Origin of the sequence: Shewanella indica (genome assembly GCF_002836975.1) — a bacterium.
In the GTDB taxonomy this organism is placed as follows: domain Bacteria; phylum Pseudomonadota; class Gammaproteobacteria; order Enterobacterales; family Shewanellaceae; genus Shewanella; species Shewanella indica.
The window spans coordinates 1-57,671 of the sequence record NZ_NIJK01000044.1 but is presented as its reverse complement, the minus strand read 5'-3'; the positions used below and the strand labels follow the sequence as shown (position 1 = coordinate 57,671).

Below are 57,671 nucleotides of genomic sequence, written 5' to 3'. Positions count from 1 at the left end.
CAAACTGGATCCCCAGTTGTTGCTCCATCTTGGTCATATCAAGCTCAAAGTGACAGATAAGCTGCTTGATCACTGCGCGACGGATTTCGTCATCACGATTGAGTTTACAGCCTTTCCATAGAGCGTGGCCCTGCTCATCTATGGCTTCATAGTAAGGGCGAATATCTTTTTGGTTTTGCGCATAACAGTCACCAATCTGACTGATGGATGACACCCCAAGTCCGAGGAGATCGCACTCTTCCTGGGTGGTATAACCCTGGAAGTTACGGTGCAATCGGCCTTCTCTTTGCAGTTTGGCCAGCTCATCATCAGGCTTGGCGAAGTGATCCATGCCTATGTATTGGTAGCCGGCGCCGGTCAGGGTCTCAATCGTCTGATGCAGCATGTCCAGCTTCTGTTGTGGGCTGGGCAGGTGCTCATCTTTGATTTTCCGCTGCGCCGCGAAGCGGGCCGGCAGGTGAGCATAGTTGAATACAGAAAGACGGTCTGGCGACAGATCCAGAATGCGCTGAATGGTTTCGGCAAAGGTTTCCGGTGTTTGATGAGGCAAGCCGTAAATCAAATCGACGTTGGTAGAGACAAAGCCCATCTCTTTGGCCTTTTTGATCAGCGCAAAAATGAAGTCTTCATCCTGTTCACGGTTAACTGCTGCCTGAACCTCTTTATTGAAGTCCTGCACCCCAATGGAGATACGGTTGAACCCAGCCTCTTTCAGGGCATCCAGCATAGAGAGTTCGATTTCTCTAGGGTCGACTTCGATAGAGTATTCACCCTGTTCGGCAAAGTTGAAGTGACTCTTCAACAGTGACGATAACTTAATGATTTGCTCTGGGTTTAGGAATGTCGGTGTGCCACCGCCCCAGTGCATTTGGGTCACAGTATAGTGTTTGAACAGAGGCGCCCGCTTGACGATCTCGGCTGCCAGGTACTCTATGTACTGATCGGCTTTGTGCTGATGCCGGGTGATAACCTTGTTACAGCCGCAGTAATAGCAAAGTTTGGCGCAGAAGGGGATATGAATGTACAGAGACAGTTTGTCACTTTTGCTGTTGGCTATGGCCGACAATAGATCGCCTTCTGTGAATGAGTCGTCAAACTCCAGCGCCGTTGGGTAGGAAGTATAACGGGGACCGCTGTAGTTATATTTCTCGATCATTGATTGATCCCAGCTGATATGAGTGGGCTGCTTCAAGGCGTGTCCTCCGACAGTAAATTAGCAATGAGCGAAGTATGCAGGGTTATAGCTCAAATAACCTTGATCCAGGTTGTAAAAATTATATGTACACAAGCAAACGTTAAGAAATATCCCTGAAAATGCTTTCAATGTCTGTTGTCTTATTGAGGTTTTGTGCACCGACTCACGCCAGAGAAAAGATTCAGCAGGCTTGATTGTTGTTTGGCTGAGACGACAAGACAAGGCTACGAACTCAGGCGTAACCAAAACACAAGCTTCCGATGTTTGGGGCTGTCTTTCTGGGGCGAAGATTTCGGGGACGGTGAATAAAGCGCTGCCGACTGCTGAGAGCAAGCCGGCAGTTGCTGCATTAGTGAGTTGGTTTGAGTTGAAACTCGGAGAGTTTTTTGGCGTCGGCCAATATGCCTTGCTCCAGCTCGGCTTCAGACTTCATTCTGGCCAGGTCGAGCCGCATCCGCTCTTGTTTGGGTAACTGAGCCCTGGCCTCCAGAATGGGATGATCCTTGATACGCTCAAAATGCATAAACACATCCGGGTAGTCACCACTGACTCTCTCTGTCAGCGATAGCAGATCGAACAGTTTGACGATTCTAACTACTCCTTCGGACAACTCACAACGCTCTTCTGTCATTGCGGCGGCAATATAGCGGATATCGGCAAGCAGGGATGCCTGTTTAGCTTCCATAACCGCCTTTTGTTCAGCCATCGCCTGCTCTCTGGCCTGGGTTTGTCTTCTCAGACGCAAAAGCAACACTGTGGCATAGGCACTCAGTCCTATGATGATCAACATGGCTAAGGTGATAAGGATAAACTGCATCCCGGCCTCCGTTAGTTGTCCTGGTATTGTTTCAGAAGCTCAGCACCGGATTCGAATTTCTCCAGCAATTCGTCATCGCTATGACTCTTGCTTGGGGCTTCATCGGCCTGATCCAAATCGGTAATGCCAAGTTTTTCCATCAGCTTCTCTATCTTGGCCAATTGCCGCTCCAGCCATTGCTGGTCATCGGCGGCCAGTTCCCGACCTTCTTCCAGCTGATCCAGCAGCTTATTCAGGCGCGGATCTTCCTCCAGTTGCAGCAGCAACTGTTCATCGGTCAGTTTAGGTTGTTTTGGCTGTGCAACCTTTTCTTTGACTATATCCAGAGCGACAGGCCTTTTGCTGCCAAGGCGGATATCTTGTTTGTCAGAGCCTGCCCGCTTTTGCCCCTTTGGAGCAGCAGGGTTCTGGCGGCTACCCGCCTTATTACCTGAATCCTGCTTCTTACGGGCTGGAGCGCGCTCAGATTTCTTGCTTCTGGGGGCCAGTTTGGGGTTGTTCTCGCCGACTTTACGGGTCTTTTTACTACGGGACATAATTCTCTCGATAAAAAGTAGTTGGTTGCGTCCGAACCGTGCCGGGTTCAGTCTACAAGCGGCGGTTCTGCATCAAGGTCGCGTGTTATAGCAGATCCTGATGTTTTTTGCATCAAGATGAAGTCCTGCGCTGCAAATATTAGCCTAAATTTGCCCTGAGATGCCAAGTAAGCAAACGTCTGTTGCTGATAAAAGCTGACATGGGTTGGATTGTTTTTGTAATGCCATTTGGGGAACGCGGCCAAAGAGGTCAGTAATGGGGTGGATATGGCCAGCCAACCACCTGGTTTCAAGAGGGTTTCTATTAAGCTCCACTCTTTGGCCGGGGCCCTGAAGTGCTCGAACACCCGAAAACAACAGATAAAGTCATATTGGTGATGTAGTAACTGGTGATCTGCTGCAAAAAAGGGATCGAACTGTTGTAAATGGTGTCCGGCGTCGCGGATCTGTTTCAGGCCATCCTCGCTTAGCACTCGGCCAAAGTTGAGGCCAAATAAAGGCGTTGGCTGCAAAGATTGCAGCTGTTCCAACAAGGGGTGGATAAAGCGTGCCAACTGCTTTTGCTTTCCAGCTTGGCGGGCTCGTCCATAACGCTGCTTTTCGGCATCTGGTAACAGGTAACTGTTGGAGTCTGCAAACAACAGCCGACATTCAGGGCAGAGATAAAAACCTCGTTTCTTATCCTGAAAGCTGAGTTCAGCCTGATCGTTATGACACAAGGGACAGCGACGCATGGACTAATTCAGTTCTGCTCAATGGGGGTTAACAAATTATGCCATAAAAAAAGGCGGCAGTATGGCTGCCGCCTTATGATGGTGCTAACTAACACCCTATTCTGATTTCAAGTTTCCTTACTTGCTATGCGACTTTCCCGGTCGATATCCTTCTTTTTTTGACAGCTTTCCCTGCAGCTTTTCTCGTTATCGGTCTTCCAGACACTTTCTTGGGTTTCCTGCAAATAGCGATGGCCAAATTGGCTCATCATTATCCAGTCGTCTTCTGTGACGCCTAACAGACCATCCTTGTCTACTAAGTACCTTCCAGTGATAACAAGCTTCCAGCCAGTGCATCCAAAGCGCGTTGCTTCCTGTGCCAATGTTTGAGTCCTGCAAACATCTTCCTGTTGGAGCAAGTTCCCCTGTTAATTCGTAAGGACAATGCTAAAAAGCGGTTTGGCAAAATCGCCGGTTCCTTACTTTTATTGACCTGGATTTCAAACTGAAATCTCGACTCGTTATTATTATTTGCGAGTGGTCTTAGTAGTCTTATTGTTATTGGATTGCTTTATTCTTATATCTTGAATGTAAATTATACCGAAACCTGAATGTTGTTGGTAAAGTTTTTATACAAACAGATGGGTTTATCTCGGTACGGGCACATTAAACCTAAATCTGTGATCTGTGTCAAGCATTAATATTTTCAGTTTACGTAAACGTAAACTTTATGGCTTAAGAAAAGGGTGAAACGTCACCCCTTTCCAAGCTACAGCAAAAATTACTTCAGGCTGGAGATGTACTTGGCCAGCGCTTCAATGTCTGCATCATTCAGCTTTTTAGCTGTGTCCTGCATCATTCCGTTTAAGTCGTTATGACGGCTCTGATCACGGAACTTATTCAGCTGGATCTTGATGTAGTTGGCGTGCTGCCCAGCAACTGCCGGGAAACCGGCCAGTTCGCTGCCTTTGCCTTCAGGACCGTGACAAGCGGAACAAGCGGCTATGCCACGAGACATATCACCACCCTTGAACAGCTTCTCGCCGGCATCAGGAACATCCTTAACTTCAGCAACCTGCAATGTTTGGCTGGCAAAATAAGCTGCAACATCGGCAATATCCTGATCGCTCAAGGCTACCGCCATGCCGCCCATGATAGGATCCATACGGCCATCTTTGCCACCGGTTTGGGCTGCACTACGAAACTCCCGCAGCTGTTTTTGCAGATAGGTTGTGTGCTGACCAGCCAACTTGGGATACATGTCGATCATGCTGTTGCCATCAAGGCCATGGCAGGCAGAGCAGACAATGGCTTTGGTTTTTCCCGCTTCAGCATTACCTTCAGCAATCGCAGGTGAAGATATGGCGGCGACTACAGACAGCGCAAGGGCTAACTTTTTCATGGCGTTCCAACTTCTTTCGTTAAATTATTGTCCTGAGCTTACTAGGGTGACCCGCAAGCGTGGTAAAATACAAATAATGTGATCGGGCTAATATTTTACACGAAAACGTGGAAAAGTAAGCAAGTCTTCAATATTTATGCTATCACCCAGCAAAATTCCGGAGTCAGAAGTGACAGCAACTCGTATCGATTTTCGCAAGACAAAATTCCTTATCAGTGCGCCTGATATTGCCCATTTGGACAAGCACTTACCGGGCGACACCGGCGTGGAAATCGCCTTTGCCGGTCGCTCAAATGCCGGTAAATCAAGCGCTTTGAATGCTTTGACCGAGCAGAAAAACCTTGCAAGAACCAGTAAAACCCCAGGTCGTACTCAACTGATCAACGTGTTTGAGCTCGATGAGCAGCGCCGTTTGGTGGATTTACCCGGCTATGGTTTTGCTCAGGTACCACTGGCCATGAAGCTCAAATGGCAAGAGTCGCTGGGTGAGTATTTACAAAAGCGTGCCTGCCTGAGTGGTGTGGTGGTGCTGATGGATATTCGCCATCCGTTGAAAGACTTGGACTTGCAGATGATTGAATGGGCTGTTGCCAGTGAGATCCCTGTGCTGGCACTGCTGACCAAGGCTGATAAGCTGCCACAGAGTGCCAAGATGAAGACGGTCAATGAGGTACGTAAAGCGCTGGCTGACTTTGGTGATTGGGTCAGAGTCGAGCCTTTTTCTTCATTGAAGGGCACCGGGAAACCTAAGGTTCTGGCGATTCTGGATGAGTGGTGCCATCCAGCTTGGTTGGAGCAAGAAGAGAACGAACAAGAGTGATGGACTCAAACTATGCAAACGGCAGCCATATAGGCTGCCGTTTTTGTATCTGCTGTGTGTGCCGGGAGAATTCAGGACAAAAAAAACCGGCGACTCAGTCACCGGTTAAATTAGCTCTTTTGGGGAGAAGCTAAAATTTCAACAAGACTCAAGTACCATCAAACTTGGACTTCGATGGCTCTCAATGGCGGTAGCATAACGCGAACTGAATCAGTTTTAAAGTAATTACTCTAAAAAATATTGCAGACGAAAAAAAGCCCCAGCAAATGATTGCTGGGGCGCCAGAATTTGGCTGATCACTAAAAGTGAAATAAAGGTCTGAAAGATAGAACATCTTAACCTCTGTACCCTACGCCGAGAATAATACTGTATTTATCTCTCATGGGAAAACTGTTTTTTCAAAAATACGACAATAATGTGCAGTCGATCACAATAATAGTTGGCTAGAAAAGCGCCTTTTGATCTTTAAATTACAAAAATGAGCTTAAAATGCAGGCTTTTAGCGTTGTTTTGTCGATTTTTTGCCAAAAATTGTTGTTTTTAGTTCAGGTAGGGTAGCTAATGACGGGAGCAGATGCGGATAATCATAGCCTTGTGTTCAAAACACAAAAAAGCCATCCCGAAGGATGGCTCTTGATGGAATAGATAGATTATCAGTGAGCCTGATCCCAGCTGTCACCCAAGCCGGCTTCGGCCAGCAAAGGTACATCCAGGGTAGCGGCTTCAGCCATGAGTTTGCAGATCTGGTGTTGTAGCTCTTCGGCTTTCGCTTCATTGACTTCAAACACCAATTCATCGTGAACCTGCATGATCATGGTGATTTCCCCCTTGGTATCAGAGGCTATCCAGTCGGCAACTTTGATCATCGCCTTCTTGATGATGTCGGCTGCTGTTCCCTGCATAGGAGCGTTGATTGCAGCCCGTTCTGCGGCTTGACGCCGCATGGCATTGCGATCACGGATTTCCGGCAGATACAGGCGCCGACCAAAGAGTGTGGAGACATAACCTTGCTCGGCAGCGAGTGCCCTGGTCTCTTCCATATACTTGAGCACGCCGGGATAACGCTTGAAGTAGGTATCCATATAGCTTTGTGCTTCAGTGCGGGGAATATCCAGTTGGCGTGCCAAGCCAAAGGCGGACATGCCATAGATAAGACCGAAGTTAACCGCCTTGGCCCGTCGGCGCTGCTCTGGAGTGACAGTTTCAAAAGCCACATCAAAGACTTCAGCCGCCGTTGCTCTGTGAATATCTTTACCCTCGGCGAATGCCGCCAGCAGGCCGGCATCCTGGGACAGGTGAGCCATGATCCTGAGTTCAATCTGTGAGTAGTCGGCGGCCAGAATCTTGCGCCCTGAAGGTGCGATAAAGGCCTGACGAATTCTGCGCCCCTCTTCGGTGCGGATAGGAATATTCTGCAGGTTAGGGTCGCTGGACGACAAGCGGCCGGTGGCAGCGTTGGCTTGATGATAGCTGGTATGCACCCGGCCGGTTTTGCCATTGATCATCAGCGGTAACTTATCTGTATAAGTGCTCTTGAGCTTGGTCAGGCTGCGATGCTCGAGAATGATCTTTGGCAATGGATAATCCAGCGCCAACTCTATCAATACCTCCTCGGCGGTGGATGGCGCGCCTTTCGGAGTTTTCTTGATCACCGGATAACCCAGCTTTTCGAAGAACAGTGCCTGCAGCTGTTTGGGAGAACCCAGATTGAACTTCTCTCCGGCTATCTCATAGGCTTTTTGCTCCAGCGCATCTATCTTTTGTGCCAGCTCATCACTCTGCTGCGACAGTTGCATACTGTCGATCAACACTCCGTCGCGTTCCATCTGTGAGAGCACCTGAATAAGTGGCAACTCAAGTTCGGTGAAAACGTTGGCTAACTCTTGCTCCCGCTCAAGCCTTGGCCACAGGTGTTGATGTAGCCTGAGTGTGATATCGGCATCTTCGGCGGCGTAAGGCGCCGCTGTTTCCAAAGGGATCTGGTTGAATGTCTGCTGCTTGGCGCCTTTACCGGCAATATCTTCGAAGCTGACACATTTGTGCCCCAGATACTTGAGCGCCAGGCCATCCATGTCGTGTCTGGATGCTACAGAATTGAATACATAGGATTCGAGCATGGTATCGAAGGCGACACCGGCCAGTTTGATACCGGCATTGGCCAGAATACTGATGTCATATTTCAGATTTTGACCGACTTTCTTTATCTCTGGATCTTCGAGAATAGGCTTGAGTTTTGCCAATACCCCTTCTCTAGGCAGTTGCTCGGGGGCATCCAAGTAATCGTGTCCCAGTGGCAGATAGGCGGCTTCTCCAGCCTTGACGGCAAAGGACAAACCCACCAGTTTGGCGTCCATATAGTTGAGGCTGGTGGTTTCAGTATCTACCGCCATCAGTTCGGCATCGGCCAGCTTTTTCAGCCATTTTTCCAGTGCGGCTTCTGTCAGTATGGTTTCGTATTTTGTCTCTATGGTGACTTGAGATGGGGTTTCTTCCTGAGTCTCTGGCGCTGTTGTGTTGGCCGCCTTGGGGTGCGGCATCTTGTTGTCCAGAACTTCTGCCAACCAACGCTTGAACTCCATCTCGCCGTAAAGCTGTGTCAGTTGGTCTTTATTGGGCTCGGTAATATTGAGTTGATGCCAATCCAGATCCAGCTCGCAATCTGTTTTGATAGTTGCCAGATCGTAGGATAGTTGCAGCATCTCGGCATTGTCGGTGATTTTCTTGGCCATGGTCTTGGCACCACGGAAGCCAAGTTCCGTGACACAATCCGGTTGCTGCAGTAGCTTGGCGACACCACCAGCCCCTGTCAGCATGGCCAACGCGGTTTTCTCACCCACACCAGGCAGTCCCGGGATGTTATCGGCCTTGTCGCCCATCAGGGCCAACAGGTCGATGATAAGCTCGGGGCCGACACCAAATTTACTGGTGACCTCTTCCGGTCCCATTATGGTGTCTGTCATTGTGTTGATCAGGGTGACATTGTCATCCACCAGTTGCGCCATATCCTTATCGCCTGTGCTGATCAGAATGGCACGGCCTTCCTTACTGGCCCTGGAGGCCAGAGTGCCTATCACGTCATCGGCTTCAACCCCGGGAATACAAAGGAGTGGCAGGCCAAGAGCCTCGATGATGGCATGCAGGGGGGCTATCTGACTTCGCAGATCATCAGGCATTGGTGGCCTGTGGGCCTTATACTCGGCGTACATCTCGTTACGAAACGTGGGACCCTTGGCATCAAAAACAACCGCCATCTGTTGTGGCTTGTATTTGCCCAGCAAGCTGCGCAACATATTGACTACGCCATAAACAGCCCCGGTAGCTTCACCCTTGGAATTGGTCAGGTGAGGTGGTGCATAGTAGGCCCGATAGAGGTAGGAAGAACCATCCACAAGGACGAGGGGGTTTTCTGCTATTGTTGGCATAGTTTTGTTTCAATCGAAGCTGTCTTAAGTGCTGCTAAGCATGCCATATCAAGGCATTTTCGGCCATGACAAAATCACCCACAGCCTGTGGATAAGTCTGTGAGTGAAAAAATCAACATAGAGAAAGGCGGTAGAGAACAACATAAAGTTGTTTTTATAACTTGTTGATATTTATTTGCTATTTGTTTTTTTGTGAGTCAGGTAAAAGTTTTACTAAATCTTATCGGTTGTGGATTTTTTAAATTCCTTTTCCAGATTCGCACCTTGGTAGCGGTAAAAATTGCCTCTTAGCAGAGACGATGAATTAAGTTAGCATGATTTTTAATCAGATCAACCAGTTTGTAACTGGTTTGTTAAACCTAGATGACATAAGAGGGAATTTTTAATGAAAAAAATCGCAGTTCTTCTCAGTGGTTGCGGTGTCTTCGACGGCAGTGAAATTCACGAGGCAGTGTTGACCCTGCTGTCCCTGTCTCGCTCTGGCGCAGCGTACCAATGTTTTGCCCCCGATATTCCTCAAATGCATGTGGTCAATCACCTCAAGGGTGAAGTCGTGGAGACTGAGCAGCGTAACGTGCTGGAAGAAGCAGCTCGAATTGCCCGTGGTGATATCAAGGCGACGTCCGAGTTGAATCTGGCTGACTTCGACGGCCTGATCATTCCCGGAGGCTTCGGGGCCGCTAAAAACCTCTGTAACTTTGCCGTAAACGGCAGCAATAGTGAGATTGCCGCTCCGGTACGTGAATTTATCAGCCGTTTTATCAGTGCAGACAAGGTGGTGGGTTTTATCTGTATCGCGCCTGTGATGATCCCGAGCCTCTATGGTGAAGGGGCCAGAGGCACCATAGGGACGGACGCCGAAACCGCAGCGGCCTTTGTAGCTATGGGCGGTGAACATCAAAATGCCAAGGTAGATGAAATTGTGGTCGACAGTGAGCGCAAGATAGTCAGCACCCCAGCTTACATGCTGGCAGGTTCCATTGCCGAGGCCAATAGTGGCATTGAAAAGCTGGTGGCCAAGGTGTTGGAGCTGGCCTAAGCCTTGTCCAAGTTACTTTGAACCTATTCAAGAGGGAGCCTGAGCTCCCTCTTTTTACTGTTGCCAGCTGTGCAGAGTGACTTTGGCGTGTACAAACCTGAGCCACATAGGATTATCTTTTCCCGCGGTTGTCGAGCCAGCCTTGGGCCAGCCCGACCAAGAGTCCACCCAGATGCGCGCCGTTGGCTATCGAAAGGCCAAACACATCCATAAAGCCAAGTACCAGCCACAACAGCATAAAACCCATCAAGGCCGGTGGCAGACCTATGCCTTTCTCTGGACTCATGCGGCCGCTGACCCAGGTATAACCCACTAGGCCATACACAACCCCGGAAAGACCGCCGAAGTTGGGACCACTGAGATAGAACTGCACTATATTGGGCAAAGTGCCGGCGACCAACAGCAGAGTCAGTAAAGGAGCAAGACCGATACGGTTTTCTATTTTGCCACCCAAGACCCACCACCAGAGTAGGTTAAAGGTGATATGCAGCGCCGAGAAGTGCAGCAGGCTCGGGGTAAACAAGCGCCAGAATTGGCTGAAACCGGCATCTGAAGTGGCGCCAAAGAAGGCCAGGGCTTCGAAAACCTGATTGCCGTAACCCAGGTTCATGGCTGCGAAGATAGCTATGCAGACCAGCAGAATGACCAGCGTTAGCGGCCCGGCGCCGGTAATAAATTGACTCAGCAGTTGCAGTGATGGTGCGCCATAGTCAAAGCGGATGCGGTTGTCGCCATGGTCCCAGGAAGCCTGCAGATATTTGGGGTTTAACGGATCCTGAACAAAGTCGAGAAACGCTTTGCGCCCCTGTGCTTGGTCGGTGTCCTTGATGACATGGATGGCCACTCCCTGTTCCAGATGCATGATGCGACAGGGGATCCCTTCACCCTTGAGATAGTCTACCAGCGCCTGAGCGGCGCGTTCGTTGGGGAGGCGGCCGATTTCCATGTCTCAGTCCCTCGGCCAGGCAGCGAAACCGCCATCCAGGCTGTAGACCTCATCGAATCCTTGATGTTGCAGATATTCCGCGGCACTTTGGCTACTGATGCCATGATAACAGCAGACAACCAAGGGCTTATCCATATCGGCGTCCCTGAGATAGTCGGCCAGATTGTCATTGCCGAGGCGAATGGCGCCGGGAATATGGGCCGTCTCGAAACTGGCAGGATCGCGAATATCGACTATCTGCAGCTCGGCATCTTCGGCCATCATTTGCTGGAGTTGAACGACAGAAAGGTGTTGGTAACTGGACATAGTTTGCCTGTAAAAGAGGTAGTGCTTATTAACAGTGTGCATCAGGGCGCTGCATGAGTACAGCGCCCTGTTTGAGGATCAATCCCAGCTGAGAATGACCTTGCCGGATTGACCCGAACGCATGGCATCGAAACCCTGCTGGAAGTCATCCACCTTGTAATGGTGGGTGATAATAGGTGCAATATCCAATCCGGACTGGATCAAACTGGCCATCTTGTACCAGGTTTCAAACATTTCCCGGCCATAGATGCCCTTTATCACCAACCCCTTGAAGATGACCTTGCTCCAGTCTATCGCCATATCGCCACCCGGGATCCCCAACATGGCAATTTTGCCACCGTGGTTCATGGTATCCAGCATGGAGTGGAAGGCAGACGGTACACCGGACATTTCCAGGCCGACATCGAAGCCCTCTGTCATGCCGAGCTCGCTCATCACATCTTCGAGTTTTTCTTTGGCCACATTGACGGCTCGGGTAGCCCCCAGCTTACGTGCCAGCTCCAGACGGTACTCGTTGACATCAGTAACGACCACGTGGCGTGCACCCACATGGCGGCAAACGGCGGCGGCCATAATGCCTATGGGACCTGCTCCGGTGATCAGCACATCTTCACCGACGAGATCGAAAGATAGCGCAGTGTGTACCGCATTGCCGAAGGGGTCAAAGATAGCAGCCAGCTCGTCGCTGATATCATCGGGGATCTTGAAGGCGTTGAAGGCCGGGATTACCAGATATTCGGCGAAGGCACCTTCGCGGTTGACCCCAACCCCCACAGTGTTACGGCACAAATGGGTACGGCCACCACGGCAATTACGGCAGTGACCACAGGTGATATGGCCTTCGCCTGACACCCGGTCACCAATATTGAAGCCACGCACTTCCTGGCCCATGTCCACCACTTCGCCGACATATTCATGGCCGACAACCATAGGAACAGGGATAGTCTTTTGTGACCACTCATCCCAGTTGTAGATATGCACATCGGTACCACAGATGGCGGTCTTGCGGATCTTGATCAGTAGATCGTTATGGCCCATTTCCGGCTTGGGTGCGTCTACCATCCAGATGCCTTGTTCAGGCTTGAGTTTGCTCAGTGCTTTCATCATGTTACTCCATGGGATAGGTATCAGATGATACCCATCTCCTTGCCGATTCGGGTGAAGGCTTCGATGGCCTTGTCCAGCTGTTCACGGCTGTGAGCCGCCGACATCTGGGTACGGATACGGGCCTGTCCCTTGGGTACTACCGGGAAGGAGAAGCCAATAACATAGATATTTTCCTGCAGCAGGCGGTTGGCGAAGTCACTGGCCAACTTGGCATCACCCAGCATGACCGGCACTATGGCGTGGTCTGCTCCGGCCAGGGTGAATCCGGCTGCAGCCATTTTTTCACGGAAATAACGGCTGTTTTCCCATACCGCTTCGCGTAGTTCCTGGCCCTCTTTGAGCATCTCCAGCACCCGAATCGAGGCGCTGACGATAGAAGGTGCCAGTGAGTTGGAGAACAGGTAAGGACGTGAGCGCTGACGCAGCCAATCGACCACTTCTTTGCGGGCCGCGGTGAAGCCGCCGGAAGCGCCGCCCAGCGCCTTACCCAGGGTGCCCGTGATGATGTCAACGCGACCCATCACATCGCAATATTCGTGGGTGCCGCGGCCGTTCTGGCCGATAAAGCCAACGGCGTGGGAGTCATCGACCATGACCAGGGCGCCGTATTGGTCGGCGAGGTCACAGATACCCTTGAGGTTGGCAATAACCCCATCCATGGAAAACACCCCATCTGTCGCTATCAAGATATGGCGGGCACCGGCATCGCGGGCGGCGATCAGTTGGGTTTCCAGGTCGGCCATATCATTGTTGGCGTAGCGAAAACGCTTGGCCTTACACAGGCGAACACCGTCAATGATAGAAGCATGGTTCAGGGCATCTGACACTATGGCATCTTCCGGGCCTAACAGGGTTTCAAATAGACCTGTGTTGGCATCGAAGCAGGAGGAGTAGAGGATGGTATCTTCCATGCCGAGAAATTCGGACAGATTGGCTTCCAGTTGCTTGTGAATATCCTGGGTTCCGCAAATAAAACGTACCGAGGCCATGCCGAAGCCATGGTCTGCCAACCCGGCCTGTGCCGCCTTGATCAATTCAGGGTGATTGGCCAGACCCAGGTAGTTGTTGGCGCAGAAGTTGATAACTTCTGCTTCGTTGACGCGAATGGCTGGTTGCTGTGGAGAAACTATTACACGTTCGCTCTTGTACAGACCTTCGGCCTTGACGTCGGCAAGCTGTTGGTTGATCTGATCGTAGAATGAGGTAGATGCCACCTTAAGTCTCCTTGATTGGATTATTCTGTTTATTGGAGTGGTGGCATTTTAACCCTAAAGCCAATGGCTCAACACTCTTTTTTGAGCTGGGCCGTCAGGGATAAATCAGATTAGGGCTAGTGCTTGTTTCAGATGAGAAAAACTAAGGAAGCTGAGAGAGCAAGGCACCTGAATGTCAGATGCCCAAGACGGTGAGCTAGTCTTGCTGGTGGGCCAAATTTTGGTAGTGTTGCTCCAGACGCTCGAAGGTCGAGGTGGAACTGGGGGTGGCGTAGGCCTTGAAGATCATCAGCACCCTGAGCAGGCCTTCATAGAGTGAAGACTTGGTGATATTGGCTATGCTGGATTGGGTCAGCTGATAGCTGATCCAGAAGCTGACTATCATCTTGATGGTATCGGCCAGGCTGGAGATCTTGTCTTGCTCCAGCTGCAGAAAGCCATCCTGACACAACTGTTGCAGCACGTGGCTAGAGCGGGTCAACACCTTTTGTTGGGCTTCCAGATAGCGCTTTTTCAAGGCCTCATCGCGGCTGAGGATGTCGGCCAGGTTGGCGTACATAAAGCGAAATTGCCACAGGGTATAGAACATGGCATCGAAATAGCCAATCAACAACTCGACATCGACTTGCCTGTCTTCATAGGGCTGAAACCCCAGTTCCAGATGATTTTCATACTGGTCGAAGATACAACGAATAATATCTTCCTTGTTGCGGAAGTGGTAATAGAGATTGCCCGGGCTTATTCCCAGATGAGCCGCGATATGGTTGGTGGTGATGGAGCGTTCGCCGTATTCGTTGAAGAGTTCCAGGCTGGCCTGAATGATTTTATCGCGGGTTTTCATCTGAGTCCTAAATGGTTGCGGCATCATCCGCAATCCGGCGAATGGCTCTTGGTTATGCTGCTTCGGGTATTATGCTAGCATTGTGACAATCCATCAGGCAAAACTCAATTATCCCGCCAATGAACCTTAGCCGTTACTCACTCTTGCTGTATCTGTTGTCGCCACTCTTGCTGCTGTATCTGGCATTTAGGGCATTGAAGAGCCCAGATTACCGCGGCAGGTGGGGCGAACGATTCGGCTTGTTCAAGGCCAAACCGACAGACCTGTTGATCCATACTGTTTCCATGGGGGAAACCCTGGCAGCTGTGCCGCTGATTAAGGCCTTGATGCAAGCCAACCCTGACTTATCTGTCACGGTAACGACCACCAGTCCCACAGGTTCCCGTGAGGTGCGCAAGGCGTTTGGTGACACAGTGCAGCATTGTTACCTGCCGTTCGATCTTCCCTGGTGTGTGCGACGTTTTCTTAACAGGCTCAAGCCTTCGAACCTGATAGTGATGGAAACTGAACTCTGGCCCAACTTACTGCATCAGGCCAAAAAACAGGGCGTAGGCATCATGTTGGCCAATGCCAGGTTGTCGGCCAAGTCGGCCGCCAAATACCAGAAGTGGGCCGGACTTAGCCTGCCGATGTTGCAACTGTTGGATAAGATAGCCGTGCAGACCCAAGCCGAGGCCGAACGCTTTATCGCCTTGGGCGTTGCCAGAGACAAGTTGAGTGTTTGCGGTAGCCTCAAGTTCGACCTGCAGTTGGATCAGCACAAGATAACCAGGGCCAGGGGCGAAAGGCAGTTGTGGGGACGCGCCTCGTCCCCGGTATGGGTTGCCGGCAGTGTTCATCCAGGGGAATTTGCCGCCATGCTGGAGTGCCATAAACGCCTATTGGCACTGTGGCCAGAGGCCTTGTTGATCATGGTACCGAGACACCCGGAGCAGTTCGATAATGCCGCGACGGCAATCAAGCAGGCCGGGCTTGCCTATGTGCGGCGCAGCAGCGGCCAAGGGCTAGCTGCCGAGACTCAGGTGCTGCTCGGGGATACCATGGGGGAGTTACTCGGGTTATATGCCTGCGGCGATCTGGCCTTTGTCGGCGGCACCCTGATCACCAATGGCGGGCATAATCCGCTGGAGCCTTCGGCCTTGGGCTTGCCGGTATTTGTCGGCCCTCATCATTGGGACTTTGCCGAGATAACTTACCTGCTGCAAGGTGCCGGAGCCTTACAGCAAGTTGAGGATGCCGCCTCGCTGGCGAGTGGCATAGCGGCACTGTTACAGGACAGCGATGCGAGACGCCGCGCCGCCCAAGCCGGCTTGGAAGTGGTTAGCAGCAACAGAGGAGCACTGCAGAAGCAGTTGCAGTTGGCTCAGGCCTTGTTGTCAGGCACTCGCTGAGCCGCGGTAGCCTTCCAGCAACCACTGCCAGTTATCTTCGGTAAATTGCAGCTTGGGCTGTTTGCGTTTTTCCTTGTTGAAGGAGCGCAGCAGCCGACTGAGATTGGCCTGTTGCCAGCCATCGGCCGGGGTTCGCAGCTCTCCTCGGTCAAAATCAATCAGATAAAAGCCCTGGTCGCTGCTGAGAATATTTTTGGCGTTGAGATCGGCATGGTAGACACCGCGCTGATGAAAACGGCCAATCAAGGCGCCGAGTTGTTGCCACTGTGGGCGGGACATGGCCTGTTTTTGCAGCAGAGTCACCAGATCCTCGGCACCATGAATGCGGCGGATCAGGATGTCGGCCCGGTACCAGAGCCCGAAGCGTTCCACTTTGGCGGCAATGGGTTCGGGCACAGGTAAACCTTCTTCAAAGAGTTGCTCCAAGAGCGTCAGTTCTGCCACGGCGCGGGTCTTGGTGAGGCCGGTGAACAGGTAGGCGTCTTTGCTGAACTTTTCCATCAAGCCGCCGCGCCAATAGTGGCGCAATACCCACTGCTGTTTTTCATGCTCGACAAACCAAGTGGTGTAACGCCCCTTGGATGAGCCGACAATCGCTTGCTGCTGCCGCCAAAAAGACTCGTCAAACCAGGTTTCATCCAGGGCTTGTGGGGCGGCAAGGCTCAGCGCCAGGCAACCCTTGGCGGTGTTTTTAATCTGCATCGGCTATTTGTTCGTTATAAGCGTGGAACCTGAGTCTATTCTACATTAAGATCTGGGGTTTGCACCCAAGAAGCCGATTCTGTCCATGAGTCTTGACCCCGCGAAAATTCAATCTCTCTGTTTGCTGCGCCTGTCGGCGATTGGTGATGTTTGTCATGCCGTTGCCATGGTGCAGGCAATTCAGCGCCAGTACCCGCAACTGGCTATCACCTGGGTGATAGGCAAGATAGAATATCAGTTGCTCAAGCACCTGCCCGGGGTGGAGTTTGTGGTGTTTGACAAAGGTCAAGGCTGGAAGAGTTACCTCAATTTGCGGCGGGCGCTCAAGGGGCGTCGTTTCGATGTGCTGTTGCACATGCAGGTGGCGCTGCGGGCTACCATAGCCTCATTGATGATCCCCGCCAAAGTGCGCATAGGGTTTGACCGGGCCAGGGCCAAAGAGGGACAATGGTTGGTGACCAATGAGCAGGTTGCCCCGTTGGCCACGCCCCATGTATTGGAAGGCTTTATGGGCTTCGCTAAGGCTGTGGGGGTGACAGATCTTCAGCCTAAGTGGGACATTCCTGTGCCCGCCGCTGATACTGAGTTTGCCTGTCAGTTGATCCCTGATGGGGATAAGGCACTGATTATTTGCGCTGCCGCCAGTAAGGCAGAGCGAAATTGGTTGCCCGAACGTTATGCTCAAGTAGCCAACTATGCGCTGGAAAGAGATTATCGTGTGTTGCTTTGCGGCGGCCCCGCTCCTATGGAGTATCAGCTTGCCGAGGCCATTATTGAACATGGCGATGCCCGCATCGAAAACCAGGTGGGTAAGACTTCGCTGACGCAGCTTTTGGCGCTTTTGAAACAGGCGAGCATAGTCCTGGCGCCGGATACCGGTCCTGCTCATATGGCTGTGACCCAAGGAACGCCGGTGATCGGCCTATACGCCCATTCCAATCCTGGACGCACTGGGCCTTATACCTGTTTGGATAGCGTGGTCAGTGTCTATGATGAGGTAATCGCCTTGCAACATCCAGGCGAGGTTCCCTGGGGGACACGCGCCAAGGGCGCGCATCTGATGGAGATGATCCCGGTGGCATCTGTAATAGCCCAATTTGATCGTCTGTTGCCAGCGAGCGAAAGCGCTTAATCGAGCGATCCTCAACAATACTCCGGTCAATAGTAAGGAGCTGCCGATTAATGGTAAACTTCAGGCTTGATAGGCTCATCTGCTGACAAACATCAGTTGAGTGAAGCAATGAGGGAGGATGGGGTTTTTCCATTTAATTTTAGGGATAATGTCGATGTCCGTGGCGCCAAAATTTCTATTTGTACCTGTCTCCTGTGAAGAGGGAATAGGTGAATATATGCGTTCCACCATAGTGGCCGACGAGATCATGCAGCGTTGGCCCGGAGCACAGATTGAATTTGTGCTTAACAGTCGCGCCCCCTACGCCAAGTATTGCTCCTATCCAACGCATCTGGTTGACGACACTCCCACCAAGCGAGTGAAAGAGGTGAACCAGTTGATCTCAGAGCTCAAGCCTGACCTGGTAATCTTTGATGCGGCTGGCCGTAAAGCACAGCTGAAACATGCTTATCGCAGTGGCGCCAAGGTGGTTTTTATCAGCCAGCACAAACGCAAACGTGCTCGAGGCATGAAGCTTGTTCGGGCATTGGTCACTGACAGTCATTGGGTAGTGCAGCCTGAGTTTGTGATTGGCGATATTAGTCGTTTCGATCGCTTCAAGTTAAACCTGATCAAACGGGCCGAGCCCATCTTTACCGGTCCTATCTTCGCAAGACCCGATAAAGTGTTGCAACAGCAGTTGCAGCAAGCATATAACTTAAAGCCAAAGGGATATCTCCTCTATAGCGCAGGTTCTGGCGGTCATTATGTCGACGCAACTCTTGCGGCTGAACGTTTTGCCCAAGTAGCGCAGGTCTGTTATCAAAAGATGGGGATACCCAGCGTCATGGTGTTTGGTCCTAATTATCCTAAAGCCCTGCCTAGGTTAGAGGGGGTGGTGAGCATAGAGCGGCTCTCCAGCATGGAGTTTATCAACCTGCTTGATGGCGCAGTGGGCGCTGTACTAAGCGGTGGTGATACCCTGTTGCAGGCGATAGCTCTTAAGGTGCCGACGTTGGCGGTGGCAGTTTCCAAGGATCAACCCAAGCGGATTGATAGCTGTGTGCAGCGGGGCTTAGCCATCAGCAGCGATATCGAGACAGATGCTATGTGTACTCAGGTACAGCGTCTGTTGGAACCACAAACCGTGGGGCAGTTAGTTGCCAATATGGATAAAGAGGGGGAGGCCAAGGGGCTGGATATCTGCATAATGGAGATTGCACGACTATTGGGGCTTGATTATGAGTAGTAAACGGATCGGCTTAGCTATAGACAGCCTCGCCGGTGGCGGTGCAGAGAAGATAGTCCTAACTCTGGCGACTGAACTGAAACGTTTGGGACACGAGCCGCATCTTTTGGTGCTGACCCCTCATTATGATTATGCAGTCCCTGAGGAAATTCCCTTGCATGTCTGCTTCGATGAAGGTGAGCGGCATATCATTGCCTGGTGGCGGTTGGGGCGCTCGGTTGCCAGGGTCAAGCAATGGTTCGATGAACTCGAACAGACTTATGGTGGTTTTGACCTTATTTTGTCTAATTTGGACAAGAGCAATTTATTGCTAACTCGTGCCGGTGTATCACCGCTCTATATTGTGGTGCATAACTCTATTGAAGAGGAGTTGAAGCGTGAGCGTAAACTCGGACTATTAGCTTACCTTACAATGCTCAGAACCAAGCTGGCACTAAACGGCCAGGCGTTGATCACAGTCTCCAAGGGGATCGCTCAGGAAATTCGCCAGAGCGGGCGAATTTCTCCTCGCAGTATGCGTACTATATATAACCCATTCGATATAGAAGCGATAAGGGCAAAAGCTGTAGAGGAACACCCGGATATTCCCAAAGGTGACTATCTGATCCATGTTGGTCGCGTCGCACGGCAAAAACGTCATGACATACTATTTCAGGCTCTTGCCAAGATGCATAAGCCTTTGCCGCTGGTGCTGCTTTGTAACAATCCCAAGAAGGCGATGAAACTGGCCAGAAAATACGGCGTGGCCGATCGTATCATCTGTCCCGGGTTTCAGGCCAACCCCTTTCCCTGGATAAAGGGTGCGAGTCTCTTGGTGCTCAGTTCCGATTATGAAGGCTTTGGTAATGTCCTGGTCGAGGGATTATTGTGCGGCACTCCTGTGATCAGTACCGACTGCCCCCATGGACCTGATGAGATTTTAACGGGTGAACTGGCTAAATATCTGGTTCCGAGACGGGATAGTAAGGCTTTAAGTCGGAAGTTGGAGCAAGCCTTGGAGTATTATCCGCCTTTTGCCGACAGTCAGATCCTTACGCAGGTGACCATCGACAAAATTGTTGCCGACTATCTGAGCCTCTGTGAGTCCTCTTAAGGGGAATGGAATAAAACTTCACCACTTTTACCACTTGCAGCCCAATTACTTAAGCTCTTGCTTGTTTAATCGTTTTACAAGCCCTGATATTAAAGCCTCGGTGTTGGTTGGCTAAATATAAAGCATTAATAAATAATGCATTATTAAGTTTTCCCTGCCCAGATTTATGTTCAACATATACTCAATTGTTGTTTAAAGGCTGAAATTTTTCTGTTTCACCATAGAAGTTTAGGATTTGCTTTTCCACTGCATTGGCGACTTGCTGAGGGGCAATAGAGCTTGCTTTACCTGTACCTTCAAGGATGATGCTATCCCCCAGTGGTTGCCAGAGCTTAAAGTCGCTGGCCATTAGGGTTACTTGAGGCTTCGACATGCATACAGCGAGATGAGCAGTAGCAGTATCGACGCTTATGCTCAGGTCGCAAAGACCTATGATAGCTGGAAGTTCAAAGAAATTATTTAGTGCAGTAAAGGTAGTGATCTGCTTTGGATTTAAATCTTTATCTGCTCTTATCTCTGCAGTGACAGATTCAAGCTTATCTGGCGGTGTATTGACTATGAATACCAGGTTGGCATATTTTGAATTAAGCAGCTGGATCAGTTGTTTTACTTGAGGCCAGGGGTAGTCTTTTTTCGTCGCCGTTGATAGGTGATTGATAAAAATAATGAGTTTATTTGAGTCACCCTGTGTAAGTGAGGTTATCACGGGTTGGACACTTGATTGATACTCTGGACTAATATAAATATCGAGTTGTTTACTGCCGTTAATGAGATCTGTGGTATCTAATCCTAGAAATTGATTAAAGCAATGACCATAGAAGTCTGTAACATGTGAGCTTTTTTTAGCTATGTCACGGTAGTTGAGAGTACCATCGAGTTTGCCAGCATAGATTTTACTGGTAAATAGATTTCTTAGGGTGTAGTTCATGGTGGCGACAACTATGGCTGTCGATGAGATCTGACGTGCAATCTTTGCAAATTGCTCGCTACGATTTTTCCCTACGAAAATGATGATATCGTAGTTTTTTTCTCGAGCTGTTTGGATTGCTGCTTGACGTTGATCCAAATTGCTCACAATAGGATAAACGTCGTCGAAATCCCCTATTGCATTTATCCATTCCGATAGAATTTTGTTGCGGCCTTTGGCCCAATCGTGGGGCTTACTGCGACAGTCGTCAAACCAGATATCGATACTAAGATGAGGGTATTTTGCTTTAAGGGCGCGTAACCAAACACCTTGGTAGACAAAATCACCAATAGCCAAGTGTGTCATGTACAAGACACGTTTAGCTTTCAGTATGCTTGAATGTTCAATTATGACAGACACAAGAATCTCTATTTTAGATAGTTGGTAAACTGTGTGAATTTTTTGTCAAGCTTAGGCGTTGCAAAAAGCCGCGCCAGAGCGCGTTGCCAGTTAAGATATAGCTTGGTTAATTTGCGTTGCTTCATCTTTTCAAGCCCCCCATGAGGGTTGATGTCCGATAGGCCCGTCAGATCGACTGAAACGCAGTATGGGATGAGTCCAAAAGGATAAATACCTAGCGTCCACCAGGATTTTAGGTGTCCATCAACTGGTTGTACCACATAAGGCATGTTTTTGATAAGTGCTTTAGCTCCTTTTTTACTCACTACCTGTGCTACAGCGCTAATTGGAAACTTATGATAACTAATAAATTTGTGCTTATGGTAAGTATAAGCATTCCTAATATTGCTCTGGCCACCCTTGCGTAGTGGATAAAGCTTAATGAAGTCCCATTCTTTTGTGGGTAGGTTTCGCATTAAGTCGACCACTTCTGAGAAATTGTCTTCTAGGTAGATGTCATCCTCAAGAATGAAGGCAAAATCCAAGTCATCATCGATAATTTTTTGCCATGCTTTTTTGTGGCTAAGACTGCAACCGACCTCTCCTTTACTTAGCGCCCTGTAATAGTTTTTTTGCACTAATTTGGCAGGAGAAACCTGTTCAATTTCTTCATCTGTTAGTAGGTTGCCATCAACGCCTTCTATGCGTTCGAAGGGGACTCCAACACGATTGAGTTGCTCGGTAATATGGGCCATCCGCTCTTTAGAGCGGGCTAGATTGATAACGAAAACCTTATACTTCATCATGAGTTTTAGCTATTTCCTTAAATGGTGACGAAGGCTTTGGCCAAGGCACTGATGATCGATCTCGGTAGCTTATAACGCTTATGTGCTTTGTCGATAAACAATTCCCAGCCGTCGCTTTTGATTTCTTTTAAAGTGTCAGCATCTATTTGGTTAGCAAAGATGTCGCAAAAGTCGTTTACAAATCTGACTTCACGTTTTAAGGAAGAGTTAGTATAGCCTCTACCAGCATAATGGATGAAGCTGGCTTGTTTATAATTATCTGCCCCTAAAACATCCATGCGGTTAAACTGTGAGGATATGCTCTTATTTTTGAGATTATCACGTTGTATCAGGTAGTTTACATAAGTTTGTTCATAGTACTTTATGTGATTACAAAGTTTCTGAAGATCAGATAATGAGGCAATATCAAATAATGGACATTGGCGTGAAATTAGCATGCAGCCTAAGTTATAGTAGACAGGGCGTCCATTTTCTTTGGGCCAGTCTTTTATTTCACCCATGATAGCAGAAATTTTGTCTATCACAGGTTGACGCTCTAGCAACTGTCCTTCATTAAATAGATAAATAGTATCCAGTTCATTATAAACTTCAAAAATGTTGTCAGCATCTGGAGTAATAATGATATCGGCATCCAGGTACAGTACCCTATCGTATTTTTTCAATAACTCCTTGATATATAACTTCTCTGTCCACGCAGGGCTGGCGGTATGTTTTGGATTTGTGATGGTGATTGGGTAATGGAGCTCCTTTGAAACGATAAGATCAGCACCGACTTTTTCGGCATATCTTTCGAAACTGAGTAACGCGGCACGGTACATGGGATTTTCATCACCAATAGCAAGCGTAAAAATAGCTGTTTTCAATTGATTGTCTTTCATTACAAATGGGCTCCTCAAGGCTTAATTACTGACCGATAAAGTGTTGCGCGGCCAGCCAGTCCAGATACTCGGGTACTCCTTGCTCGACTGTTTTAAAGGCCTGAGTATACCCAGCAGCCCTAAGTCGAGTGAGATCCGCCTGGGTATAGCTTTGATAGGCGCCTTTGAGCTTATCCGGGAAAGGAATATATTCGATTTCCCCCTTACCGTGATAAGCGATCACCGCATTGGCCACATCGTTGAAGCTCTGTGCTTGACCCGTACCACAGTTGTACACCCCTGAGACACTTGGATTTTGCCATAGCCAGAGGTTGACCTTGACTACATCTTCGACATACACGAAGTCTCTCAGTTGTTTGCCATCTTCGAAGCCGTCGTGGCCCTGAAACAGGCGGCAGATACCATTCGCCTTAATCTGATTGTTGAAGTGGAAAGCTACACTAGCCATGCCGCCCTTATGTTGTTCCCTTGGTCCATAAACGTTGAAGTAACGTAGTCCGGCCACTTGAGTCTTGAAGCTATGTTGCCTGACATATTGATCGAACAGGAACTTGGAGTAGGCATAGACGTTGAGCGGCTTTTCCAGCTCCCGCTGCTCGACAAACTTATCGCTGCCGCCGTAAACAGAGGCCGAGGATGCATAGATAAACTGGCTGCCGGTACGCTCACAGAAGTGGAGCAGAGTTTTGGAATACTCGTAGTTGTTAGCCATCATAAACTTGCCGTCCCACTCAGTGGTTGACGAACAGGCGCCTTGATGGAAGATTACTTCAACCTTGTTATCGAATTGTCCCTGGTTGATCTGTTCGATGAAGTCTGCTTTATCCAGATAATCGGCGATTTCACAGTCGGCGAGATTAAACATCTTGGTGCCGTCGGTCAGGTCATCTACGGCAATAATATCACTACGCCCTAAGTTATTGAGCGCTTTAACTAAGTTGCTACCAATAAAGCCTGCGGCACCTGTGACTACTATCATAAGTATTTTCCAATTCTCGTGTGACTCGTATAAATGTCGAGTCGCTAAATGTTATAAATCCGAGGTGAGTGGTTGGGGCTCACCATAAAAGGTATCTAGGAACTGAGCAATTTCCTGTGCCGCAGCGTCAAAATCGATTAGTGCCATATTTCGGCCAGTTTTTTTGCCTATCGGTGGAGTAAAGGCTAGACGCTTGTGGCTCTGGGTCAAAGTTTGCCAGCGAATTTTGGGCGCTGAACGCCTCCCCGCATAAAAGCCTACAGTCGGCACATCATGGAGCCCAGCGATATGTAATGGGCCTGTTGAACCTGCGATAAACATGTCGGCAGCGACCAGTGATTCGGCAAAGTCGGCAAGGCCGGCTAAAGGTTTGGCCATCACCACTTTGACTCCGTTAGCTTGTAAGTCTTTATTGATTATTTGCGCTAATGCTTCTTCGTCACCGTTAAAGGTGAGTACAAACTTACAGTCGATTTTAGTATTGGCGTTTATCTGTGTTAATAGGTAGGCAAAGTCCTTTGGGGCGAGCGCACCGGATGACCCACCTGTACCCGGATGAGCAAAGATCAACTTTTCACCTGAAGAATGTTCGTAATAGGCTTGCCATTTGTCTCGCACGGCTTGTTTATCCCAATATTGTTTGGGAAGCGCTGGGATACTGTATCCAAAATGATTAAGGAAGTGCTCTACCAGTAAGCAAGCACCACGCCAACAAGGCTCTCCCTTACGATATTGAACGTTGGCTCTGTGTTTATAGAGATATTGGTACCAGTTATGCTTAGGAGCGAGTTTATAGGCAACATCTATGTGGCGTAAGATTTTGTAGATACGGTATTCGGATTGAGAGATGAGAATGGCGTCATATTGCCTGGCGCTGATGGCTTCGCCAATCTCTTCATCGTTGCCGTTATCGACAATGACATGGTCAACATAAGGGCATACTTCAGCAAAAGGCTTTACGGCTGGAGAGACAAACATTTCAATACTGGCTTGCGGTAAAGCATGCCTGAGTAAATACAGTGCAGGCCACATGAGGACAAAGTCGCCAATTTTATCGTGTTTGATGACCAATACTCTTTTTAACATATGAAAAAATCAACTCATTGTAAAAACTTAAGTGATCCATTGATGTCTACATCCTCGTGAACATCAATGGATCACTCACGAAAAAAGGCGTGCCAGTATACCAATTTAAATTCCATAGATCTGTGTTTTCGTCTTTCATAACCAGGTTTCATGTCTGAAAGAATTGCATGGGTCGCCAAATGCCTTGAACTCAGACTCTTTGGGTACAACCGCTGTTAAGGATTAACCAAGCTGATTCGATGTCAATGGTTCAATCTAGGGAGAGAACTCGTTAAACTAGGCGCGATTACACCATCAATTTAGGGCACAGAGTCATGTACACGAAAGCCATCTATCCCGGAACATTCGACCCTGTCACCAATGGGCATGCGGATCTTATCCAACGTGCCGCTGCGCTATTTTCTCACTTGGTGATAGGTGTGGCAGCCAGTCCATCGAAGCAGCCTTGTTTTACTTTGGAAGAAAGGGTCGCCATGCTCAACAAGGTGACCTCACATCTGGATAATGTCGAGGTGGTTGGCTTTACCGGGCTACTGGTGGACTTTGCCAAAGAACAGGGTGCCAATGTGTTGGTGCGGGGGCTGCGCGCTGTGTCTGATTTCGAATATGAGTTCCAACTGGCCAATATGAATCGTCGGCTCCACCCTGAGCTGGAGAGTGTCTTTTTGACCCCTGCGGAAGAAAACTCGTTTATTTCATCGACCTTGGTCAAGGAAGTCGCGCTGCACGGGGGCGATGTCAGTCAATTTGTTCATCCGGATGTTGCCAAGGCCTTGGTTACCCGAATCAAAAAGCAAGGAAGTTAATTTCAATGAGAAGTTTTTTGTACAAAAGCTTGGTACTGGGCATTGGCCTGGGAATGAGTACTATGAGTCAAGCGGCGCCTTGGGTCGATAGTTCTGACATTTATTTAAGAGCCGATATACAAGCGCTGGCCGATGCCGGGGTAATCACGGTTCCAGTCAATACCTATCCCTTGATGTGGGCAGGTATCGGTGCCGACTTGGCCAAAGTTGAGCCGGCCACCCTGACCCCGGCGTTGACCGACGCCTTTTCCAGGGTGAATTTTTACTATCGTCAGGCGATAGACAGTCGCGGTAGTGCGGCCATCAAGGCAACGGCGGCAACCGATGCTGCCAGATTTCAACATTTTGGTTCTGACTATCGTGAGAAGGGACAACTGAGCGCCTCCTATGAATATGTCGGAGAACGTTTTGCCTTCAAGGTTGCAGGAACCGGGGCATATGATGCTCAGGATGATGAGAACGCTCGTCCGGATGATTCCTACATGGCTGTGGTATTGGGCAATTGGATAGTGACCGCAGGCGCTGTGCAGCAGTGGTGGGGACCAGGATTTGATTCGGCCTTGCATAAATCAAATAATGCCAGGCCCATGCCGTCTGTGATGCTCAGTCGCAACAATGCCGCTGGCTTTGAAACCCCTTGGCTATCCTGGATTGGTCCCTGGACCTTGACTACTGGTATTAGTTGGATGAACGACGACAGGGCCATCGAAGATACCCTGCTGTGGAATATGCGTGGCAGTGTCAGACCCTTCAAACAGTTGGAAATAGGCCTTTCCTGGACCACGCAATTCTGTGGTGAGGGACAGGATTGCGGTTTTGGTTCATTCTGGGATGCTATTTCAGGAGGTACAGAGTGTGCCGATGGAGATCCCAACTGTGACCCTTCCATGCAGTCCAAGATAGGCAACCAGATGGCGGGCTTCGATATTCGTTATGCCGACACTCTGTTTAACGTGCCTTTCGGCCTTTATCTGGAGCGCACCTGTGAAGACTCCAGCGGTTCGGCGCCATGGCAGATTGCCGACTGTGCCGTGTTGGTGGGCGCTGATACCCGCTTCAACCTGGCGCAGCAACAATATAAGCTGTTCTTTGAGTATACGGATACAATGGTAGCCTGTGGTAGCGACCCTAATGTGTTTAACTGTTTCTATGAACATAGCACTTACCTGAGTGGTTCACGTTACTATCAACGTTCTTTGGGATCCACCTATGACAGCGATGCCAAGGTTTATGTGTTGGGTTTGGTTGGGCAATTTGCCGACAGTCACGGCATCAACGCTTACCTGCGTTATGCTCAACTCAATAAAGACGGCAAGTCTCTTTCTCATGGTTGGGCACCTCAGCCTGCCAAGGAAGACCTATTGATGTTGGAGCTCAGCTATCGAATGCCCTGGTTGAAGGGGATGATGACTTTTGGGGGAACTGCTTCCCGTTCAGAATTCGATACTGATAACGATACAGATGCCAGCCTATTTGGCAGTTACGAATACAGATTCTGAGAAATAACACCTTCCCTAAGCCGGCTTAGCCGGCTTTTTTATGTCTGTAATTAAAATGTTATCAGCATTGGTTTTAATGGTTGCGTAAAAAGCGGCGTTGACATAATTTAACCTTAAGAAACGACTTCTATGCTGCAGTTCAAGCCTATGGAACATAGGCTTGAACTGTTTTTAGGTCAGTATCCCGGGAGCTTATTTTTGATTTCAGTCGTAATACCCGCCAAAGACGAAGCCGGCAATATAGGCCCTCTCATTAATGAAATCTGTCAGGCCTTGGCAAGTACAACTCCATTTGAAATTCTGGTTGTGGACGATGGCAGCAGCGATAACACTGCCAACGAAGTGTTACAAACCGCAGAGCAAAATGGCTGTGATGCCAGAGTTATTCGTCATAAACGCAGTACAGGTCAGAGCACGGCTATCTGCACGGGAGTGCGCGAGGCCAAGGGGGAATATATAGTGACCCTGGACGCCGATGGGCAGAATGATCCTGCAGATATCCCCGCCATGATCCGGCTTATCCCGCAAATGAACAGTGCTGATTTTTGTATCGCAGGTTATCGAAAGCACCGTAAAGACACGGCTTGGAAACGCTTTCAATCCCGTTTTGCCAACCGGGTACGCGATGCTTTGTTGCACGATGGCGTTCCGGATACCGGCTGTGGCCTTAAACTGTTTCCACGAGCCAGTTTTCTGAAACTTCCCTATTTCAACCATATGCACAGGTATATTCCGGCGCTTATCCGCCGTATGGGGGGAGATGTGCGTATTTCCGTGGTTAATCACAGAGATAGACAAGCCGGTATTTCAAAATATACTGCCTGGAATCGACTCTGGGTGGGAATCGTCGATATCTTGGGGGTGATGTGGTTGATCCGCCGGGCCAAAATTGCCGAGATAGACAGCATTGAACACAGCCGCCGGGATTAAGTTGAAGCGTTTGCTAAAGACACTGTTGTTGCTCTCTGTTTTGCTTGGGCTGATGTTGGCCGTTCAGGCCGGCTGGTTTGAGCATCTCACCGACAGCAACTGGGTCGCCAACTTTATTCAGCGCCAAGGGAGTGGTGGACTGGCGTTACTGTTTGCTGTGGGCACCCTGTTTACTGCCGTGGGGGGGCCGAGACAGATCATTGCCTTTGTTTTCGGCTTCGCGCTTGGGGGGGCTGTTGGCGCCCTGTTTTCTACCTTTGCCGCCTTGGCGGGTTGCCTTCTCAGCTTTTACTGTGCCCGTTTGACGGTACGCGAATTCTTGCAAAAACGTTTTGGTATACGGCTGCAACGTTTTGAACGGATGATCATCCATCGCACCTGGCTCAAAGTATTAATGATTAGGCTGTTACCTGTGGGCAGCAACCTGTTGACTAATCTTTTCGCCGGGGCAACCCGGGTTCCTGTCGGCGGTTTTTTGCTTGGCAGTTTCATTGGTTATTTACCGCAGATGCTGATCTTTGCCTATGCCGGGGCCGGCTTGGGCTTGTCTGATCAGTATCAACTCGGCATCAGCCTGGTGCTATTGCTGCTTTCCAGCTTTATAGGAACTTACCTTTACCGCAATCGCCTGAGTCGTCAGGTGGATGATTTGGTCACAGACAAACAGGAGCTTTGATGAATTGGCTGCGTAGCTACTTTGACAGTGATAGTTACACCAGGGTGTTTTGGGCATTGTTCTGGCTGACCCTGTTTATTATGTTGCTGGGAATTGGATTCCGCTCTCCCTGGCCTGCTGACGAACCCAGATTTGTCGAAGTCGCCAGAGAAATGGTCAGTAGCGGTCAGTGGTTGTTTCCCAGTCGCGGCGGCGAATTTTATCCTGATAAACCGCCGGTTTTCATGTGGGCCATAGCACTTTGCTACGCCTTGATTGGTGACCTCAAGCTGGCTTTCTTGCTGCCCAATGCTCTGTGTGGTTTGTTGACCGTGATGCTGGTCTACGATCTGGGCGCCAGACTTTGGAATGTTCGCACTGGCCGCAATGCTGCTCTGCTGCTGCTATTGGTGCCGCAATTTTTGATGCAGGCCAAGAATGCCCAGATAGATGCCATGGTGATGTGCTGGATTACTTTAGGGTGTTATGGCCTCTTGCGCCATTTCCTCAAAGGGCCGAGTTGGGGCTGGTATTTCGCCGCCTGGGGCTTTATGGGTTTGGGGGTTATCACCAAGGGGGTTGGCTTTCTGCCTCTGCTGTTGCTGTTGCCGTTGGCATTTTACAGCTGGCAACGAGGCTTATGGCGAGAGAGCTGGCGCTGGCGGGCGCTATTGGGGCCGGTCGCCATGTTGGCCGTAATTGCGCTCTGGTTGGTTCCCATGATACTGACGGTTCAAGCATCCGCGAGCCCGGATCACCTGGCTTACATGAACAATATTTTGTTTAAGCAAACGGGTGAACGTTACGTCAACGCCTGGGATCATATCAAACCTTGGTATTTCTTTGTTTTCAGTGTCATTCCTTGGCTCTGGTTCCCTCTGCCTTTATTGGCATTGGCTTACGGAAAGCGCCTCTGGGCGGCCATTAAGGCAGACCCAGGCATTGCCGTCTTGCTGTTATGGGTCTTGTTGGTGGTGGTGTTTTTCAGTATCAGCCCAGGTAAGCGCAATCTCTATATTTTACCGGCACTGCCGATGGCCGCGCTGGCCATTGCGGCTGCATTGCAGGGAGCACAGTTGAGTCTGTGGTTTGAGCGCTTGGTGTCCGCCCTGTTGTGGTTGTTGGGGGGCTTGCTGCTGACTCTTGGGGTGCTGGCATTGCTGCATCATCCCAAGTTGCTTGAGAGGTTGGCGGACTATACCGATGATCTCACAGGTATCGGCTACCTGTTTATGGTGCTGGGTTCCTCCTGGCTAATTTTGATTTGGTGGCTAAGGAAGCAGCCTTCGCTGTTCAGGGCCGGCGCTGTAACTATTCTGGGATGGCTCCTGGTCAGCACCTGGGGTTATCTGTTACTCGATGAAATACGTACTCCCAAGGCTTTGATGCAACATACTGCCGAGGTGATAGGTGAGGAAGCTGAGCTTGGATTAATCCGCTTCAAGGAGCAGTTTATTCTGTTTTCTCCCATAAGTATTACCCATTTTAGCTATCTGGCATCCACTGCCGAGCAGGAGCGCCGGGCCTGGCAGTGGCTGCAACAAGGTAAACAACGCTATCTCCTGGTTCCCGGTTGGGTAACCCTTGAATGCTTTGATTTGAGTAAGGGGCAGAATATGGGCTCGGCCCACAGGCAAGATTGGTATTTACTGTCGGCATCGGCGAGTCTGCCCGAATGTCAGTCGCCCAAGACTATGGTCAGTTACTACACCCCGCATCCGGGGCAGTGGATGCGGGAATAGCCTTGGGTCAGCGCGTCTGGCACAGGCTGCAAAACACTGTGCTGCGCTGTCCCAGGCGTATTTCGGATAATAGATGGCCACATTGGGTGCAGGTTTCCCCTCCGCGGCCATAGACATGCAGCTTTTGGGCAAAGTAACCCGGTTTACCTTCGGCATTGGTGAAATCTTTCAGTGTGGTACCGCCCTGTTTGATGGCCTGAGCCAGGATCAGCTTTATCTCGGCGACCAGCACTGTCAGCCGCTCTTTATCCACTTTACCGGCATCGGCCTGCGGGTGGATCCCGGCGGCAAACAGGGCTTCGTTGGCATAGATATTACCGACACCCACCACAATGGCATTGTCCATCAGACAAAGTTTTATCGCCTTCTTCTTGCCCTTGAGTGCCGCGTGCAGTTGCTCGACATTGAAGGCATCCGTTAAGGGTTCGGGGCCCAGTTTGGCCAGTAGTGGATGAGCCGTTTCCGGCAACTCGCACCAGAGCCAGGCACCGAATCTGCGCGGGTCGTTGAACCTCAGCACCCGGCCGTTTTCCAGCTCCAAATCTATATGGTCGTGTTTCTCCGCCGGTGTGCTACGGGGCAAAATTCGCAGGCTGCCGGACATCCCCAGATGCACTATGCAGGTACCGGCATCTGTATCCAGCAGCAGGTATTTGGCGCGGCGGCGCACGGCTCTGATGGTCTGTCCTATGATATTGCGGGCCGTTTCAGGTACCGGCCAACGCAGTGAAGGATTCCGAACGATAAGGTTACTGACGGTCTGATCAACAAGATACGGCGCAACCCCGAGGCGGGTCACTTCCACTTCCGGCAATTCTGGCATAAGGCTCTCTGCTCTATCAGCTTGTGGATACACTCAGCAGAGGTACAACACCACTTCTGAGGCTGGGGGGAATAAGATACCAGTTCCCGGCGGCAGATTTAAGCAGTCCTTGATGGGGATAAAACAGCCAAAGTTGTGGCTCGGCAGCGCCGCTGACTTTCAGCAGCAACTCTTGTGGCCGCTCATCTTGGGTGAGTTCAGGCTTGCTGGCCAATGGTGATACCCGAATACTGAGCCAGGCTTGACTCCAGTCGGCGCAATTGAGCACCTTGGGGTCACACTGCCATTGGCCAGTGGCGGCCTGTGCCAACCAGATCCCGTTCAGTTGCAGCTGTTGCAGTTCAGTATGGCTGTCAAACAGCTCGCGGGTATCGGGCACCGAGTTCATGCGTTTATCCAGCAAGGTCAGTACCGACACCATCAAAATGGAGGCCAGAATAATGATGTTATTCCACTGTTTGCGGGTCAGTGCCATGGGCAAAAATAGTTTGATTGAGGTCGAATCGCCAGTGTAGCACGGTGGCAGGTATCAGCCACCCGTGCTGTTCATAAACCTCAGGATCTGCACCTGATTGGGATCGTCGAAGTGATGCTCCTTGGGCTTGCGCTGAATCGCCTCTAAGATAGCTTGCTTCAACACGTCTATGTCACCTGGATGGCTGCGGATGATCTGCTTCAGATCCAGCGAGTGTTCATTCCCCAGGCACAGCAGCAAGCGGCCTTCGGCCGTGACTCTGACCCGGTTGCACTCATGGCAAAAGTTATGGCTGTGGGGTGAAATAAAACCTATATGGATAGGGCTGTCGGTCATGCTGTAGTAACGTGCCGGGCCGCCGGTACGCTTGGATGACAGGCTCAAGGGCCAGCGTTGATTGATAATTTCCCTGACATCACTGCTGCTCATGTGTCTTGGCAGAGAACGCTCTTCCATCACACCCAGAGGCATCTCTTCGATAAAGGCGATATCCAGCTGCTTTTGACGGCAATACTCCAGCAGATCGATAATTTCGTTTTCGTTGCGTCCCTTGAGGATCACGGCGTTGATCTTGATCCTGTCAAAGCCGGCCGCCTTGGCGGCATCTATGCCCTTGAGCACTCGCTCCAGCTTGCCGTTGCGGGTCAGGGTGGTGAAGAGTTCGCTCTTTAGGGTATCCAGGCTGATATTGAGGCGGTTCAAGCCGGCGGCTTTCAGCGCCGGAGCCAGTTTGGCCAGCCTGGAGCCGTTGCTGGTCATGGAAAGATCTTTGAGCCCGGGTAATGCCGCGAGCTGCGCCACCAAACGGTCGCAATCGCTGCGTACCAAGGGTTCGCCGCCGGTGAGGCGTATCTTGCTGACGCCAAGCTCGGTAAAGGCGCGGCCGATAAAAGCCAGTTCCTCCAGGCTCAATACCTGTTCCCGCGCTAGAAAACAGGGATCTTCACTCATGCAATAGATGCAGCGAAAATCACACCTGTCGGTAATGGAGAGGCGCAGATACTCTATTTTGCGGCCAAAGCCGTCACTCAGGCTGTTCAAGGGCAGCCTCAGAGCAGGTCTGCAAACGGGTGTACATAGACGGTTTCACCCGCCTCTATGCGTTCATCGGCCTCACCTATAATCACCAAGCAGTTGGCCTTGACCATGGAGCTGAGCATGCCTGAGCCCTGGGCACCGGTCGTGCGTACGTGCAATTGGCCGTCATCTCCCAGGGTCATGATGCCGCGGCTAAACTCGGTGCGGCCGCTGCGGCTGCGCATGGCTTCATCGGCAATCGCCGGCAATAGTCTTGGTTGCCCGCTTGGTTCACCGGCCAGTTTACGCAATGCAGGTTGAACAAACATCAGGAAAGAGACCATCACGGCCACAGGGTTGCCGGGCAAGCCGAAGAACAATGTTTGGTCTATCTTACCGAATGCCAATGGGCGTCCCGGGCGCATATTGATACGCCAGAAGTTGATTTCTCCCAGCTTGGCCAGCACTGTCTTGATATAATCGGCATTGCCGACAGACACCCCGCCCGAGCTGATGATCACATCGGCCTGAGTCGCCGCCTGGCTCAATGTTTGGCTTAGAACCGCTTCTGAGTCTTCGATGATCCCCAAGTCCAGCACTTCACAGCCCAGACGCTTGGCCATCGCCTTGATGGTATAGCGGTTGGAGTCGTAGATGCAGTTGGCCTTCAGCTCAGTGCCGGGTTGGCTGACTTCATCGCCGGTGGAGAATACGGCAATTCTGGGGCGGCGTTTGAGGGGCATCTCAAACAGTCCCAGCGAAGCCAGTAGGCCTTGCTCGGCAGCGCCCAAACGTGTACCACCACTTAGGGCAACGGCGCCTTGGGCTATATCTTCACCCGCCAGACGCACGTGCTGGCCGCGGTAGATTTTGCCACTGAAGCTGACCTTGCCATCAGTTTCAGTGGCAAGCTCTCTGGGTTGAATGGTATCTGCACCCAGAGGAACCGGCGCACCTGTCATAATTCGTACCGCTTCACCCGGCTGCAACTGGCCAGAATATTGATGACCGGCCAGCACTTCTCCTTTCAGCTCAAAGGGTTGTGACATGTTGTCTTGAAACGCGAAGGCGTAACCATCCATTGCCGAGTTGGTCTGCTGTGGCACATTCACAGGTGATATTGCATCCTGGGCCAGAATACGATTGTCGGCCTCATCGAGCGTCAACAGCTCTGTCTCTGTGACGGGTTTGACTTGCTCCAGGATATGGTCAATGCCTTGACGTACCGACAGATTCTGTTCACTGCCGAGCTCACAGGCGCTTAAGGGCAGGGCTCTTGCTGAAGAGGGCTTGGATTCGGGGCGATAATCGCGAACATACTGCTGCACAAAGTCAGCGATTTGCGCCACATTGTTGAGATCCAGGCGGCGGATCTCCCCCGGCAGCTTGGTTTCGTCACAGCAGGCTATTGCGAGGATATTGGGATCCTCGGTATGGATAAAGGGTTTGCCGTGGGCGGCTCGGTGTAATTCAATCTTGGGCAGCGCCAGTTTCTTGAAGCCTTCCACCAACACCAGATCGGCCTTGTCCTGTTCCAGTTGGCCGAGTAGATGCAGCAGGTCCGGATCTCTGTCCAGCGGATCTTCTGTCATCAAGGCCCAACGTACATGGGAGGCCACCAACATCTGTCTGGCACCGGCTTTGCGCATCTCATAGCTGTCTTTACCCGGCTCATCGATATCAAAGTTGTGATGGGCATGTTTGATCACTGCCAGTCTCAAACCACGACGATTCAGTTCAGGGATCAACTGCTTCAGCAGCGTGGTCTTGCCTGTGCCGCTATAGGCACAGAAGCCCAACACGGGAATGGACAGGGGATTGGTAAAGACAGTGCTCATAAAAACCTCTTAAGCTTGGGATATTTCCGCCGCGAGTTGTTGTTTTTGTTCGTTGGTGTTGACGTTAATAAAGGCGTTGGGTTGATCGGCGAATGATTCAACCACTACCGGGTGCTCACTGTACCAGAGATCAATACGGCGCCTGCCTGAATCGAGAAACGCCTGCATCGAATCTCTCACCGTCGGTTTGAGCAGCATAACCACTGGCTGCTCCCGCTCGCCGTCGGATGCCACGGCGAGATCCGCTTCTGATGCCAATAGTTTTTGCGCCATGCGCTCAACCAGGTCTTTGGGCAGCAAAGGGCAGTCGCAGGGCACCACTAACAGCAGATCGGCGTCTGTTTTGTCCAGGGCGCTGATCATCCCTGCCAACGGCCCGGGATAGCCCTGTTCCAGGTCGGCAATGACTGGAAAACCGAACTCAGCATAACGTGTTTGATTGCGGTTGGCGTTGATCAGGATCTGATTCACCTGAGGTTTTACCCTGTCGATAACATGGGCAATCATGGGACGCCCCAGCAGATCTACCAGTCCTTTGTCTTCTCCGCCCATACGCCTGGCCATGCCTCCGGCGAGTATTACCGCATCAATGCGCTGCGACATAGTTCTCCTCCTGCAGTTCTTCCGTGGCCAGTCTCAAATTGGCTGAGGTTGTCAGTTGTTGTGATTCTATATGCCAATGTTGGTGACAAAGTGCTGTCAGCTCTGAGTGCTGGTGGCTACTGATCAGCAGCCCAGTACCTTGTTGCTTTAATTCGGCAATCATAGCAAAAACGGTTTGCTGCGATGCCCTGTCCATATTGGATATGGGCTCATCGAGCATGAGTAACTTGGGTTTCAACAGCCAGGCTCTGGCCAGTGCCAGCCGTTGCCGTTCGCCGCCGGATAACGTTGAGGCGTTAGTCTTGAGCAGTTTCCCCAATTGGGCATTTTCTATCGCGCTTTGCATCCTAGTGCGCTGCTCGGCTTTATCCAGGCTGCTGTATTTCTGCGCCAGTTGCAGATTGTAGCTGACACTGCCTTCAAATAGGTATGGGTGCTGATGCAGGTAAATAGCCTTGCCGAGCAAGGTATCACCTCGCCACCAGGGCGCAGCTGGAAATCCTTGGGTATAGATGGTACCGGCGCTGGGCTTGAGTAAGCCGGCCAGCAGCTTCATCAGAGTGGTTTTACCGCAGCCATTGTCACCTTGCAGATAGATGACTTCGCCCTGGCAAAACTCCAGTTGCCGGGCGCGAAATAACAGGCGTTCACCAAAACGCATCTCAAGATCTTGGGCTATCAGCTTTATCATCAAGCGTCCTAATGACTTCTGGGATTGGCCCTGCCGCGCAGAGTACCCAGAGCAAAATTCAGTATCAGTGCCAGCACCAGCAGCACCAAGCCAAGGGCTATGGCCTGGGCGAAGTCCCCTTTACTGGTTTCCAGCGAAATCGCGGTGGGTATGTTACGGGTAACATGGGCTATATTGCCACCAACCATCATGGAACAGCCGACTTCGGTAATGATACGGGAAAACGCGGCGATAATCGCCAGTAACAGCGGTACTCTCAGCTCGCGGCAAACCACCCAGATAGCCGAGCTCCAACTGGCACCCAGGGTGCGGCTGGTTTCCCAGGCGCGGCGGTCGACACTGGTGAAGGCGGCATGGCTCATGGCTATCAGTACCGGGGCGCAGATCATCATCTGCCCGAGGATCATCCCCTTTTGGGTAAAGAGCCAGCGCAGGTCGCCCAGGGCACCGTTACGGGTCAGTAGTAGATAAGCCAACAGGCCAACCACCACAGTGGGAATGGATTGCAGGGTTTGCACCAGGTTGGTTACCAGCCAGCGACCGGGAAACTGAACAAACGCCAGGGCGAACCCCAGTATCATGGACGGCAGCAAGGTGATCAGCAGTGCCGCGAAAGATACCGAGAAAGAGACGGAGATAATAGACCAGACTTCGGGGTCTCTGGAAAACAGCAGGCCGAGGGCCTGCTGTATAAGGGCTAACCAGCCTTCACTCATTTGCCGTAAGTTGCCTTGAACAGTTGTTCACCTTGAACTTTATAGCTGTTGATCATGCTTTGTGCTTCTTTGCTAATCAACCAATCACTGAAGGCACGTGCACCTTTGTGATTCAGATCAGGGTATTTGGCAGGGTTGATCAGGATAACCTGATAAGGGTTGGCCAGAGTGGCGCCGCCGTCGAAGTCGATACTCAGGTCCAGTTTGGCTTTGTAAGCCACGAAAGTACCACGGTCAGACAGGGTGTAACCTTGCAGTTCATTAGCCATCAGCAGGGTTTTACCCATGCCTTGACCTACAGAAGTATAGCCTTTGAAGTCTGGAGTCACGTTGGCGGCTTTCCAGATCAACAGTTCTTTCTTGTGAGTACCTGAGTCATCACCACGGGATACGAAAGGTACGCCTGACTTGGCGATTTTGGCGAAGGCTTCTTCGGCATTCTTGCTGTCACGAGCCTTGGCAGGGTCGTTCTTTGGGCCTAGGACAACAAAGTCGTTTTCCATGATACCGCGAGGTTCAACACCGAAACCGTCGGCAACGAACTTGGCTTCTGCGCCAGGAGCGTGAGTCATCACCAGATCCACGTCACCTTGGGTACCCAGTTTCAGGGCTTTACCTGTACCTGTGGCGATCACCTGTACCTTGTAACCTGATTCAGATTCGAATTTTGGCAGCAGGTAACCCAGCAGACCTGAGTTTTCAGTACTTGTGGTGGTGGCCAGCTTGATGGTTTCCTGAGCGGAAGCCGGGGCAGAGATCATCAGGCCTGCCGCAATGGCAAGACCCAGCAGTTGTTTCAAGTTCAACATTATTGCTCCTTGGCATGATTTTATAAGTGTGCCGAACCCATAAGCCAGCGGGCCACGGCCTTGTACTCGCACCCAATAAAGCAATTTGGGTGCCAAAGATGAATGTCAGCTATAAACCGATATTGAGGGATCCAATATGTGAACTGGATCCCAAGCTTGGTAAATAAGTGTCAGACAAATTGTCCCAATCGGCTTTTTCGCTGGTTCATAGTGACCAATTTTTACCGTATCAATGATAGAATCTATTTCAATTGAGTCAAAATGTCCTGAAGCCGACAATATGAGCCAGATAGAAAAGCCACTTAAGTCTAAGCCAATGCCTTCTGCCGTGTCCGTGTTGATCGTCGACGACGAGCCCGGTATGCGCAGTTTCCTCAACAAAGCGCTGGCAAAGAAATTTGCCCTGGTAGAAACCGCCGCCAGCATAGAAGAAGCTGAACAACTGCGAAGCCGTTGTCACTTCGATCTGCTGATTGTGGATATACGTCTGCCCGGCCGCTCAGGTATTGAGTGGCGTGAGGCGCTGGATGATCAAGAGCGGCGTTCCGACATCATCTTTATGACGGGCTATGCCGATATGGAAGTGGCTATTCAGGCACTTAGGGCCGGCGCTTCCGACTTCATCATGAAGCCCTTTCATCTTGAGCAGATGATGAAGGCGGTCGATCGCTGCATCGAGCGGCGCTTATTGAAGCGGGAAAACCTGATGCTGCGCCGGGAAGTGTCCAGCGGCTACTCCTCCACCATCATAGGCAACAGTGATGCCATGATGGAGGTCAAGCGGGTGATTGAGCGAGTGGCACCGACCAATGCCGTAGTGCTTATCGAAGGCGAGTCCGGCACGGGCAAGGAGCTGGTGGCCAGGCAACTTCACCTGCTCAGTGGTCGTCAGGGCCCCTTTGTACCGGTTAACTGCGGCGCCATTGCCCCAGAGTTGCTGGAAAGTGAACTCTTTGGTCATACTGCAGGTTCCTTTACCGGCGCCAAGGGCAATAGGGAAGGCTTATTTAGTTTTGCCTCCGGCGGCACCATCTTCCTCGATGAGATCGGGGAAATGCCGCTGAAAATGCAGACGGCCTTACTGCGGGTGCTGGAACAAAAAGCGATTCGTCCGGTTGGCAGCGAGAAAGAAGTCAATATTGATGTTCGGGTGATAGCGGCAACCAACCGTAAACTGGCCGAAGAGGTTGAAGCCGGGCATTTTCGCCGCGATCTCTTTTACCGTCTCAATGTGCTCGACATAGTGATCCCGCCATTGCGGGAAAGGCCGGATGATGTGGTGGAATTGACCCATCATTTTACCCGTCAGTTGGCCGCAGAGCTCGGGGTGAAAGAGGTGGTCTGGAGCCATGAGGACCTGCTCAAACTGCAGCAACATCAGTGGCCGGGGAATATCCGCGAATTGCGTAACATGATAGAGCGCTGCATTCTGCTCGGTAAGCCACCGGCGGAATACTGGAAAGAACAGCCCAAGGCCGAACTGAATGCTCAGCCTGGCTATCCCCACGACTGGGCGCTCAAGGATGTGGAGAAAGACCATGTCACCGCCGTGGTTGACTCCCACGGAGGCAACAAGTCGGCGGCAGCCCGGGTGCTGGGAGTGTCTCGCAAGACACTGGATCGTAAATACAAAGAGTGGTTTGACTGCGAGTCGGAGGTCTGAGCTTGTCACTGTTCAAACGGCTCTTTGGCCTGAGCTGGCAGCAGCTACAGGCAAAGGTGCGTTATCGCATTCTGATCCTGACTCTGTTGCCCATCTTGCTGACACTGGTGAGCCTGGTGTTTATCACCATTTACTGGAACATCAGCTATACAGGCAAACAGCTGTTTATGAAGGTCAAAGCAGACCTGACCGTGGCCAATAACACCTTGGATGCCGTGCAGGAGCGCCAGGAAAAACAGCTGGAACATGTGATGCAGTCCTTCGATTTCCAGACCCACTTTCGCTCGATACTCGAAGGTAAACAGCTGAAGCAGAAAGAGCTCAATGTTTTTCTGGATCAGCAACGCAAAGCATTGGATCTCGATTTTTTGCGTCTGGTTAGAATCGCCGATGCGGCGGCCGATCCGGACTTGCGGCAGATGCTGCCCTTGGTTCAGGGACAAAGCGCCTATTCCGGGTTGATGGTACTCTCCAGCTCGCGGCTGGCGCGAATCGATCCCGAGTTGGCCGAACGTGCCAAGATCCCGGTGAAAATGACCTTGAGGGCACAAAATCCCGATAGGGAAGTTGAAGAGCGGGGTATGCTCAGCCGCAGCCTGCTGCCGGTAGCCGATGAAAACGGCAAGATCGGTTGGTATCTGGATGGTGGGATCCTGTTTAACCGCAACACTCGCATCGTCGATCATATTCGCGATCTGGTCTATGACAAGGGCACACTGCCGGAACGTTCCATAGGCACTGTGACCATCTTCCTCGACAATATCCGTATCAGCACCAATGTGCCTCTGCATTTCTTCCCCAAAGAAGATGAGAATCGCGGCCGGGCATTGGGCACACTGGTGTCGGAGGAGGTACGTCAGCAGGTGTTGGTCAAAGGCCAACTCTGGGTTGATAGAGCCTTTGTTTACAATGACTGGTTTATCTCGGCCTATGCGCCGTTGACCGATATCCGCGGTCAACGGATAGGCATGATCTATTCCGGGTTTTCCGAGTCGCCTTTTATCCACAACTATCTGCTTAATATCATAGAGTTGGGCACCATTTTGATGTTGGTGTTGCTGGTTTCCGGACTTTTGGTTTATCGCGGCGCTTACAGTTTATTGCAACCGATTGAACGAATTCATCAAGTGGTTAAAGCGGTGCAGTCCGGGCGTAACCTGCGCATTGGTGAGCTGGGACTGGATAGAGACAATGAGCTGGCCAACCTGGCAGAGCAGTTTGACCGTATGCTCGATTTGTTGCAGCGCCGCAATGCGCAAATTCAAGCGGCAGCCGAGCAATTGGAGATGAAGGTCGAGGAACGTACCCGTAGCCTGCAGGAAAAAACCGAAGAGTTGCAGCGCAACGTACAATTGCTGAACGAAACCCGTCAGCAGTTGGTGACCAATGAAAAACTGACCGCCCTAGGGGAATTGACCGCTGGGATTGCCCATGAGATCAATAATCCGACCGCCGTAATCCTCGGTAATATGGAACTGCTGCGGGTGGAGCTTGGTGACAACGCTGAGGTCGTTGAGGAGGAAATAGACCTCATCATCCAGCAGGTAGGCCGTATCAGTACAATTATTCGCAGCTTGCTGCAGTACAGTCGTCCCGGTGAATTCAATGCGCCGCTGGAGATGCATCAAATCACACCTATTATTGAAGAGATGCAGCTGCTGGTGCGTCACTCATTGGGTAAGCAGGAAGTGGTGTTGTTGCCTGAGCTGAACGCCAGTTATCCGGTGCAGGTGAATCGTCCACAATTACTGCAGGTGTTGATCAATCTGGTGGTCAACGCCGCTCATGCTATGGATGGCAAGGGGCGGATCTGGATCCGCACCTATGACTGGGTGGAGCAGGATGAACCTGTGGGGATCAAGATAGAGATTGAAGATGAAGGTTCAGGGATCCCGCAGGAGCAGTTGAGCCGGATATTCGATCCTTTCTATACCACCCGTAAGGATGGTACCGGGCTGGGCTTGTCGCTGAGCTACGGTATTATCAAACGTATTGGCGGCACCATAGAGGTCAGCTCGACTCTGGGTAAGGGGACGCAGTTTACTGTCAGTATTTACCATATGGCCAAAGAGGATCAGTCAGGCCCCTATGATGGTTTGCTGTTCGGGTAGGTTATAGGCTTGGCGTGCAAACAAAAAAAGAGCCGGGTAATTAACCCGGCCACAAAGAGTGTGTGAGCAATGTCGTGCTTTGCAAACTCAGGAACACCATAACTCTCAGCGGGTACTGCGGGCCTAAAGCTAAGGATGAGTTTTGGAACGCAAGTTAACAATAATCATTCTCATTTATGTTTGCAACTGTTTTTTGCCCTTTCAAGATAAAATCTTTCCGGCCTAATTGTTCTCATCTTGGGTTTTTATCAAAAATATTTGATTAGTAAGTGGTTTTTTGATGCGTTTGAATCTAAATCACTGGTCGAAAATCATTGGCAGTTTTGCTGCTAAATCCAGATTGCAGCCCCTTTCTTGGTGCCTGATTCTCCCAATATTGGTTTGTAGCGAAGGGCATCAAACTTTTGAAACAGCAGTGAGAGGGAAAAATAGTTAGTGGGGATAAGGGGCATAAAGCTTCGACAATAACAATCAGCCAAAAAAGGGCCGGGTAGTTAACCCGGCCTAAAAGAGTGTGTGAGCAATGTCGTGCTTTGCAAACTCAGGAACACCATAACTTCAAGCAAATCTCAGTCGACTAGCGGTTAACTGACTCTCAGTTAAGGATGAGTTTTGGAACGCAAAACAGATGATAATGGTTCTCATTTTCGATTGCAACTGTTTTTGTCTGTATTTAAGTCAAATTTATCTCAGGCCTCAGATGCGATTGTCCCCTGTGCTACAAGCCAGGATGCGGCTGATGGCGGCCATGCTCCTGCCGCTGCTCTGCTGCCAATGATTGAATACAGCTTGTACCTGGGCCAGGCCGCTCTTTGAGCTGAAGCCTGCATCTACCAGTTTGTGGCTCTTGAGATAGTTTTGGACATCAGCGGTCAATAGGAAGCTGTCTTTACCTATACCACGCAGAAAATAGGGGCCGGTATTGCCACCCAGGCGTGCCCCACGGCGTTTGAGCTCTTGCCACAGTGAGGTGATCTCCTCCACTGGCCAGAGGGCGATGTAACGGGCCAGGCTGCCGTGTTCTCTGGCAATATCCTGCACCATGAGCGCGTTGTCATAAATGGCCTGGGTCTTTTTCTGGTGGCGAATAAGGCGACTGTCCTCAGCTCTGGCCTGCAGCTGCTCAGGGGAGAGCATCAACACTTTCATGGGTTCAAAGCCAAAGAAGGCCTCTTCATAGGCCGGCCATTTGTGTTCCACTACCTTCCAGACAAAACCACTCTGAAATACCTGTTTGCTGAGTGCTGAAAGCAACTCGGCATCTGTATATTCCAGCAATTCTTCAGTGGGACAGATTTCGGGTAACAGGCTCTCCAGTCGCTCGGCGCCACCTTTACGCTCACAGGCTCTGGCATAGATGGTGGCAAAATCTTCCGGCTTGATCATGTGCTTTTCCCTTTTGATTGGCTCAGTTGCTGCCGTACCAGTGTAATACCAATCGGGGTAAAGATGGCAGCGGATTAACAGTCATACTTGAGGCTTGGTTTCAAGACTGATCAAGCGGGGCTTTTTCAGTGAACGTTCAGCCCCAACAGACGTTTGATGTCATAAGTGGCGATTAAGAACAAAGTGGAGGCTTTGAAATCAGCTAGCAAGTTTACCGACTGAAAAGGTGCCCATCACATCTCTACATGTGGGACTTTCTCAAGCAGAAGTAGGGCTAAACAGAGGACGGATAACTCCTCGCGGCACTCATGGTAACGGGTCACGGCTTCCCTAAGCGGTAGCCAGCAACTAAAGTTAAAGTTGGTAACCATGGGGATCCCTGTCTATGGAGCTTTACTACCATCCATTGTCGCGTTATTCGCAAAAGGTGCTGCTGGCACTTTATGAAAAGCAGGCAAACTTCTTTCCCCGGGTAACGGATCTGCAGGATCCATTGGAGCGCCAACATTATCTGCATTTCTATCCATCCGGTAAGCTGCCACTTTTGGTGTGTCAGGACGGCAGCCTGTTGCCTGAATCCAGCATTATCATAGAGTATCTGGACAATAAAATGGCCGCCGGCACCCGGTTGTTGCCCAAGGAGCCCGAGCTCAATCTGCAAGTACGTCTCTATGACAGAATTGCCGACAACGACCTTAACAACAGCCTCTATCAGTTGGAACAGCAATATAGCTTACCGGAAGAACAGCAACTTCCTCTGGTGCAGCGTCAAATTGAAAACCGTCTCAGACTTTGCCTGCGGGCGCTGGACTTGCGCCTGGTTGAGCATCATTGGCTGTGCGGAGATGGGTTCACTTTGGCCGATTGTGCCTTAATTCCTTGTCTTGGTTACCTGCAGCGCAGTTTCAATTTACTGGATTACCAGCATTTGGGGCGCTACTGGCTGCAGGCGCAATTGCGAGGTTCCTGGATGTTGGTGCAGGATGAAGTAACTCTGGCTCAGGAGGAGGCCAGCAGCGGGCTCAGACCCATCCCCTGAACAAGAATTCAGCTGTTGCGGGCCTTTTTGAGATCCAGGAATGACTTCCACTTGATGATCTCCGCCGGTAACTCGGGCGTGGTCTCATCGAACCCGGCTTCCGTCAACAGGTTTTCCGTGGGTACAGGTTTGCGTTTGCAGACGAACAAACCTCTGACATGCACTATGGCATGCAGGCCTCTGTCCGACAGGAAACGTTGCTCTATGTAGAAATACTTTTCATCCCAGCCAACCACGCGAGAGGCAATTTCAAACTGCTGTAATGGCCTGATATCCCTTACATAAGTGAATTCGGCGGCATTGACTATCGGCATCCATTTCAGTTTTAGAAAGCGCTTCAGCAAGCCCATTTCGGCCATCATATAGGTGCGGGCCAGATCCATAAATGCCGGGTAGCGGGAGTTGGTCAGGTGCAGGTTGATGTCACAGTCACTCGGTAAAGCCCGATAACGGATGCGGCTGGTGCCGAGAAAACCGATATCGTTTGCCCGGCGCACTCTCCAGAGCAGCAGCCAAAACAGGCGAAAGTAGAGGTTCATCAAAGGGTCCAAGAGTTGAGAGGCATTAAAGGCTACCAAAGGTCATACCAGACGGCAAGCGAGAACTGGCTCACAAAAAAGGCGCCCTAAGGCGCCTAATCAATTGCTTCAGTCTCAGGCTTGGATCCCCGAGTGACGCAGCAGTGCGTCTATGCTGGGCTCGCGGCCACGGAAGCGGGTAAATAGCACCATAGGCTCTTCACTGCCGCCCATCTCAAGTATGTTATGCAGGAAGTCGCGTCCTGTGCTCTCGTTGAAAATACCTTCCTCCTCGAAGCGGGAGAAGGCATCGGCAGACAACACCTCGGCCCACTTGTAGCTGTAGTAGCCGGCGGCATAACCTCCGGCAAAGATATGGGCGAAACCGTTCTGGAAGCGGTTGAACTCAGGCGGTGTGACCACTGCCACCTGGCGTCGAACCTCATCCAACATCTGTTGAATATGGGCGCCCTTGGCCGGATCAAACTCCTGATGCAGGCGGAAGTCGAATAGAGAGAACTCCAGTTGCCGCAGCATCATCATGCCGGACTGGAAGTTCTTGGCGGCCAGCATCTTGTCCAGCATCGCCTTGGGCAGCGGCTCCCCGGTCTGATAATGGCCGGAGATCTCCGCCAGCGCCTCTTCGGCCCAGCACCAGTTCTCCATAAACTGGCTTGGCAGCTCCACGGCATCCCAAGGTACGCCGTTGATACCGGAAACCCCACCGACATCGATGCGGGTCAGCATATGGTGAATACCATGACCAAATTCGTGGAACAGGGTAGTGACTTCGTCATGGGTAAACAGCGCCGGCTTGTCACCCACAGGGCGATTGAAGTTACAGGTGAGGTAGGCTACCGGCTTTTGCAGGCCAGTGGCCGTCATCCGCCGGGTTCGGCAATCATTCATCCAGGCGCCGCCCCGCTTGCCTTCACGGGCATAGAGGTCCAGATAAAAGCTGCCTCTGTGTTCGCCCTCGGCATCCAGGATGTGGAAAAAGCGCACATCTTTATGCCACTTGTCGAAATCCTGCTGCTCTTTGACATCCATGCCGAACAAGCGCTTGATGGTGTAGAACAGGCCGCTGAGCACCTTGTCTTCGGGGAAGAAGGGACGTAGCTCTTCCTGAGATATCTCATACTTGTGCTGCTTGAGTTTTTCGCCGTAGTAACCCAGATCCCAGGCCGCCAACTCGGTTACACCATAATGCTCCTTGGCAAACTCCTTGAGTTCGGCCAACTCGGCCTTGGCCTGAGACTTGGAGCGCAGCGCCAGCTCATTGAGGAAGGCGATAACCTGCTCGGGCGATTGCGCCATCTTGGTGGCCAGGGACTTATCGGCATAGGTATCAAAGCCCAGTAACTGTGCCAACTCATGGCGCAGGCTCAGGATCTCGTCCATCAGCGGGCCATTGTCGAACTCACCGGCATTGGGGCCTTGATCCGAAGCGCGGGTCACAAAGGCGCGGTAACACTCTTCACGCAGACTGCGGTTGTCGCTGTAGGTCATGACCGGCAGATAGGATGGAAAATCCAGGGTGAACAGCCAACCTTGCAGCTCTTTGGCCTCGGCCATCGCCTTGGCGGCGGCAATGGCAGACTCTGGCAGACCGGCCAATTCGGCTTCATCGGTAACCAGCTTGCTCCACGCATGTGTGGCATCCAGCAGTTGGTTGGAATAGGTGCTGCTGAGTTCGGACAGGCGCTTTACAATCTCTCCATAGCGGGCTTTTTGTTCATCATTGAGGCCTATTCCCGACAGTTCGAAGTCTCTCAGGCTATGTTCTATCACAGTCTGTTGCGCCTGGCTGAGCTGGGCAAATTCCGCCGAGGCCTTGAGCTCTTTATAGGCCTGATACAGGCCCTGATGTTGTCCGACAAAGGTGCTGTACTCAGACAACAATGGCAGACAGGCATCGTGGGCAGCGCGCCATTCTTCATTGCTGAGTACTGAATTCATATGGGAAATAGGCGACCAGATCTGGCTCAGCTCATCGTCCACCTGCTCCAGGGGGGCCACCAGGTTCTCCCAAGTGAAGGGGCCTCCTGCGGCCAGCACGGCTTCTATCTTATCGCGGCATTTGGCTATGGCCTGTTCGACCGCCGGTTGAATGTGCTCGGCCTTGATACTGGAAAAGGGTGGCAGCTCCTGTGCTGTCAGCAGCGGATTGGTCATTGTCTGTCCTCTCTTTGGGCGTGGGCCATAGGGCCTGCATTGGGTGCCTGGTCTTGCCGCCATGGCGGCGAATATTCAGGGGCGTGGCTAATAGATAAGGGTTCCGCTTTGATTTATCAAGGTGATAAAAGCGATTGGTGCCATAGCAGTGGCATAGATGTGAACATAGCAGTGAAACATAGCCATCAAACTCGGCAAAGAAATACCCGTGAGTCACGAGTCACTGCTACCGAGGAAGAGAGCCTACCGTCAATGCACAAAAATACTATAAATGATAACTGGATCTAAAACGCGATTCATTATCATTTACATGTTTGGTTGATGCAATAGAATGGCTTTACTTTGTAAGTTTGGTACGTTTTATGCGCTATTTGCTCTCGCTGCTGACACTCCTGTGCTGTAATCCATTATTGGCCGATGAGGCCGCCGAAACCCAACTCATACTGGGGTGGGACAGCCATTATGTTTCCGAAGGGCGTGACAACTTGTCTGCGGGAGGGATTGCCTGGAGTGGCATTCACCATAGCCGTGATGGCCTGGGGGCCTTTGTGTTGTTTGGCCGAGCCGACAGTGTTAACTACGCCGAGCTCAATGCCGGGGTGGAATACTGTTTTAACCCACTCGAATCAGTGGAAGCAGGAGTCGGCATGCAGCGGTTGGAGTTTTACGGTGATGAGCGCGGCCATGACAATGAGGTGTACGCCTATCTCGCCTATCAGGGGCTGAGTTGGCTGACGCCATCGATTAACTATACCTATGCTACTGAAGCATCGGGTTATTTTGTGGAGTTGAGCCTGCACAGCCACTGGCAAGTGAACGAGCAATTGACTCTGACCCCTTATGTGACCCAGGGATTCGACTTTGGCTATGCCAGTCAGACTCATGATGGCCCCAATCATCTGCAGTTTGGTGTAGAGGCATGCTACTCATTAACCCCTTCTTTGGTGGCTTCCTTGCATTTGAGCCACAGCATAGCGCAGGACGATATCAAGCAGCAGGCGCAAGAGGAGGGTTGGCATGGCGATCTGGCTAAGTCTTATGTCGGCTTGCATCTAGAGTGGCAGTTTTAAATTGGCTAACATTCACCGCAGCTTCTAGACTCTGATGTGAAGACAAACAGCGTCGACGGAGCGATGCGGAGGGACAGGGAATGTTAACCTACAGAATCGGCGGGCTTTGCTGCCTGCTCCTTTGGTTGGGAGTCGCCCCATTGGTTGAATCCCAGGCCGAATCAAGCTCAGACCTGAATCCAGACCTGAATCCAGTGTCGGGTTCAGAGCCCTCAATAGATAAGCAACTCAGCGACCCGGGCAAAGAGCCTGGTTCGCTCCCTCTGGGGTGGGTGCTCGACAGCGAGGGCAATCCTATTGCCATTCCACAGCAGTTTGAAGCCGCACTTGAATATGAGTCTGCGCCCCTGCCCAAGGCCTCGCGCGACAGTAAACCAACCAAATCCCGAAAAAAGAAGCCATCCAAGCCTCGCCGCCAAATCGCCGATGATCCCAGTTGTCGCTGGTTGGATAAGCGAATGACAGAGCTGGAGCGGCGCCTCAGGCAGAAAGATTCCCACACTGCCAGATATTTGCAGGCTGAACTCGGCGAGCATCAACAGCAGTTTCGTTGCCTCAAGTGCTCAGGCTCAGGGCCAGAGACCCAGGATTATTCCCGCTGCAGCTTGTACCACTGAAATTTTTACCGGCAGACTCTGGTCTGGTCACTTGATCTGAATCCCCCTACAATGGCTCACAAGTATCCCGCCAGACGGGAGGTCGCCCTGTTGGGCGAGTGAGTCAGTATCAATCTACGGAGATAAACATGGCACAACATTTTGACTATATCTGCCTGGGTGCGGGCAGCGGTGGTATTGCGTCAGCCAACAGAGCCGCTATGCGTGGCGCCAAGGTCTTGCTGATTGAAGCCAAACACCTGGGTGGTACCTGCGTCAACGTCGGCTGTGTGCCCAAGAAGGTCATGTGGTATGGCGCCCAAGTGGCCGAAGCCATGCATCTCTATGCCAAAGATTACGGTTTTGATGTCAGCGTCAACCAGTTTGACTGGAACACGCTGGTGGCCAGTCGTGAAGCCTATATCGAACGGATCCATGGCTCCTATGAACGCGGTCTGGCCAACAACAAGGTCACTGTGGTTAACGGCTATGGCCGCTTTGTTGATAACCACACTATTGAGGTTGACGGCGAGCACTACAGTGCCGAGCATATTTTGATAGCGACCGGTGGCGCGCCCAGCATTCCCGACATTCCCGGGGCCGAATATGGCATAGACTCGGACGGTTTCTTTGCCCTGCGTGAACAGCCCAAGCGGGTAGCCGTAGTGGGTGCCGGTTATATCGCGGTGGAAATTGCCGGTGTATTGCATGCCCTGGGCAGTGAAACCCATCTGTTTGTACGCAAACATGCGCCGCTGCGTAACTTCGACCCCATGCTCTATGAAACACTGATGGAGTCCATGGCCAGCGAAGGGCCTTCGCTGCATACCCAGAGCATTCCCAAGGAAGTGCGTAAAAATGCCGATGGCAGCCTGACTCTGGTGCTGGAAAACGCTGAAGAGTACACAGTGGACTGCCTGATCTGGGCCATAGGTCGGGCACCGGCCACAGGCAATATCGGCCTTGAAAATACCGATGTGCAGTTGGATCCCAAGGGATATGTGATAACCGATGCCCAGCAAAACACCAGCGCCAAAGGGGTTTACTGTGTCGGTGACATCATGGCTGGCGGAGTAGAGCTGACACCGGTTGCCGTCAAGGCGGGTCGCTTGCTGTCAGAGCGTCTCTTTGGCGCCTTGCCGGATGCCAAGATGGACTATGACTGCATCCCGACAGTGGTCTTCAGCCACCCGCCAATTGGCACCATGGGGCTGACAGAGCCTGAGGCCAAAGAACGTTTCGGTGAGGATCAGGTGAAAGTCTACACTTCATCCTTTACCTCCATGTACACAGCGGTTACTGCGCACCGTCAAGCCTGTAAGATGAAGCTGGTTTGTGCCGGCGCCGATGAAAAAGTTGTCGGGATCCATGGTATCGGCTTTGGCATGGATGAAATCCTTCAAGGCTTTGGTGTTGCCATCAAGATGGGCGCCACCAAGGCTGACTTTGATGCCGTAGTCGCTATCCATCCAACAGGCGCAGAAGAGTTTGTTACTATGCGTTAATCAAGTGGATGCATATCACAGGTAAAATAGGCCAGAAGCTGTGCTTCTGGCCTATTGTCGTTTTGACCCTATTAGAACTAGAGGCAGTAAGCTGAAGTCATATTATTTGGTGTACTTTTAGGTAATGATTACCTTAGAAGATATCAATTGCCTCCCGTAATTCTGATTAAAAAATGTCACATTGTGAACATTGTTTTTTATTTTAAAGGCTGTTAGTCTGCTGCCATCTCTTTTCAGGAATGGACACTATGGCAAGACGCAAGGAACACAGTCATCAAGAGATCCGCCTCATGGCACTGGATGCCGTCGAGCAGTTGTTGAATCAGGAGGAATATACCAGCCTGAGTCTTAGACGGATCGCCTCCCAAGTGGGCTATGCCCCCAGTACCTTAATTAACCTCTTTGGTAGCTACAACTATCTGCTCCTGAGCGTATCCGCCAGGGTCTTGGAGCGTCTGCTTGAGCAAATGCAATTGGTGTGCGAACAAACATTCGCAACCGGCGAGCTGAAGCTGTTGGCATTGGCCAAGGCTTATGCCGAGTTTGCCCATAGCCAACCCCAGGCATTTCGTTTGGTGTTTGCCTTGCATCTGGGGCCGGAAGAACCTCTGCCAGAATCGCAACAACAGCTGATTGCCGAGCTGATAGGCTTGCTCGAACAGCAACTCGGTGACTTGTTGCCAAACTTGCCCTCATCCAAGCTGGCGCTCGCCAGTCGCAGCTTCTGGAGCAGTATCCATGGGCTGACTGGCCTGGCGCTGGACGATAAGCTCTTCAGTCAGGCTTCGTGGTTGCAGTTACTGACATTTCAGGTGGACTTGTGGTGGACGGCGATGCAACTGGAGGAGGGAACATGTTCCTGAGTAAACGATTTTTACCCTATTTCGCCACTCAATGTCTGGGGGCACTCAACGACAACATCTACAAGAATGTGTTGCTGCTGCTGGTGACCTACAGCCAGGTCGATAACCTGCCGATGAGTGTCGATCTGTTTGTTAATCTGGCGGCGGGGATCTTCATCCTGCCTTTCTTTCTGTTTTCCGCCCATGCGGGGATGGTGGCCGACAATATGGACAAGGCGCTGATGATCCGCAGGTTAAAGCTGCTGGAGCTTATCATCATGTCCTGCGCCGCCGCGGCGATTATGGCGCAAAGCTATCTGTTGATGTTGCTGCTGCTGTTTCTTACCGGCACCCAATCGGCGTACTTTGGCCCGGTAAAATACTCGCTGCTGCCGCAGGCGCTTAGAGAAGATGAGTTGGTCACCGGTAACGCCTGGGTAGAGATGGGCACCTTTCTGTCTATTTTGATAGGCACCTTGAGTGCCGGGCTGCTGGTAACCAGTGACAACGGCCTGATGTGGGCGGCGATAACCGTATCTGTGCTGGCCTTGGCCGGTTTCCTCTCCAGCCGGGCGATTCCATCACTGCCGGCGCCGCTGCCGATAGACAAGGTACGCTTTGCGCCCCTGTCCGGCACTCTGGCCAGTATCAAGCGGGTACGGCAAACGCCGTCAATCTGGATGGCGATTCTGGCGATTAGCTGGTTCTGGTTTTTGGGTGCCACCTATCTGACCCAGTTCCCCAATTTTGCCAGAGGCTCGCTGCACTCGGACGCCACTGTGGTGTCGCTGCTGCTGGCGCTGTTTTCCATAGGTATTGCGGTCGGCTCCTTTGTTTGTGAGCGCTTCTCCTTTGGTCATGTAGAGCTGGGGTTGCTGCCTTTCGGGGTGGCCGGGTTAACCTTTTTTGGTCTGGATCTGCTGTGGGCCATTCCTGACTACAGCCAACTGCCGGCGGGATATCTCTACGACATAAGCGAGTTTGTCGGCCGCAGTGAACACTTCAGGCTGATGTTGGCACTGTTTATGGTGGGGGTCAGTGGCGGCCTGTTTATTGTGCCTCTGTATGCCTTTATTCAGTCGCGTTCGGCCCCGGGTGAATGTGCCCAAGCCATAGCCGCCAACAATATCATCAATGCCCTGTTTATGGTGTGTTCGGCGATATTGTCGATAATATTGCTGGAGCTGGTGGGTTTGTCGATCCCTCAGCTATTTACTCTGCTGGCGGTATTCAACGCCGTGGTAGCGTTGTATGTCTATAGCCGGGTGCCTGAATTTACGCTGAGGTTTATCAGTTATCTGCTGAGCCATCTCTTGTATCGTCTTAAGGTTGAAGGCCGGGAAAACATTCCCAAGCAGGGGGCTGCCGTGCTGGTGTGTAACCATGTCAGTTACGTCGATGCCTTGGTGCTGCTGGGAGCATCCACTCGCCCGGTGCGCTTTGTGATGGATAAGAGCATAAGTGAAATGCCCTTGCTCAAGTATCTGTTTCGCCACGCCGGGGTGATCCCTATCTGTTCACCGAAAAAGTGCATTGATACCTATACCCGGGCCTTCGAGCGTATCCACCAGGCGCTGGCCAATGAAGAGTTGGTGTGTATTTTTCCTGAGGGAAGGTTGTCTCCCGACGGTGAGTTGCATGAGTTCCGGCCCGGTATCGAACAGATACTGGCAAAGGATCCTGTACCTGTGGTGCCAATGGCGCTCAAAGGTTTGTGGGGATCTTATTTCAGCCACAAAGATGGCCATGCCCTGACGACCCGGCCAAGACGTTTCTGGTCCAGGCTTAAGGTCAATATCGCAGCTCAGGTACCCGGCGCAGAAGAGAGCCGTCACTCGTTGCAGCAGCGGGTAGCCGATCTGTTGGCCAAACCCGGCAGCTAAGGTCATGTCAACGAAAGAGCCCGGTCGCAGCCGGGCTCATTTTGTTTGCGCAAGAGCCAATTAAGCTTGATGGCCCGCCGTTACACTCATTGCTGGCGGTTTGCCCGCCTCTCATCCAGCCACTGATGAATGGCCTGACGGTCTCCGCGGAAGATGATCCGCTCGGCCTTTTTCTCCAGCTGGTACTGATACATGGGGTCGTAATACTTCTCCAGTAGCAGTGAGATCCACTCCAGGTGTTGTTCTGTAGTGTTGCGTTGCTGCTGTGTCTGCAAGCTTGAGTCGACCAGCTCCAGCAGTTGCTCAGTTTGTTGGTGCCCCATACGCTTGCGTATGCCCTCGACACTCTGACGCAGATAGGCGCCGAACGTCGTCATGCCTTCTTCTGCGCCGTAATGCTGTTCAAAACCTCGCTGCATCTTGTGCACGTACTCATCCAGAAGACGGGGGAGTCGGGCCTCCAGCGGCTCTTCCAACACTAAAACCTGCGCCTGCTGCATGGCACTGAAAAAGACTTTGGGTATGGCGCGGCGGCCAATCAGGAAGCTTTCGTCTTCCAACAGCAGGCAGGACTCTTGCCTCTCTTGATGCTTCAACAGCTCCCGAGCCAAGCTGTTTTCAAAATTGATCTGACTGGGCTGCGGAGTAACATTTTTACCAAAGCTCGATCCTCTGTGATTGGCTGTCCCTTCCAGATCCACAGACTCGCTGCGGCTGAGAATAAACTCTGTCTTGCCTGAGCCGGTAATGCCGCTGAGGATCAACAGCTGTTGCTGCTGCGGGGTGTTATCTATGGTATCGATAAGGTATTGGCGCATCGCCTTGTAGCCGCCCTGAATATAGGGCACTTCAAGACCGGCCTCACGGATCCATTGCTGGGTCAGTTGAGAGCGTAGGCCACCCCGAAAACAGTAGAGGTTGGCATCTGGGTGGGCGCTGAAGAAATCCAGCCAGGCTTGAATACGCGCGGCCTTGATCTTGCCTTTGACCAGCGAATGACCGAGCTCTATGGCGGCGGCCTGCCCATGCTCTTTATAACAGGTGCCCACCTTCTGCCTTTCGCTGTCGTTCATCAATGGCAGGTTGGTGCTGGCAGGAAAGGCACCCTTGGCAAACTCAACCGGCGCCCGCAGATCGACCAGGGGACGATCGGATAGGAAGATCTCCCGGTATTCTGCAGGCGCGATTATCTGTCGACTCATATAAGCTCCACCCACTGCTGACTGTCGTCGCGGCAGTCGAGCGCACCTATGCAGTGTAGCTCCAGCCCTTGGCTGGTCAGCAGTTGCTGCAGTTCTGCCTCACCCTCGGCGCCGACAGCGATAAGTAAGCCACCGCTGGTTTGCGGATCGCACAGTAAGGCCTTTTGTTGCTCGGAAACTTCGGGAAGGTGCTCACCGTAGCTGTCAAAGTTTCTGTGGGTGCCGCCCGGGATACAACCCATAGCCAGATACTCGGAGGCTTTTTCCAGCAACGGCAGTTTGGCTGTATCTATGCTGGCCTTGAGGTTGGAGCCCTGACACATTTCCAGCAGGTGGCCCGCCAGACCAAAGCCCGTCACGTCTGTCATGGCGTGAACCGCGCTTATCTTGGCGACTTCGGCACCTATTTTATTGAGTTGGCACATGGCTTCGGGGGCGATATTGACGTCCTGCGGTGCCAGCTTCTTCTGCTTTTGTGCCGTAGTCAGTATGCCAATTCCCAAAGGTTTGGTGAGATAGAGCTTGTCACCCGCCTTGGCGGTATCGTTCTGCTTGAGGTGCTCCAGCGCCACTGTGCCGGTTACTGCCAGGCCGAAAATAGGCTCGGGTGCGTCTATGCTATGGCCACCGGCCAGCATGATCCCGGCATCCATGCAGGCTTGGCGTCCGCCATCCACTACCTGCTGGGCAATTTCGGGTGACAGCTTGTTCACCGGCCAGCCCAGAATGGCAATTGCCATAATAGGCTTACCGCCCATGGCATAGATATCACTGATGGCATTGGTGGCTGCGATACGGCCGAAAGTGAAAGGGTCATCGACTATCGGCATAAAGAAGTCTGTGGTGCTGATAATGCCCGTGTGATCATCCAACTGATACACGGCCGCATCATCCCTGCTCTGGTTGCCGACCAACAGGCGGGGATCTTTAAAGTCCGGCAATTGAGAGGCCAAAATGGTGCTGAGGACTTTGGGAGAAATCTTGCAACCGCAACCTGCACCGTGACTGTATTCCGTGAGTTTTACTGACTGATCTGACATAGCCGGGTCCCTGAGTGATTGAAATAACCCCTGATCATAAACAGAAACGGCCGCAGTACAAGCCGACCGTTTCACAACTCAGGTAAATTCTGTTAAGCCGATCGCCAGGCCTTGGGTGGCTACGACAAGGTTTTAGGCTATGCTGGCTTGCAGTTGGCGCCATTGTTTTCGTTGGGCGCGAAAACGTAAGCGCATTTCCGTCACCTGAGACAGCAGATGCTTATCGGCCAATTGCTGCTTGCGTGCTTCAAGCAGCGCCTTCTTGGCTTCGAAGTAGGCCTGTAAGTGGCTCTTCAATTCCTCGTATTCTGCCTGCAGCTTTTCCAGGATCTCCTCGCAATTGGGCAGATGGGCCACCTTATGCTGGGCGCGCTTGAGTTGCATCTGCAGTTTGGCGGCTTCGATGCGCTCCTGAGGGATCTTGCGCAGGTCTTTGGTCAGGCCAAACCAGGACAGGAAACGGATCAACCACTTGGTGGGGTCGTAATGCCACCAGTGAATACCATTGCGGTAATCGTTTTCAAAGATATGGTGGAAGTTATGGTAACCCTCACCATAAGTAAACAGTGCCAGCATGCCGTTGTCTCGGGCGCTGTTGCGGTCAGTATAGGGTTGCTTACCCCAGATATGCGCCAACGAGTTGATAAAAAAGGTGCAGTGATGCACTACCACCAAGCGCAGCAGACCAGCCAGCAGCAACATTGACAGGATATCGCCGTTCAACCAGCCAAGCAGAGCGGGGAGGCCCACATTCATCAATAGCGCCAGCAGCAGATAATGCTTATGCTGCCACATGACTATGGTATCGTTTTGCAGGTCTCTGACGTTGTTATAGTCGTGATAACGTTGTGCCTGATATTCCCTGAGCATCCAACCAATATGGCTATACCAGAAACCCATGTTCGCTGAATAGGGATCCTTGTCATTGTCATCCACATGCTTGTGATGGATACGATGATCCGAAGCCCAATGTAAGGCACTGTTCTGCAAAGCCAGCGCACCACCCAGGGCGAACAGGAAACGCACGGCAGGGTGAGCCTTATAAGCCTTATGTGACCACAGCCTATGGTAACCGGCGGTGATAGACAAACCACTGGCGAAGGCCAACAGTACGAAGGTGAGCCACTCGCTGAGCTCAAAGCCATGGCTGATGCCTCGCCAAGGCACCAGAATACAGGCACCGGCAAACGTCAGCAGGAAGAGGATCAGGTTGGTCCAGATGAGGGGAGGTTTTTTCATTATGATGACTTCCAAAACGCTTTAAGCTAACAAGTGTACGCTAAGTTGCTGTTGGAGCACAATCACAGTGACACCAGTCGAGGATGTGATTATTGAGTAAAGCCTGTATTATTTGCGCAACAGATCCAGTGAATGGAATAAAGATGGGTATCAGAGCACAGCAGAAAGAGAAAACCCGCCGCGCCTTGGTGGATGCAGCATTCAATCAACTGAGTGCCGAGCGCAGTTTTTCCAGCCTGAGTCTTAGGGAAGTGGCCAGGGAAGCCAATATAGCGCCAACCTCTTTTTACCGTCATTTCAAGGATATGAATGAACTGGGGCTGACCATGGTCGATGAAGGTGGCTTGACGCTGAGACAGATGATGCGTAAGGGACGTCAGCGCGCCGAGGCCGGCGGCAGTGTTATCCGCATCTCGGTCGACACCTTTATGGAAGTACTGGAATCCAACCCTAACGTATTCAGGATCCTGCTGCATGAACGCTCAGGCACCTCGGCCGCCTTTCGCGCGGCCGTGGCGCGGGAGATTGAACACTTTATCTCGGAACTGGCGCACTACACCGAGGACACCGCCGGACGCAGCCCGGAGTTGGCCAGGGCACAGGCTGAGGCATTGGTGACTCTGGTGTTTAATGCCGGCGCCGCCGCCCTGGATATGAAACGTGCCGATCGCAAGATTCTGGCCGACCGACTGGTGACTCAACTGCGAATGGTGGCAACGGGCGCCGAAGCGTTGCAGCAAAAGCGTGATAGCCGCTAAGTTGATGATGTAAATTTTTCTGGTAAAGGACTAGGGCCATTTGTTGCGAACCACGCCTTGCATTCAGACCGGCGTTGTTGCCTAAATAAGCGGAACCTTTTTCGCTTTCCATGATCTGATCTTGCATAACAGGTCTTCGGTCAGTTTCATGGGTAAGTCAGAACGCAATATCACTAATTGGAAGCAATACAATCAGGCATTAGTCAACCGTGGCTCAGTCACCTTCTGTTTGGACGAAGCTGCGATTAACACTTGGCATTGCACGGGCGTTGTTGACTAAAAACATTTATAACTATGGCCTCCATTTTTGAAGCTGAAGGAATAAAGATTTCCAGCATACATATGGCATCTATCTATACCGGAGGCAGAATATTCCAGAGGCTAATACATAAATTGCAGTGGAAAATATGTTTAGTCTGCTTTAGCCAGCAATGCCATGAAAGAGAGTTACCTGGTTAGGTGACCAGTAATGAGATTTGACAGAACTTCAATGTCAGAATTTTCTTACATTAATAGGGATTTTTCTTAACGATATTATTGAAGCAAGCCTTTATAGTCTGCCTAAACTATCTTTGGGAGGCTGTCAATGGATTTCAGAACTTACCGAGAGTTGGCATTAACAGCTGAACCAGGTTGGGGGATAGCTTTTCTGAAACAACATAAATATGAAATTTATCATCAGACACTCTACTGGCTGATGGATACTGGACTTTGCATATCAAAAGATGAGTTACACGTTGAGCAGTTGGCAGGTTGTGACATTATTTTTTGTCGTTTACACCCTTTTCGCTTGGAGAGCTTCTTAAGAAGCCAAGATATTCCACTTTACAAGAGTGACAGTGAGTCTCGTTGGGTTTTACCTCAACCTATTTTGCCATATCATTATCGTCGTTGGCGAGCCTCTTTGATTATGACATTAGGTTGATTTTTAATCTTACTGTTCTTAAGTTTATTTCAGTATTCTCCTTTATTGATAAATTGATAGTAAAGGCAGCCATTTGGCTAATGCCGTTCACTTAGTGTGAACGGCATTTTTCTTAGGCTTAATGGGATACTTGTTTTTACTCATTTTTAACGCACG

General features: G+C 51.2%; 53 protein-coding genes and 1 pseudogene (1 of these 54 running past the window's edge). 22 read left to right on the top strand and 32 right to left on the bottom strand.

Features of this window, described 5'->3' with window-relative positions; translation table 11 throughout:
* The 6 genes from hemN to CX650_RS14870 form a co-directional block, all read right to left on the bottom strand.
* Positions 1-1,192, bottom strand: the 5' portion of a protein-coding gene (gene hemN, locus CX650_RS14895; protein WP_101096249.1) for an oxygen-independent coproporphyrinogen III oxidase. 185 nt of this gene lie to the left of the window's left edge; only the first 1,192 of its 1,377 coding nucleotides appear in the window; it begins with the start codon at positions 1,190-1,192; the stop codon falls past the left edge of the window.
* Between the two features lie 352 nt (positions 1,193-1,544).
* A complete protein-coding gene (locus CX650_RS14890) occupies positions 1,545-2,012 on the bottom strand; it encodes a DUF2489 domain-containing protein (RefSeq protein WP_039035427.1) in 468 nt (155 codons plus the stop codon).
* An 11-nt stretch (positions 2,013-2,023) separates the two neighbouring features.
* Complete coding sequence (yihI, locus tag CX650_RS14885) at positions 2,024-2,548, bottom strand: Der GTPase-activating protein YihI (protein WP_039035426.1); 525 nt, start codon at positions 2,546-2,548, stop codon at positions 2,024-2,026.
* Between the two features lie 47 nt (positions 2,549-2,595).
* Entirely contained in the window at positions 2,596-3,282 is a 687-nt protein-coding gene (locus CX650_RS14880; RefSeq protein WP_039035425.1) for a methyltransferase domain-containing protein, read from the bottom strand.
* 107 nt (positions 3,283-3,389) lie between these two features.
* Positions 3,390-3,644 (bottom strand): hypothetical protein, encoded by a 255-nt coding sequence (locus tag CX650_RS14875; RefSeq protein ID WP_025009065.1) that lies wholly within the window; start codon positions 3,642-3,644, stop codon positions 3,390-3,392.
* A 398-nt stretch (positions 3,645-4,042) separates the two neighbouring features.
* Positions 4,043-4,663: a c-type cytochrome gene (locus tag CX650_RS14870; protein ID WP_025009066.1), complete on the bottom strand. Its 621-nt coding sequence runs from the start codon at positions 4,661-4,663 to the stop codon at positions 4,043-4,045.
* Between the two features lie 169 nt (positions 4,664-4,832).
* Here CX650_RS14870 and yihA point away from each other — a divergent pair, with 169 nt between their 5' ends.
* Positions 4,833-5,483: a ribosome biogenesis GTP-binding protein YihA/YsxC gene (gene yihA, locus CX650_RS14865; protein ID WP_025009067.1), complete on the top strand. Its 651-nt coding sequence runs from the start codon at positions 4,833-4,835 to the stop codon at positions 5,481-5,483.
* A 653-nt stretch (positions 5,484-6,136) separates the two neighbouring features.
* Here the strand turns inward: yihA and polA are convergent.
* A complete protein-coding gene (gene polA, locus CX650_RS14860) occupies positions 6,137-8,905 on the bottom strand; it encodes a DNA polymerase I (RefSeq protein WP_101096248.1) in 2,769 nt (922 codons plus the stop codon).
* A 385-nt stretch (positions 8,906-9,290) separates the two neighbouring features.
* Between polA and elbB the strand changes: the two genes are divergently transcribed.
* Positions 9,291-9,944: an isoprenoid biosynthesis glyoxalase ElbB gene (gene elbB / locus CX650_RS14855; RefSeq protein ID WP_101096247.1), complete on the top strand. Its 654-nt coding sequence runs from the start codon at positions 9,291-9,293 to the stop codon at positions 9,942-9,944.
* A gap of 112 nt (positions 9,945-10,056) precedes the next feature.
* Here the strand turns inward: elbB and glpG are convergent, their stop codons facing one another.
* The 5 genes from glpG to CX650_RS14830 form a co-directional block, all read right to left on the bottom strand.
* A complete protein-coding gene (gene glpG, locus CX650_RS14850; protein ID WP_101096246.1) occupies positions 10,057-10,890 on the bottom strand; it encodes a rhomboid family intramembrane serine protease GlpG in 834 nt (277 codons plus the stop codon).
* Between the two features lie 3 nt (positions 10,891-10,893).
* Positions 10,894-11,196 (bottom strand): thiosulfate sulfurtransferase GlpE, encoded by a 303-nt coding sequence (gene glpE, locus CX650_RS14845; RefSeq protein ID WP_039035419.1) that lies wholly within the window; start codon positions 11,194-11,196, stop codon positions 10,894-10,896.
* Positions 11,197-11,274: 78 nt separating this feature from the next.
* Positions 11,275-12,300 (bottom strand): L-threonine 3-dehydrogenase, encoded by a 1,026-nt coding sequence (gene tdh / locus CX650_RS14840; RefSeq protein WP_039035418.1) that lies wholly within the window; start codon positions 12,298-12,300, stop codon positions 11,275-11,277.
* A 23-nt stretch (positions 12,301-12,323) separates the two neighbouring features.
* Positions 12,324-13,517 (bottom strand): glycine C-acetyltransferase, encoded by a 1,194-nt coding sequence (locus CX650_RS14835; protein ID WP_039035417.1) that lies wholly within the window; start codon positions 13,515-13,517, stop codon positions 12,324-12,326.
* 196 nt (positions 13,518-13,713) lie between these two features.
* Positions 13,714-14,358, bottom strand: a complete 645-nt coding sequence (locus CX650_RS14830) for a TetR/AcrR family transcriptional regulator (protein WP_039035416.1) — start codon at positions 14,356-14,358, stop codon at positions 13,714-13,716.
* A 119-nt stretch (positions 14,359-14,477) separates the two neighbouring features.
* Here CX650_RS14830 and waaA point away from each other — a divergent pair, with 119 nt between their 5' ends.
* Positions 14,478-15,749 (top strand): lipid IV(A) 3-deoxy-D-manno-octulosonic acid transferase, encoded by a 1,272-nt coding sequence (waaA, locus tag CX650_RS14825; RefSeq protein WP_101096245.1) that lies wholly within the window; start codon positions 14,478-14,480, stop codon positions 15,747-15,749.
* Here the strand turns inward: waaA and CX650_RS14820 are convergent.
* Positions 15,735-16,451, bottom strand: coding sequence for a 3-deoxy-D-manno-octulosonic acid kinase (locus tag CX650_RS14820; RefSeq protein ID WP_101096244.1), 717 nt, complete (start codon positions 16,449-16,451; stop codon positions 15,735-15,737). The genes waaA and CX650_RS14820 overlap by 15 nt on opposite strands.
* 85 nt (positions 16,452-16,536) lie before the next feature.
* On the opposite strand from CX650_RS14820, the gene CX650_RS14815 reads away from it, so the two are divergent.
* From CX650_RS14815 to CX650_RS14805, 3 genes are all read left to right on the top strand, one after another.
* Positions 16,537-17,583: a glycosyltransferase family 9 protein gene (locus CX650_RS14815; RefSeq protein WP_101096243.1), complete on the top strand. Its 1,047-nt coding sequence runs from the start codon at positions 16,537-16,539 to the stop codon at positions 17,581-17,583.
* A gap of 154 nt (positions 17,584-17,737) precedes the next feature.
* Entirely contained in the window at positions 17,738-18,811 is a 1,074-nt protein-coding gene (locus tag CX650_RS14810) for a glycosyltransferase family 9 protein (RefSeq protein WP_101096242.1), read from the top strand.
* Positions 18,804-19,904 carry a glycosyltransferase gene (locus CX650_RS14805; protein ID WP_101096241.1) on the top strand — a complete coding sequence of 367 codons (1,101 nt, stop codon included), beginning with the start codon at positions 18,804-18,806 and terminating at the stop codon, positions 19,902-19,904. Before CX650_RS14810 ends, CX650_RS14805 begins: the two co-directional genes overlap by 8 nt.
* Positions 19,905-20,085: 181 nt before the next feature.
* Here CX650_RS14805 and CX650_RS14800 read toward each other — a convergent pair whose 3' ends face one another.
* From CX650_RS14800 to CX650_RS14780, 5 genes are read right to left on the bottom strand one after another with little or no spacing between them, the layout of a single operon-like run.
* Positions 20,086-21,231, bottom strand: coding sequence for a glycosyltransferase family 9 protein (locus CX650_RS14800; protein WP_101096240.1), 1,146 nt, complete (start codon positions 21,229-21,231; stop codon positions 20,086-20,088).
* An 8-nt stretch (positions 21,232-21,239) separates the two neighbouring features.
* Positions 21,240-22,016, bottom strand: a complete 777-nt coding sequence (locus CX650_RS14795; protein WP_052248225.1) for a glycosyltransferase family 25 protein — start codon at positions 22,014-22,016, stop codon at positions 21,240-21,242.
* Positions 22,017-22,033: 17 nt separating this feature from the next.
* Positions 22,034-22,894: a glycosyltransferase gene (locus tag CX650_RS14790; RefSeq protein WP_226684949.1), complete on the bottom strand. Its 861-nt coding sequence runs from the start codon at positions 22,892-22,894 to the stop codon at positions 22,034-22,036.
* 25 nt (positions 22,895-22,919) lie between these two features.
* A complete protein-coding gene (rfaD, locus tag CX650_RS14785) occupies positions 22,920-23,873 on the bottom strand; it encodes an ADP-glyceromanno-heptose 6-epimerase (protein ID WP_101096239.1) in 954 nt (317 codons plus the stop codon).
* Positions 23,874-23,924: 51 nt separating this feature from the next.
* Positions 23,925-24,959 (bottom strand): glycosyltransferase family 9 protein, encoded by a 1,035-nt coding sequence (locus tag CX650_RS14780; protein WP_039035408.1) that lies wholly within the window; start codon positions 24,957-24,959, stop codon positions 23,925-23,927.
* 314 nt (positions 24,960-25,273) lie between these two features.
* Between CX650_RS14780 and coaD the strand changes: the two genes are divergently transcribed.
* The 5 genes from coaD (at position 25,274) to CX650_RS14755 (ending at position 30,591) form a co-directional block, all read left to right on the top strand.
* Complete coding sequence (gene coaD, locus CX650_RS14775; RefSeq protein WP_101096238.1) at positions 25,274-25,765, top strand: pantetheine-phosphate adenylyltransferase; 492 nt, start codon at positions 25,274-25,276, stop codon at positions 25,763-25,765.
* A 5-nt stretch (positions 25,766-25,770) separates the two neighbouring features.
* A complete protein-coding gene (locus tag CX650_RS14770; RefSeq protein ID WP_101096237.1) occupies positions 25,771-27,264 on the top strand; it encodes a capsule assembly Wzi family protein in 1,494 nt (497 codons plus the stop codon).
* A gap of 198 nt (positions 27,265-27,462) precedes the next feature.
* Positions 27,463-28,194, top strand: coding sequence for a glycosyltransferase family 2 protein (locus CX650_RS14765; protein ID WP_101096319.1), 732 nt, complete (start codon positions 27,463-27,465; stop codon positions 28,192-28,194).
* A gap of 1 nt (position 28,195) precedes the next feature.
* Positions 28,196-28,870 (top strand): TVP38/TMEM64 family protein, encoded by a 675-nt coding sequence (locus tag CX650_RS14760; RefSeq protein ID WP_071475709.1) that lies wholly within the window; start codon positions 28,196-28,198, stop codon positions 28,868-28,870.
* A complete protein-coding gene (locus tag CX650_RS14755) occupies positions 28,870-30,591 on the top strand; it encodes an ArnT family glycosyltransferase (RefSeq protein ID WP_101096236.1) in 1,722 nt (573 codons plus the stop codon). The genes CX650_RS14760 and CX650_RS14755 overlap by 1 nt, the downstream gene beginning before the upstream one ends.
* 7 nt (positions 30,592-30,598) lie before the next feature.
* Here the strand turns inward: CX650_RS14755 and mutM are convergent, their stop codons facing one another.
* From mutM to CX650_RS14715, 8 genes are read right to left on the bottom strand one after another with little or no spacing between them, the layout of a single operon-like run.
* Positions 30,599-31,414: a bifunctional DNA-formamidopyrimidine glycosylase/DNA-(apurinic or apyrimidinic site) lyase gene (mutM, locus tag CX650_RS14750; RefSeq protein WP_101096235.1), complete on the bottom strand. Its 816-nt coding sequence runs from the start codon at positions 31,412-31,414 to the stop codon at positions 30,599-30,601.
* Between the two features lie 16 nt (positions 31,415-31,430).
* Positions 31,431-31,889 (bottom strand): hypothetical protein, encoded by a 459-nt coding sequence (locus CX650_RS14745; RefSeq protein WP_101096234.1) that lies wholly within the window; start codon positions 31,887-31,889, stop codon positions 31,431-31,433.
* 54 nt (positions 31,890-31,943) lie between these two features.
* The gene (gene moaA, locus CX650_RS14740) at positions 31,944-32,930 is read right to left on the bottom strand and encodes a GTP 3',8-cyclase MoaA (protein WP_101096233.1); all 987 of its coding nucleotides are present in this window, start codon (positions 32,928-32,930) and stop codon (positions 31,944-31,946) included.
* Positions 32,931-32,938: 8 nt separating this feature from the next.
* Positions 32,939-34,744 (bottom strand): bifunctional molybdopterin-guanine dinucleotide biosynthesis adaptor protein MobB/molybdopterin molybdotransferase MoeA, encoded by a 1,806-nt coding sequence (locus tag CX650_RS14735; RefSeq protein ID WP_039035400.1) that lies wholly within the window; start codon positions 34,742-34,744, stop codon positions 32,939-32,941.
* A 9-nt stretch (positions 34,745-34,753) separates the two neighbouring features.
* Positions 34,754-35,347, bottom strand: coding sequence for a molybdenum cofactor guanylyltransferase MobA (gene mobA, locus CX650_RS14730; protein ID WP_039035399.1), 594 nt, complete (start codon positions 35,345-35,347; stop codon positions 34,754-34,756).
* A complete protein-coding gene (locus CX650_RS14725) occupies positions 35,331-36,038 on the bottom strand; it encodes an ABC transporter ATP-binding protein (RefSeq protein ID WP_039035398.1) in 708 nt (235 codons plus the stop codon). Before CX650_RS14725 ends, mobA begins: the two co-directional genes overlap by 17 nt.
* 8 nt (positions 36,039-36,046) lie before the next feature.
* Positions 36,047-36,754 carry an ABC transporter permease gene (locus CX650_RS14720; RefSeq protein WP_039035397.1) on the bottom strand — a complete coding sequence of 236 codons (708 nt, stop codon included), beginning with the start codon at positions 36,752-36,754 and terminating at the stop codon, positions 36,047-36,049.
* A complete protein-coding gene (locus CX650_RS14715) occupies positions 36,751-37,563 on the bottom strand; it encodes an ABC transporter substrate-binding protein (protein WP_039035396.1) in 813 nt (270 codons plus the stop codon). The genes CX650_RS14720 and CX650_RS14715 overlap by 4 nt, the downstream gene beginning before the upstream one ends.
* Before the next feature lie 280 nt (positions 37,564-37,843).
* On the opposite strand from CX650_RS14715, the gene CX650_RS14710 reads away from it, so the two are divergent.
* Positions 37,844-39,226: a sigma-54-dependent transcriptional regulator gene (locus tag CX650_RS14710; RefSeq protein ID WP_039035395.1), complete on the top strand. Its 1,383-nt coding sequence runs from the start codon at positions 37,844-37,846 to the stop codon at positions 39,224-39,226.
* A 2-nt stretch (positions 39,227-39,228) separates the two neighbouring features.
* Entirely contained in the window at positions 39,229-41,337 is a 2,109-nt protein-coding gene (locus tag CX650_RS14705; protein ID WP_101096232.1) for a sensor histidine kinase, read from the top strand.
* Between the two features lie 696 nt (positions 41,338-42,033).
* On the opposite strand, the gene CX650_RS14700 is transcribed toward CX650_RS14705, so the two are convergent.
* The gene (locus CX650_RS14700; RefSeq protein WP_101096231.1) at positions 42,034-42,723 is read right to left on the bottom strand and encodes a DNA-3-methyladenine glycosylase I; all 690 of its coding nucleotides are present in this window, start codon (positions 42,721-42,723) and stop codon (positions 42,034-42,036) included.
* 385 nt (positions 42,724-43,108) lie between these two features.
* On the opposite strand from CX650_RS14700, the gene CX650_RS14695 reads away from it, so the two are divergent.
* Positions 43,109-43,762, top strand: coding sequence for a glutathione S-transferase family protein (locus CX650_RS14695; RefSeq protein WP_039035965.1), 654 nt, complete (start codon positions 43,109-43,111; stop codon positions 43,760-43,762).
* A gap of 8 nt (positions 43,763-43,770) precedes the next feature.
* On the opposite strand, the gene CX650_RS14690 is transcribed toward CX650_RS14695, so the two are convergent.
* Entirely contained in the window at positions 43,771-44,301 is a 531-nt protein-coding gene (locus tag CX650_RS14690; protein WP_025009092.1) for a thioesterase family protein, read from the bottom strand.
* Between the two features lie 114 nt (positions 44,302-44,415).
* A complete protein-coding gene (prlC, locus tag CX650_RS14685) occupies positions 44,416-46,455 on the bottom strand; it encodes an oligopeptidase A (protein WP_101096230.1) in 2,040 nt (679 codons plus the stop codon).
* Between the two features lie 362 nt (positions 46,456-46,817).
* On the opposite strand from prlC, the gene CX650_RS14680 reads away from it, so the two are divergent.
* From CX650_RS14680 to CX650_RS14660, 5 genes are all read left to right on the top strand, one after another.
* Positions 46,818-47,525 (top strand): hypothetical protein, encoded by a 708-nt coding sequence (locus CX650_RS14680; RefSeq protein WP_101096229.1) that lies wholly within the window; start codon positions 46,818-46,820, stop codon positions 47,523-47,525.
* Positions 47,526-47,605: 80 nt separating this feature from the next.
* A complete protein-coding gene (locus CX650_RS14675) occupies positions 47,606-48,142 on the top strand; it encodes a hypothetical protein (protein WP_071475702.1) in 537 nt (178 codons plus the stop codon).
* A 128-nt stretch (positions 48,143-48,270) separates the two neighbouring features.
* The gene (gene gorA, locus CX650_RS14670) at positions 48,271-49,626 is read left to right on the top strand and encodes a glutathione-disulfide reductase (RefSeq protein ID WP_045283799.1); all 1,356 of its coding nucleotides are present in this window, start codon (positions 48,271-48,273) and stop codon (positions 49,624-49,626) included.
* Between the two features lie 248 nt (positions 49,627-49,874).
* Positions 49,875-50,489: a TetR/AcrR family transcriptional regulator gene (locus CX650_RS14665; RefSeq protein WP_157823035.1), complete on the top strand. Its 615-nt coding sequence runs from the start codon at positions 49,875-49,877 to the stop codon at positions 50,487-50,489.
* Positions 50,480-52,351 (top strand): MFS transporter, encoded by a 1,872-nt coding sequence (locus CX650_RS14660; protein ID WP_101096227.1) that lies wholly within the window; start codon positions 50,480-50,482, stop codon positions 52,349-52,351. The genes CX650_RS14665 and CX650_RS14660 overlap by 10 nt, the downstream gene beginning before the upstream one ends.
* An 86-nt stretch (positions 52,352-52,437) precedes the next feature.
* On the opposite strand, the gene mnmH is transcribed toward CX650_RS14660, so the two are convergent.
* The 3 genes from mnmH to CX650_RS14645 form a co-directional block, all read right to left on the bottom strand.
* Positions 52,438-53,553 carry a tRNA 2-selenouridine(34) synthase MnmH gene (gene mnmH / locus CX650_RS14655; protein ID WP_101096226.1) on the bottom strand — a complete coding sequence of 372 codons (1,116 nt, stop codon included), beginning with the start codon at positions 53,551-53,553 and terminating at the stop codon, positions 52,438-52,440.
* Positions 53,550-54,593 carry a selenide, water dikinase SelD gene (gene selD / locus CX650_RS14650; RefSeq protein ID WP_101096225.1) on the bottom strand — a complete coding sequence of 348 codons (1,044 nt, stop codon included), beginning with the start codon at positions 54,591-54,593 and terminating at the stop codon, positions 53,550-53,552. The genes mnmH and selD overlap by 4 nt, the downstream gene beginning before the upstream one ends.
* 132 nt (positions 54,594-54,725) lie before the next feature.
* On the bottom strand, positions 54,726-55,832 hold the full coding sequence (locus CX650_RS14645) for an acyl-CoA desaturase (RefSeq protein ID WP_101096224.1): 1,107 nt from the start codon (positions 55,830-55,832) through the stop codon (positions 54,726-54,728).
* A gap of 143 nt (positions 55,833-55,975) precedes the next feature.
* Here CX650_RS14645 and fabR point away from each other — a divergent pair, with 143 nt between their 5' ends.
* From fabR to CX650_RS20080, 3 genes and pseudogenes are all read left to right on the top strand, one after another.
* Complete coding sequence (gene fabR / locus CX650_RS14640) at positions 55,976-56,590, top strand: HTH-type transcriptional repressor FabR (protein ID WP_025010659.1); 615 nt, start codon at positions 55,976-55,978, stop codon at positions 56,588-56,590.
* A 148-nt stretch (positions 56,591-56,738) separates the two neighbouring features.
* A pseudogene (locus tag CX650_RS14635) lies at positions 56,739-56,852 on the top strand (IS5/IS1182 family transposase); the annotation flags it as partial.
* 324 nt (positions 56,853-57,176) lie between these two features.
* Positions 57,177-57,515, top strand: a complete 339-nt coding sequence (locus CX650_RS20080; RefSeq protein ID WP_157823034.1) for a hypothetical protein — start codon at positions 57,177-57,179, stop codon at positions 57,513-57,515.
* Positions 57,516-57,671: the final 156 nt, after the last annotated feature.

What these genes read in the sequence shown, in the direction of transcription:
- CX650_RS14890 (WP_039035427.1), bottom strand. Translation starts at nt 2,012, where the DNA reads ATGCAGTTTATCCTTATCACCTTAGCCATGTTGATCATCATAGGACTG.
- yihI (WP_039035426.1), bottom strand. Translation starts at nt 2,548, where the DNA reads ATGTCCCGTAGTAAAAAGACCCGTAAAGTCGGCGAGAACAACCCCAAA.
- CX650_RS14880 (WP_039035425.1), bottom strand. Translation starts at nt 3,282, where the DNA reads ATGCGTCGCTGTCCCTTGTGTCATAACGATCAGGCTGAACTCAGCTTT.
- CX650_RS14870 (WP_025009066.1), bottom strand. Translation starts at nt 4,663, where the DNA reads ATGAAAAAGTTAGCCCTTGCGCTGTCTGTAGTCGCCGCCATATCTTCA.
- polA (WP_101096248.1), bottom strand. Translation starts at nt 8,905, where the DNA reads ATGCCAACAATAGCAGAAAACCCCCTCGTCCTTGTGGATGGTTCTTCC.
- elbB (WP_101096247.1), top strand. Translation starts at nt 9,291, where the DNA reads ATGAAAAAAATCGCAGTTCTTCTCAGTGGTTGCGGTGTCTTCGACGGC.
- glpG (WP_101096246.1), bottom strand. Translation starts at nt 10,890, where the DNA reads ATGGAAATCGGCCGCCTCCCCAACGAACGCGCCGCTCAGGCGCTGGTA.
- glpE (WP_039035419.1), bottom strand. Translation starts at nt 11,196, where the DNA reads ATGTCCAGTTACCAACACCTTTCTGTCGTTCAACTCCAGCAAATGATG.
- tdh (WP_039035418.1), bottom strand. Translation starts at nt 12,300, where the DNA reads ATGAAAGCACTGAGCAAACTCAAGCCTGAACAAGGCATCTGGATGGTA.
- CX650_RS14830 (WP_039035416.1), bottom strand. Translation starts at nt 14,358, where the DNA reads ATGAAAACCCGCGATAAAATCATTCAGGCCAGCCTGGAACTCTTCAAC.
- waaA (WP_101096245.1), top strand. Translation starts at nt 14,478, where the DNA reads ATGAACCTTAGCCGTTACTCACTCTTGCTGTATCTGTTGTCGCCACTC.
- CX650_RS14820 (WP_101096244.1), bottom strand. Translation starts at nt 16,451, where the DNA reads ATGCAGATTAAAAACACCGCCAAGGGTTGCCTGGCGCTGAGCCTTGCC.
- CX650_RS14815 (WP_101096243.1), top strand. Translation starts at nt 16,537, where the DNA reads ATGAGTCTTGACCCCGCGAAAATTCAATCTCTCTGTTTGCTGCGCCTG.
- CX650_RS14810 (WP_101096242.1), top strand. Translation starts at nt 17,738, where the DNA reads ATGTCCGTGGCGCCAAAATTTCTATTTGTACCTGTCTCCTGTGAAGAG.
- CX650_RS14805 (WP_101096241.1), top strand. Translation starts at nt 18,804, where the DNA reads ATGAGTAGTAAACGGATCGGCTTAGCTATAGACAGCCTCGCCGGTGGC.
- CX650_RS14795 (WP_052248225.1), bottom strand. Translation starts at nt 22,016, where the DNA reads ATGATGAAGTATAAGGTTTTCGTTATCAATCTAGCCCGCTCTAAAGAG.
- CX650_RS14790 (WP_226684949.1), bottom strand. Translation starts at nt 22,894, where the DNA reads ATGAAAGACAATCAATTGAAAACAGCTATTTTTACGCTTGCTATTGGT.
- rfaD (WP_101096239.1), bottom strand. Translation starts at nt 23,873, where the DNA reads ATGATAGTAGTCACAGGTGCCGCAGGCTTTATTGGTAGCAACTTAGTT.
- CX650_RS14780 (WP_039035408.1), bottom strand. Translation starts at nt 24,959, where the DNA reads ATGTTAAAAAGAGTATTGGTCATCAAACACGATAAAATTGGCGACTTT.
- coaD (WP_101096238.1), top strand. Translation starts at nt 25,274, where the DNA reads ATGTACACGAAAGCCATCTATCCCGGAACATTCGACCCTGTCACCAAT.
- CX650_RS14770 (WP_101096237.1), top strand. Translation starts at nt 25,771, where the DNA reads ATGAGAAGTTTTTTGTACAAAAGCTTGGTACTGGGCATTGGCCTGGGA.
- CX650_RS14755 (WP_101096236.1), top strand. Translation starts at nt 28,870, where the DNA reads ATGAATTGGCTGCGTAGCTACTTTGACAGTGATAGTTACACCAGGGTG.
- mutM (WP_101096235.1), bottom strand. Translation starts at nt 31,414, where the DNA reads ATGCCAGAATTGCCGGAAGTGGAAGTGACCCGCCTCGGGGTTGCGCCG.
- CX650_RS14745 (WP_101096234.1), bottom strand. Translation starts at nt 31,889, where the DNA reads ATGGCACTGACCCGCAAACAGTGGAATAACATCATTATTCTGGCCTCC.
- CX650_RS14735 (WP_039035400.1), bottom strand. Translation starts at nt 34,744, where the DNA reads ATGAGCACTGTCTTTACCAATCCCCTGTCCATTCCCGTGTTGGGCTTC.
- mobA (WP_039035399.1), bottom strand. Translation starts at nt 35,347, where the DNA reads ATGTCGCAGCGCATTGATGCGGTAATACTCGCCGGAGGCATGGCCAGG.
- CX650_RS14725 (WP_039035398.1), bottom strand. Translation starts at nt 36,038, where the DNA reads ATGATAAAGCTGATAGCCCAAGATCTTGAGATGCGTTTTGGTGAACGC.
- CX650_RS14720 (WP_039035397.1), bottom strand. Translation starts at nt 36,754, where the DNA reads ATGAGTGAAGGCTGGTTAGCCCTTATACAGCAGGCCCTCGGCCTGCTG.
- CX650_RS14715 (WP_039035396.1), bottom strand. Translation starts at nt 37,563, where the DNA reads ATGTTGAACTTGAAACAACTGCTGGGTCTTGCCATTGCGGCAGGCCTG.
- CX650_RS14710 (WP_039035395.1), top strand. Translation starts at nt 37,844, where the DNA reads ATGAGCCAGATAGAAAAGCCACTTAAGTCTAAGCCAATGCCTTCTGCC.
- CX650_RS14700 (WP_101096231.1), bottom strand. Translation starts at nt 42,723, where the DNA reads ATGATCAAGCCGGAAGATTTTGCCACCATCTATGCCAGAGCCTGTGAG.
- CX650_RS14695 (WP_039035965.1), top strand. Translation starts at nt 43,109, where the DNA reads ATGGAGCTTTACTACCATCCATTGTCGCGTTATTCGCAAAAGGTGCTG.
- CX650_RS14690 (WP_025009092.1), bottom strand. Translation starts at nt 44,301, where the DNA reads ATGAACCTCTACTTTCGCCTGTTTTGGCTGCTGCTCTGGAGAGTGCGC.
- prlC (WP_101096230.1), bottom strand. Translation starts at nt 46,455, where the DNA reads ATGACCAATCCGCTGCTGACAGCACAGGAGCTGCCACCCTTTTCCAGT.
- CX650_RS14680 (WP_101096229.1), top strand. Translation starts at nt 46,818, where the DNA reads ATGCGCTATTTGCTCTCGCTGCTGACACTCCTGTGCTGTAATCCATTA.
- CX650_RS14675 (WP_071475702.1), top strand. Translation starts at nt 47,606, where the DNA reads ATGTTAACCTACAGAATCGGCGGGCTTTGCTGCCTGCTCCTTTGGTTG.
- gorA (WP_045283799.1), top strand. Translation starts at nt 48,271, where the DNA reads ATGGCACAACATTTTGACTATATCTGCCTGGGTGCGGGCAGCGGTGGT.
- CX650_RS14665 (WP_157823035.1), top strand. Translation starts at nt 49,875, where the DNA reads ATGGCAAGACGCAAGGAACACAGTCATCAAGAGATCCGCCTCATGGCA.
- CX650_RS14660 (WP_101096227.1), top strand. Translation starts at nt 50,480, where the DNA reads ATGTTCCTGAGTAAACGATTTTTACCCTATTTCGCCACTCAATGTCTG.
- mnmH (WP_101096226.1), bottom strand. Translation starts at nt 53,553, where the DNA reads ATGAGTCGACAGATAATCGCGCCTGCAGAATACCGGGAGATCTTCCTA.
- selD (WP_101096225.1), bottom strand. Translation starts at nt 54,593, where the DNA reads ATGTCAGATCAGTCAGTAAAACTCACGGAATACAGTCACGGTGCAGGT.
- CX650_RS14645 (WP_101096224.1), bottom strand. Translation starts at nt 55,832, where the DNA reads ATGAAAAAACCTCCCCTCATCTGGACCAACCTGATCCTCTTCCTGCTG.
- fabR (WP_025010659.1), top strand. Translation starts at nt 55,976, where the DNA reads ATGGGTATCAGAGCACAGCAGAAAGAGAAAACCCGCCGCGCCTTGGTG.
- CX650_RS20080 (WP_157823034.1), top strand. Translation starts at nt 57,177, where the DNA reads ATGGATTTCAGAACTTACCGAGAGTTGGCATTAACAGCTGAACCAGGT.